Here is a 41,932-nt window from a genome sequence, read left to right on the forward strand (position 1 = left end):
GACCTCGTCATCGGCGCCGTGCTGATCCCGAGCGCGAAGGCGCCGCACGTCGTCACGCGCAAGATGGTGAAGTCGATGGAGCCGGGCTCGGTGCTCGTCGACATCTCGATCGACCAGGGCGGCTGCTTCGAGACCTCGAAGCCGACGACGTACGCCGAGCCGACCTACCAGGTCGACGGCGTCACCCACTTCTGCGTGACCAACATGCCCGGCGCAGTGCCGCAGACGTCGTCGCAGGCGATCTGCGCGGCGATCCTGCCGTACGTGCAGCGCCTCGCGTCCGACAAGAACTGGAAGAAGTTCGAGCCGCTCAAGCGCGGCATCAACGTCGAGGGCGGCAAGATCGTCCATCCGGCGCTGAAGGGCTGAACAGGCCTGCTATCCTGCGCGGGCGGTAGGCCCGCGCAGGGTGTGCCGTCACTGATTTTTCCAGTTAAAACAGTGGCCTGTTACAGGAACTTCAGGTAAATTCTCCTGGTGGCGCGCACAACCAAACCCGCAAAGCCGACCCCGCGGCTCGACGAACACTGGCACAAGCGCCTGCGCGAAGCCGGCTTCCTGCTGCTGCTGCCGGTCGCGATCTACCTGTTCGCATGTCTGGCGAGCTACAGCCCGGGCGACCCCGGCTGGTCCCATGCGGGCGATCGGGCGCACGGGATACACAACTTCGGCGGCGCCTTCGGCGCATGGATCGCCGATCTCGTGTTCTACCTGATCGGGATCGTCGCGTACGCGTTCCCGCTGTTGCTGCTCGTGGTCGGCTGGGTCGTACTGCGCGGGGCCGTGCGCGAGGAGCGCTCGCCGCTCGAACCGACCTTGCGCCTGATCGGCTTCGTGACGTTCTTCATCGCCGCCCCGGGCCTCGCATACCTTCAGGGCGGCGGGCCGACCGTGTTGCCTTCGGGGCGGGGCGGGATTCTCGGGCACCTCGTCGGCGGCAGTCTCGTCGACAGCTTCGGCCCGCTCGGCGCCGGGTTGTTCCTGCTCGCGCTGCTGCTGATCGCGGTCACGCTCGCGACCGGACTGTCGTGGTTCAAGCTCATGGATGCGATCGGGCGCTTCCTGCTCGGCGCGGGCGCCGGCGTGGCCGAGCGCATGAAGAAGGCCGAGGATTGGAACGCCGCGCGCGAGGCGCGCGCCGAGCGCGAGGTCGTGCGCAAGATCGAGACGATCAAGCAGGCCAAGCGCGAACCGATCCGCATCGAGCCGGTGGTCGCGCCGATCGAGAAGAGCGAGCGCGCGCAACGCGAGACGCAGATCCCGTTGTTCTCCGGCGCGACGGACATGGGCCAGTTGCCGCCGTTGTCGCTGCTCGACGAGCCGCGCCAGCAGGTGAAGGGTTACTCGGAGGAAACGCTGGAGGCGCTTTCGCGCCAGGTCGAGCTCAAGCTCAAGGACTTTCGTATCGAGGCACAGGTCGTCGGCGTGTTCCCCGGCCCCGTCATCACCCGCTTCGAGATGCAACCGGCGCCGGGCATCAAGGGCAGCCAGATCTCCACGCTCGACAAGGACATCGCGCGCGGCCTGTCGGTGACGAGCGTGCGCGTCGTCGACGTGATCCCGGGCAAATCCGTGATCGGGCTGGAAATCCCCAACGCCAACCGGGAGATCGTCTATCTCTCCGAGATCCTGCGCTCGGACAAGTACGACACGTTGAAGTCGCCGCTCGCGCTTGCGCTCGGCAAGGACATCGGCGGCAAGCCGGTGGTGGTCGACCTCGCCAAGATGCCGCACCTGCTCGTCGCAGGCACGACGGGATCGGGCAAGTCCGTCGCGGTCAACGCGATGGTGCTGAGCCTGCTCTACAAGTCGAGCGCGAAGGACGTGCGCCTCATCATGATCGACCCGAAGATGCTCGAGCTCTCGGTCTATCAGGGCATCCCGCACCTGCTCGCGCCGGTCGTCACCGACATGAAGGAGGCGGCCAACGCGCTGCGCTGGTGCGTCGCCGAAATGGAGCGTCGCTACAAGCTGATGTCCGCGGTCGGCGTACGCAACCTCGCGGGCTTCAACAAGAAGGTCAAGGACGCCGACGACGCCGGCCATCCGCTGCTCGATCCGCTGTTCCGACCCGATGCCTCGCAACCCTCGCGCGTCGCCGAGCCGCTGCAGCCGCTGCCGTACATCGTCGTCATCATCGACGAGTTCGCCGACATGATGATGATCGTCGGCAAGAAGGTCGAGGAACTCATCGCGCGCCTCGCGCAGAAGGCGCGCGCGGCAGGCGTGCACCTGATCCTCGCCACCCAGCGCCCGTCGGTCGACGTGATCACCGGCCTCATCAAGGCGAACATCCCCACCCGCATCGCGTTCCAGGTATCGAGCAAGATCGACTCGCGCACGATCCTCGACCAGTCGGGCGCGGAAACGCTGCTCGGCCACGGCGACATGCTCTACCTGCCGCCCGGCACCGCGATGCCCGAGCGCGTGCATGGCGCCTTCGTCGACGACCACGAGGTCCACAAGGTGGTCGATTGGCTGCGCCAGCAGGGCGCGCCCGATTACATCGAGGGCGTGCTCGAGGAGGTGCAGTCGCTCGGCAACGGCCAGGTCATCAGCGAAACCGGCTTGCCGCAGGACGCCGGCGACGGCGAGGGCGGCGAGGACGCGCAGCTCTACGACAAGGCGGTCGCGATCGTGACGAAGACGCGACGCGCGTCGATCTCGGGCGTGCAGCGCCACCTTCGAATCGGCTACAACCGCGCGGCGCGCCTGATCGAGCAGATGGAGCGCGACGGCGTCGTCAGCGGGCCCGAGCACAACGGCAACCGCACGGTGCTCGCGCCGCCGCCGCCGGAAGACTGAGCCGGCTTCGATTCATCCGCAACGCGCATAATCGCGCGCCGTAACCCCTTCGACGACGACCCCATGCGCCGCATCGCAGCCCTCGCAGCCCTCGTTCTGTCCGCCCATGGCGTCGCCGCCGAGACGGCGCGATCGCGCATGGAGGCGTTCTCCAAGGGCCTGCATGCGGTCAGCGGAAGCTTCAGCCAGTCGGTCACCGACGCCAACGGCCATCGCGGCGACGCGTCGCGGGGAACGCTCGCGCTCGAGGCACCGCGGCAGTTCCGGTGGGAGACGACGGCGCCGTACCAGCAGACGATCGTCGCCGACGGCGCCAAGGTGTGGGTGTACGAGCCGGACCTCGAGCAGGTCTCCGTGCGCAACCAGGGCGCGGCCGAAGCCCACAGCCCGCTGACCGTGCTCACCGACCTGTCCCAGCTCGACCGCCAGTTCGAGGCGAGCGAAGGCGGCGAGCACGACGGGCTTTCGTGGTTGCGCCTCACGTCGAAGGCGAAGGAAGCGGATTTCGAGTACGCCGAACTCGGCTTCGATGCGGCGTCGCTGCAGCGCATGCGCTTCAAGGACCAACTCGGCAACGTCACCGAGATCCGTTTCACCGACTGGAAGCGCAATCCGTCGTTGCCGGCCGGCATGTTCGCCTTCACGCCGCCGAAGGGCGTCGATGTCGTCGGCGACGTCAAGCCGGATGCCGAGGTCTTTCCGGTCCGGGACTGAGGTGACAGGCGTCAGGCGCGATCGTTGACGACGGTGGCTGCCGCACCAGGGCGCGCATCGCGATGATCGCTACCGCACCGACACGGTGCGGAGGAGATCGCCATGAACACCCTTGCCCTTTCGAAGCTGTCGCCGACGCAGCGCGAGACGCTCGAGAAGCTTCTGCCGTATGCCCTCGTTTTCGGCGTCGCCTGGCTCGCCGCGCGCGGCGTGAAGAAGCTCGCCTGGTCGCTCTTCGGACTCTATTGGGCATTCCATTGGGCGCATCCCTGGCGCCTGTTCCACTGAAATGCCGCCACCGTCGGCCGGCCGCGCCCCGTGCGCGGCGACCGACGCCGGGGTGCGTGTCGGAGACGCTGCGTCCGTCGGCTGCACCGTGCGTGTCCGGCTGAGCAATGCGGTCGCACCGGCCTTGTCGCGAGCTGCTGTTACGATAGGCGGTCAGGCCAGCGGCCGATCCGGCCCGGCGATCGTACGGGACACGCCATGACGCAAGGCGACGCGCGCGCATTCATCGAAACCTACTACGCGGCGTTCAACCGCGCCGACTGGGCCGCGATGCTCGACTGCCTCGCCGACGACGTCGTGCACGATCTCAACCAGGGCGGGCGCGAGCGCGGCCGCGACGCGTTCCGCGTCTTCCTCGCGCGCATGGAGCGCTGCTACGAGGAGCAGGTGCGCGACGTCGCCGTGTTCGCTGCCGTCGACGGTCGGCGGGCCGCCGCCGAATACGTCGTGCACGGCCGCTACAAGGCGACCGACGAGGGGCTGCCGCCGGCGCGGGACCAGCGCTACGTGTTGCCCGGCGGCGCATTCTTCGAACTGCGCGAAGGCCGCATCACGCGCGTGACGAATTACTACAACCTGCAGGACTGGCTGCGCCAGGTCGGCGCCTGATCCAGCGACCATGCCAGTGCGCATCATCGGCGGTGGACCTGGCGGCTTGATGGCGGCGGAAGCCGCGCGCGCGGCCGGCGCGGACGTCGACGTCTACGATCGCATGGGCTCGGTCGGACGCAAGTTCCTCATCGCCGGCAAGGGCGGCCTCAATCTCACCCATTCCGACGCGTTCGAGGCGTTCGTCGCGCGTTACCGCGAGCGCGCGGACGAGGTTGCCTCGTGGCTGCGCGAGTTCGACGCCGATGCAGTGCGGGCGTGGGCGCGCGGGCTCGGCGTCGAGACGTTCGTCGGCACATCGGGCCGGGTGTTCCCGCTCGACCTCAAGGCGGCTCCCTTGCTGCGCAGCTGGGTGCGGCGCCTGCGTGCGAGCGGCGTGCGCTTCCATGTCAACCACGAATGGACCGGGTGGGACGAGCACGGCGCGCTGCGCTTCTCGACGCCGGAGGGCGAGCGCGCGGTCGCGGCCGAAGCGGTCGTGCTCGCCTGCGGTGGGGGCAGCTGGCCGATCCTCGGCTCGGACGGGCGCTGGGTCGCGCCGCTCGCCGCGCGAGGCGTCGCGGTCGCGCCACTGCAGCCGTCCAACTGCGGTTTCGATGTCGCGTGGAGCGCCCACTTCGCGATGCGCCACGCCGGCGAACCGGTCAAGGCGGTCGTGCTCGCGTGCGAAGACGTGCAGGGCGCCACGCACCGCCGCCAGGGCGAATTCGTCGTCAGCGAACATGGCATCGAAGGCAGCCTCGTCTATGCCTGCAGCGCGATCCTGCGCGATGCGATCGCCGCGCACGGCCGCGCCGGGATACGGCTCGACCTCGCGCCGGGTCGAGATCCCGGGCGGCTCGCCCGCGATCTCGCGCGTCCGCGCGGGCGTCGATCGATCGGCGAACACCTGCGCCGTGCCGCGGGCATCGAGGGCGTCAAGGCCGGGTTGCTGCGCGAAGTACTCGGCAAGGACGCCCTCGGCGATCCGGCGACTGTCGCCGCGACGCTGAAGGCATTGCCGCTGACGCTGCAACGTGCGCGCCCGATCGAGGAGGCCATCAGCAGTGCCGGCGGCGTGCGCTTCGAGGCGCTCGATGCGCGCCTGATGCTGCGGAACCTGCCCGGCGTGTTCTGCGCCGGCGAGATGATCGACTGGGAGGCGCCGACCGGCGGTTACCTGCTGACGGCGTGTTTCGCGAGCGGTCGAATCGCGGGCGCTGCCGCCGCGGGCTGGATTGCCCGCACCGGCGGCGCTACCGTGACCGCATGATCGAGATTCTCGCGCTGACCGGCCGCGAAGCGGCGCGCCACCTGGATGCCGTCGCCGCCCTGCGCATCGCCGTATTCCGCGACTGGCCCTATCTTTACGCAGGCGACCTCGACTACGAGGCGAACTACCTCGCCACCTATGCGGCGTCGCCCGAAAGCCTGTTCGTGCTCGCCGTCGACGCCGGACGCGTGGTCGGGGCCTCGACCGGGATTCCGCTCGCACACGAGACGCACGCGTTCGTCGAGCCGTTCGTCGCGCGCGGGATCCCGAGCGCCGACGTGTTCTATTTCGGCGAGTCCGTGCTGCTGCCCGACTACCGCGGCCAGGGGCTGGGCCATCGCTTCTTCGACGAGCGCGAGCGCCATGCGCGCCGCCTCGGCCGCTTCCGCATGACCGCGTTCTGCGCGGTCGAGCGCGACGCCGACGACCCGCGTCGTCCACCGGGCCATCGACCGAACGATTCGTTCTGGAGCAAGCGCGGCTACCGGCCCCAGGACGACATGGTCTGCCGCATCGACTGGCCCGAGGTCGGCCTGCCGGCGACGACGTCGCATCGGCTGCGCTTCTGGCTGCGACCGCTGGAGCCGTCGTGAGCGTGCGCGTCGCAGTCGCGCAGTACGCGATCGGCGAGCCGGCCGATTTCGCCGCGTTCGCCACGCGCGTCGCCACGCGCGTCGCGGTCGCCGCGCATGCGGGGGCGCATTGCATCGTTCTGCCGGAGTACCTCGCGCTCGAGGCGGCTGCGGGGCAGTCGCACGACGTCCGCGCCGACTTCGTGCGCTCGCTCGCGGCGCTGCAGTCCATGCGTGGCGACTACGAAGCGCTCGCAAGCGAACTCGCGCGCCGCCACGCGATCCATCTCGTCGCGGGCACCTTCCTCGTCGAGCACGCGGACGGGCGTTATCGCAACCGCGCCTGGCTTGCCACGCCCGCTGGCACGCTCCTGTCCCAGGACAAGCTCTGCCTGACCGGTTTCGAGCGTGCGAGCGGCGTGATCGACGCCGGCGACGCGATCAAGGTATTCGAGACCGAGTTCGGCCGCATCGGCATCGATGTCTGTTACGACATCGAATTCCCGCTGTACGCGCGCGCGCAGGCCGAGGCGGGCGCGAACCTGCTGCTCGTACCCAGTTGCACCGACACCGCGGCGGGCGCGAACCGCGTACGCATCGGCTGCCAGGCGCGCGCACTCGAGAACCAGGCCTTCGTCGCCTGCGCTGTCACGTCGGGCGCGGCCGACTGGAGTCCCGCGCTCGACCGCAATACGGGCGCGGCCGCGGTCTATACGCCGGTCGACCGCGGTTTTCCCGAGGACGGCATCGCCGCCATCGCGGCCGCGACCGACGACTGGGCCTTCGCGGACGTCGATCTCGACGCGCTCGCCCGCGTCCGCCGCGAGGGTCAGGTCGCGAACGCCGCCGATTGGTCGGCGCAGCAGCGCCCCGCAGTCGCGCGCGCGCGCGTCGAGCGCGCGTGAGTCAGCCGACCAGCGCGAGCGACGCACCGCCGAGGGCGCAACCGATGATCGTCGCCGCGAGCACGTCACTGGGATAGTGCACGCCGAGCACCACGCGCGACATCGCCACCAGCAACGTGAACGGCAGCAGCAGCGGCGCAAGCCACGGGAAGTACGCGAGCGCGATCAGCGTGAAGCTCACGGCATGCAACGTGTGGCCCGAGGGGAAGCTGAATTCGTCGAGCGGCGCGATGTAGGGCGTGATGTCGGCGTGCGCGCGGAACGGACGAGGACGGCGCGTCCAGCGCTTGAGTGTCCGGTAGAGCAGGGCCGCGGCGACGCCGGCGCAGGCCATGTGCAGGGCGGCCTGCAGTCCGCGCCGCCCCGCGAACGTGGCGAGCGCGAGCATGAGCACGTACCAGAACACGCCGTCGCCGAGCCGGCTGACGCCGCGGAACAGGCGGGTCAATGCACGACGCGCGCCCCAGCGATTCATGGCCAGGCACAATCGGCGTTCGCCGCTGCCGATCCCGATGCGTTGCCAGGTCGTCATGCCGCGTGCCTCCTGCCGAGTGCGAGGAGGAGGTCGGCGAAATGCTCGGCGACGCCGGCGGGGCTCAGCATGGCGACGGCCGAGCGCGCCGCGTCCCGGGGACGCGCGACATCGGCGCCGGCGGTCGCGATGCGGCGCGCCAGCGCGACGCCGGCCGCGACGAATGCGCCCTCGTCGCCGAGCGCGACGCGCGCGCCGGCGAGCGTGTCGTGCACGTGTTCGCGCGCGGCGCCGTAGTCGAACGCGACCACCGGTACTCCGCACGCGAGCGCTTCGAGCGTCACGTTGCCGAACGTCTCCGTGAGGCTCGGGAACAGGAACAGGTCGCCGCTCGCGTAGTGGCGCGCGAGGTCGTCGCCGCGCCGCGTGCCTGCGAAATGGACATGCGGGTGTTGCGCGGCGAGCGCCTCGCGCGCGGGGCCATCGCCGACGACGACGAACCGCGCGCGCGGATGCTCGAGGCGGATCGCCTCGAACGTACGCACCGCGAGCCCGAGGTTCTTCTCCGGAGCGATGCGTCCGACGTGCACGACGGCGAGGTCGTCCGGCGCGAGGCCCCATTCGGCGCGCAGCGCCGGATCGCGGTGCCGCGGATGGAACAGGTGCGTGTCGACCGCGCGGCGAAGCAGGCGCACGTTGCGAAAGCCGCTCGAGCCGAGGAACTCGACCAGCTCGGCGGTCGGCACGAGCGTCGCCGCCGCACGGTTGTGGAAGCGGCGCAGGTACGCAAACACGACCGGCGTCAGCAGGCCGAGGCCGTAGTGGTTCACGAAGTCGTCGAAGCGCGTATGGAAGCCCGTGCACGCCGGGAGGTCGAGGCGCCGCGCCACCGCAAGGGCGGACCAGCCGAGCGGGCCTTCGGTCGCGATGTACAACGCGTCGGGACGCCGTGCCGTCCAATGGCGCTGGAGCTGGCCACGCGCGGGGAGGCCGAACCGGAGTCCGGGATAGCGGGGCAGCGCTGCGCCGGGCAGCAGCACCTGCTCGAATTCGTCGCGTTCGTCCGCATCGGCGTCCCGGAACGGGCGCACGAGCTCGACGTCGTGGCCGAGTCCGGCCAGGCCGCGTGCGAGCGACTGCACGGTCAGGGCGACGCCGTTGATCTCGGGCGGCCAGGTTTCGGTGACGATCGCAACGCGCATGCAGGAATCCGCATCGGGCATGCGCCAGAGCCTCGCTCGCGGGCTTGAAGCGCGTATGGCAGTGCGATGGCGGATCGATGACGGCGCTGGCGCGTGTGTAACAAGCCTGTCACATTGACCGCCTAGCGTGAGTGAATGCCCGTGAATCCAGTGACTTGCGACTCCTTGTTCAACCCGGCCGCGATACGCGCTTCATGGCGTCGCCGCGCCGGTCGCGTGCGCGCGCAACGCGTGCTCGTGGCTGCCGCTGCCGCAGTCGTGCTTCTCGGAATGCTCTCGATCCCGGTGTACCTCCTCGCTGCCGTCGCTGCCTCCCGCGCCGCGGTCGGGGTCGACTGGGCGCACCTCGGCGTCGTGTTCGCGGGCAGCCTGCGCGCGACTGCCTGCGCGGTCGCGGTCGCCTTGCCGCTCGGTCTCGCGACCGCGATGTTCAGCGCGCACTTCTGCGCCCCGCGCCTGCGCGCGTGGCTCAAGCCGGCACTCGAAATGCTCGAGGCAATCCCGACGGTCGTCCTCGGCCTCGTCGCTGCGACCGCGTTCGCGCCGTGGCTCAAATCGCATGTCGCGACGCTCCTCGCGCTCATCGTCGCGGTACCCGCGTTGCTGCTCGCGACCGGTTTCGCGTTCGGTCGCGCGTCGCGCCGCGACGGATGGCTGCCCGTGACCACGCTGCCGCTGCTGTGCGCGGTCGTGGCGATCGGCGTGTGGCTGTCGACGCGCGCGGACGCGCCGTCGGTCGTTCCGGCGAGCCCCTGGAACGCGATGCTCGTCGGCATCGCACTGGGCATCGCGGCGCTCCCGGTCGTATTCTCGGTCGCCGAGGACGCCTTGTTCCTCGTTCCGCGCGAGCAGACCCAGGCCGCGTTCGCGCTCGGTGCGACGCGCTGGCAGGCACTGGCCACGGTGGTCCTCCCCGCAGCGGGGTCCGGCCTGTTCGCGGCCGCGCTGCTCGGCATCGGGCGCTGCTTCGGCGAGACGATGATCGTGCTCATGGCGAGCGGTAATACGCCGGTGGGCGGTTGGGATCCGTTGAGCGGGCTGCGCTCGCTCGGCGCCGACATCGCGCTCGGCATGCCCGATGCCGCGCCCGCGAGCGCGCCGTGGCGCGACCTGCTCGTGGCGACGCTCGCGTTGCTCGCATCGACGGTCCTGCTCAGCCTCGCAGCGGGTTTCGTCCGCGCGCGGCTGCGCCGGCGGCTGTACATGGCCGCAACGGCATGAGCGGCGCGCGCGCCGAGACGGCGGCCACATGGATGCTGGGCGGCGTGGTCGGCGTGTGCATCGCCGCGATGCTCGGCCTGCTGCTGTTCACGCTCGGCAGCGGCCTCGCGTCGCTCTGGCCGGCCAGGATCGAGCGCATTGAGCTCGTCGACGGATCGTCGCGTCTGGCCGAGGTCGTCGGCGGCGACGAAGAGGCGCTGTTGCTGCGCACGAGCGAGACCGGGCGCATCGGCGAAGGCTACGAGCGCGTGCGCCGCGATGCGATTCGCCTGCGCAGCGAGCCCGGCGACGCATACGCGATCGGCCTCGCCGACGGCAGGCGCGTGCTCGGCAGCGGCGACGACGAAGCACTCGCGGCGGCCGTGCGCGCCGTCGACGGACCGGCGCGCGCGGTCGAGGTCGTGCGGCCGAACGCACTCGGTGCATTCGCGCGCGCCGGCGTCTTCGCGCGCCGGCTCGCGCACTTCGTCTCGACCGCCCCCGACGCATCCAATCTTGCTGGTGGCGTGCTTCCTGCGTTGGTCGGCACGGTGACTCTGGTGCTGCTGATGAGCGTGCTGGTGATGCCGTTCGGCGTCGCCACCGCGGTCTATCTTCACGAGCGCCGCGGCGTCGGGGCACGCCTCGTGCGCACGGCGATCGATACCCTCGCGGGCGTGCCCGCGATCGTCTACGGCGTGCTCGGCCTCGGACTGTTCGTGCACGGCATCGGCGCGAATGTGGATCGATGGTTCTACGCCAGCCGCCTGCCGGTGCCGACGTTCGGGGGCGGCGGTCTGCTGTGGGCCGCACTGACGCTCGCGTTGCTGACCTTGCCGGTCGTGGTCGTCAGCGTGGAGCAGGGGCTCGCGCGCCTTCCTGCGGGTCTGCGCGACGGTTCGCTCGCGCTCGGCGCGACGCGCGAGGAAACCGTGTGGCGCCTGCTGTTGCCGGCGGCACGACCCGCGGTGCTGACCGGCTTCGTGCTCGCGATCGCGCGCGCGGCGGGCTCGGTGGCCCCGCTGATGCTCGTAGGCATGGTCAAACTCGCGCCTGCATCGCCGCTCGACGACGCATTCCCGTACCTGCATCCGTCGCGCCAGTTCATGCACCTCGGCTTCGCCGTCTACGATGCGGCGCTCGCAAGCCCGGATGCGATCCGCGGCGTGCCGCGCGCCTACGCCTGTGCGATGCTTCTCGTGTGCGTCGTGATCGTGCTGAACCTGTCGGCGATCCTGTTGCGCAATCGCCTGCGCGATCGCTATCGCGCGTTCGGATCCTGAACACATGTCCACCCGTGCCATCCACGTCGCAGACGGCGTTGCCGCCGCGCCCCGCGAGCCGTCCCCCGAAGAGGCGCCGGCGCTGCACGCGCGTGGGCTGAGCCTGTGGTACGGCGCGCGTCGCGTGCTCGATGCGATCGACCTCGCCGTGCCGGCGCGGCGGATCACCGCGCTGATCGGCCCGAGCGGGTGCGGCAAGTCGAGCCTGTTGCGTTGCCTCAACCGCCTCAACGACGAGATCGATGGAGCGCGCGTCGAAGGCGACGTGCGCCTCGGCGAAACCGACGTGTACGCGCCCGATGCCGTCGTGCACGAACTGCGTCGTCGCGTCGGCATCGTGTTCCAGCGGCCGAACCCGTTTCCGTTGTCGATCCACGACAACGTCGCCTACGGCCTGCGCCTGCTCGGCGTCCGCAGCCGGCACGTGCTGGACGAGCGCGTCGAAGCGGCGTTGAGGGCGGCAGCGCTGTGGGACGAGGTCGCGAGCAGGCTCGACGACGGCGCGCTCGGCCTGTCGCTCGGCCAGCAGCAGCGCCTGGTGATCGCGCGAGCGATCGCGGTCGAGCCCGACGTGCTCATGCTCGACGAACCGGCATCCGCGCTCGATCCCGCGGCGACATTGCGCTTCGAGGAACTTCTGCACGAGCTCGCGCGGCGCTACACGTTGCTGCTCGTCACGCACAACATGCAGCAGGCCGCACGCGTGTCGGATTTCACCGCGTTCATGCATGCAGGGCGACTGGTCGAGTTCGGCGATACCGACGCCCTGTTCACCAACCCGCGCGAACGCCAGACCGAGGATTTCATCACCGGTCGCTACGGCTGAGCCGCGGCGAAAGGACCCCTCCACCCGATCGCGTGACGACGCGACCGCTATAGTCGACATCCAGCCCCGACCACGACTCCGCACCATGGACCGCCTGCACCTCTCGCAGCACATCTCCCGCCAGTTCAACAGCGAGATCGAAGACGTGCGGCGTCAGGTGCTCGCGATGGGAGGCATCGTCGAGGATCAGATCGCCGCGGCGGTGCGCGTGCTCGTCGCGAGGGATGCTGGTGCGCTCGGCGCGATCCGCGAGCGCGAGCAGCGCATCAATGCGGCCGAACTCGCGATCGACGAGCAGTGCGCGTTCATCCTCGCGCGGCGCCAGCCGGCGGCGTCGGACCTGCGCCTCGTGTTGTCGGTCATGAAGATGCTCGCCGACCTGGAGCGCATCGGCGACGAGGCGAAGCGCATCGCGCGGCTCGCCGAACGGTTGCTCGGCGAGGAGGACGGTGCCGACGTGACCTCGGCCCTCGCCGAACTCGGCCACGTCGCGCGCGACATGCTGCGCGGCGCGCTCGACGCGTTCGCGCGGCTCGACGAGCAACTCGCGCTCGACGTCATGCATCGCGACCGCCGGCTCGACGGCACCTTCCGTTCGATCTCGTCGGCCCTCATCGCGCGCATGCAGCAGGTACCCGAGCAGATCCCGGTCGAGCTCGACCGCCTCTGGTGCGCGCGTTCGTTCGAGCGGATCGGCGATCGCTGCAAGAATCTGTGCGAGTTCGTGCTCTATCTCGTGCACGGCAAGGACGTGCGCCACTCGGGCCTCGCCAAGGGCGATGCGCCGACCGCGTGACGGGCAAGCTCTTGCGCGGCGGGCATCGCGCCACCATACGAGGAGGGTGGAAACCGGCGTCTCCATCGGTCTCGCCCGCGCCGACGAAGCGCTCGCGATGGCGCTGCAGTCGCGCGAACTCGTCGAGCACGGGTTGCGTTGGCGCTGGACGCCCGAACGCCTGCGACGTGCGATCGCGGCCAGGGACACCAATGTCGCGGTCGCACGCGTCGAAGGCGGTCTCGTCGGCTTCGGCGTCATGCAGTACCTCGACGAGGAGGCGCGCCTGTGCCTGCTCGCGGTACGCCCGGGCTCGCGGCGCCAGGGCACGGGCACGAAGCTCGTGCGATGGCTCGAAGCGGCAGCGCTCGAGGCGGGCATCGGCGTGATCCGTCTCGAGGCGCGCCGTCGCAATGCGGCGGCACGCGCGTTCTATCGTCGCCTCGGCTACGAAGAGGTGATGCTGTCGATCGGCTATTACGCACCGCACGAGGATGCGGTGCGCTTCGCCAAGGACCTGTGGCTCGCGCCGCCGACATTGCCGCCTGCGTGAGCCTGGTGCCGCGCGGGTAGGGCCGTTCAGGCGCGCAGCGCGGGCGAGTCCCAGCCCGGGCGCGGCGCGAAGCGCGGCCCGTGTTTCTTCGCGAGCGCCTCGAGCCGCGCCCTGAGCGCGTCGGCGCCGGTGTCGCGCACGTGCTTGATCGGGCCGCCGCGGAAAGGCGCGAAACCCGTGCCGAAGATCACGCCCGCATCGAGCAGGTCCGCGTCGTCGACGACGGCGTCGTGCAGGCATGCGACCGCCTCGTTCAGGAGCGGCAGGATCAGGCGGTCCTCGAGATCGTCGGGCGCGGAGTAGTGCGGATCCACTTCGGGCTTCTGCGGCCTGCCTTCCTTCCACGTGTAGAAGCCTTGCCCGTCCTTCTTGCCTCGTTTGCCGCCCTTGACCAGTTCGTCGAGGCCGGGCGGGATGTCCAGGCCGAGGAATGGGCCGAGCTCGGCCCCGACCGAGGCCGCCACGTCGAGGCCGACCGTGTCGATGAGTTCGATCGGTCCCATCGGCATGCCGAACTTCCTCGCTGCCTTGTCGATGACCGGTCCCGGGATGCCTTCGCTGCAGGCACGCGCGGCCTCGAGCATGTAGGGCATGAGGATGCGATTGACGAGGAAGCCCGGCGTCCCGGCGACGGGCACCGGCAGCTTGTCGAGCGCCTTGCAGAACGCGAGCGCGCGCTTCTCCGCGGCCGGATCGAGCTGGTCGTGCCGCACGATTTCCACGAGCGGCATCAGCGCGACCGGATTGAAGTAATGCAGGCCGAGGAACCGCGACGGCTTCTGCACGGTCGTGCGAAGTTCGGCGAGCGGGATGCTCGACGTGTTCGTGGCGAGCAGCGCGTCGGGTTTCATCTTCGGCTCGGTCGCGCGATAGAGCGCTTCCTTCGCCTCGGCGTTCTCGTAGATCGCCTCGATCGCGAGATCGGCGAGGGGAATGCCATTGCCGTCGACGTCGGCCTTGAGGCGTGCGAGCACGGGAGCGACGCGTTCCGCGGACTTCAGCTTCTTCGTGAACAATGCCTTCGCGCGGTCGAGCGCGGGCTGGACGTACTTCATCTCGCGATCCTGCAACGTCACGTCGAAGCCGCGCAGCGCGCACCACGCGGCGATGTCGCCGCCCATGACGCCGGCGCCGACCACGTGCACGTGCCTGACGCCGTGCTCGGAGCTGCCGGCGAGGCCCTTGAGGCGCTCCTGCAGGAAGAACACGCGGATGAGGTTGTGCGCGGCCGGCGTCGTGGCGAGCTTCGAGACCGCGCGCGCCTCGAGCTGGAGCCGCTGCGCCAGGCTCGAGCCGCCGCGGCGCCAGGTTTCTATGAGCGCGAACGGTGCCGGATAATGCTCCTTGCGCACTTTCGCCGCGGTTTGCTTGACGAGGATGGGCGCGAGGACCTGGCGCACCGGCCAGAGATTGGTCGCCCATGCGGCAACACGCTGCGTGAACGGACGCCTGCGCGGATGCCGGACGAACTCCTTCGCCGCCTCGACGAGCAGCTCGGGTGAGGTGAGCGCGTCGACGAGGCCGATGGCCTTGGCGTTCTCGGCCGATGCGCCGCGGCCGGTCAGCATGAGTTCGAGCGCCGCGGGCGCGCCGATCAGGCGAGGCAGGCGGGCCGAGCCACCCCATCCGGGGAAGATCCCGAGCTTGACTTCCGGCAGCGCGATGCGCGTCGATGCGTCGCGCGAGGCGATCCGGTAGCGGCACGCGAGCGCGAGCTCGGTGCCGCCGCCCATGCACACGCCATGGATCGCGGCGACGGTCGGGCACGGCAGGCGGCCGAGGCGCACGAACAGGCGCTGGCCGTTCTCGAGCGCGTCCTGCACCGTGCCGTTCTTCTCGAAGCTTTCGAATTCCCTGATGTCGGCACCGACGATGAAGCCCTTGGCCTTGCCCGATCGGACGATCACGCCCCTCGGAGGTTCTATGGCGAGGCGTTCAACGATCTCGGACAGCTCGTCCAGGACCGCGCGCGACAGCGCATTGACCGGGCTGCCGGCGCGATCCAGCGTCAGCACCACGATGCCGTCGGCGTCGGTGACGGTCTGCCAATGCTGGAAACGCAGGCCTTCGAACATGACCGGCTCCGGGAGCAGGCTAGGGGGACGGCTATAATCCGGGCAAGCCGTGCGTCGGGTCAATGCAGCCCGGGCAAGGAGTTGCGGAACACACTTGCGGTACGATCGCAGCAAGGAGCCGGCGAATGCGATGGGCCGGGATGCGTCGCGCAAGGCAAGGCGACCCGGCGAGCGTGCGCGCTCCGCCACGTCGTCAGGGGATGGTGTGATCGACAACAAGGCTGAATTGCAGGTCGTCCAGAAGATGCTCGACCGCATCGTGCAGTCGATGCATCACATCGTGGCACTGCAGACTTCCAGCGTCGCGGACACGGTGGCGCAGATGCGCGTGCTGGCGATGCGCGGTGGCGCTTCGATCTATGCGTGGGATCCCGACGGCGGCATCGCGTCGTTGCGAGAAAGCGGCATGCACGTACCCGGCTCCAAGCGCATGTCGGACGCGTTGCGCTACGTGCTGCAGAGCATGCATTTCGGCATTTACATGTTCGTCGACTACGAGTCGCACCTCAAGCCGGCGGACGTGCTGCTGTTGCGACGCATTTCGCGCACGCCGACCAGCAACGAGCGCAAACTGGTATTTGTGAGCACCCGCAGCGAGCTGCCGGAGGAACTGGACGGGATGTACGACCGCCTCGCGGTGGAGAGCGAATTGCACCGCCAGCTGCGACTGCGCGACGGACGCTGGGTAACATGAGCGGGCCCGCCGTCGACGCACGCGGTGCAGCGCTGATCGTCGCGGCCGACCGCGAGGATCGCCGCGTGCTGTTCGACGCACTCGACGCCCAGGCCTTCGAGGAAATCTATTCGGCCAAGGACATCGAGCAGGCGCGAGGCTTCCTCGTGCCCGACCTCGACATCGACCTCGTCCTGCTCGAGTTCGGCGAAGACCCGGCCGAAGCGCTGGCCTTCTGCGACGAGTTGCGCAAGCACGCGCGCCACGACCTGCCGGTGATCGGCGTCCTCGGCAGCCGTGGCGGCAGCTGGCGCGACGGTCGCCTGCCGGCCGGCCTCATCGAGTGGATCGCGCGCCCGGTCAAGCCCGACGACGCGCTCGCGCGCATCAAGGTCGCGCTCGCCGCGCGCAGCGCCGGCACCGTGCGCAGCCAGCACGTGTCCGGCGGCGAGCGCTACCAGTTCGCATTCGACGGCAGCCTCGACGAGCTCGCGATCGTCGACCCGGCCAGCGGCCGCGTGCTCGAGGTGAATGCGACGTTCGTGCAGCGTTCGGGTTATCCGCGCGCGCAGATCCTCGCGGGTCGAATCGACGGCTTCGACCTCGTCGTCGCCGCCGAGCGGCGCGAGGAGATCGCGCGCAAGCTCGAGCGCGACGGCAGCGTGCACGTCCGTGCGCGCAAGCCGCGCGCGGACGGCGGCAGCTATCCGGTCGATCTTCACGTGCGGCTCGCGGTGCAGGAAGGGCGCGTCGTCCATTTCTATCTGTTCCGCGAGATCGAGGAACTCAGCCGGCACCAGGAGGCGCTCGTCGCATTGCTGCGCATGGCGCAGGCCGGCTCGCACGACCCGGCCGAATCCACGCTGCGCTGCCTCGTGGACTGGCTCGCCCTCGATTACGCCGTGTTCGTCGAGGCGCCGGTCGAGCAGGCCGCGGAGCCGCAGGCGCTCGCGGTGTTCCGCCGGCGCGAGGACGGCGACGGCCCCGATCCGTTGCGCGAAGTGAACCTGCGCCACGTGCTCGATGGCAACGAGATCCTGCAGGCGTCCGGCGCGTGGCGCAGCCCGGGCGCGGATGCGTCGGTGCGCGAGCACCGCTACGAGTGCGTGATCGGGCTGCCACTGTACGGCGAGCGCCAGACCTGCCTCGGAGCGCTCATGATGGCGCGCCACGATTCGCTCGTGCTCGATGCCGCCGTGATCGCCGGCGTGCGCGTGATGGCGCACTCGCTCGCGTGCGAGCTCGACCTGCGCCACGCGCGCGCCCAGGGTCGCGCGATCGGCCTGCGCGATCCGCTGACCGGGTTGCCCAACCGCCTGCTGTTCAACGACCGCCTCAACTCGGCGATCAACGAGGCCCACCGCACGAGCGAAATGTTCGCCGTGGTATTCGTCGACCTCGACCGCTTCAAGAACATCAACGACTCGCTCGGCCATGCGGTCGGCGACCAGGTGCTCGCGGCGGTCGCCAAACGCCTGCGCGCGAGCGTGCGCAGTTCCGACACGGTCGCGCGATACGCCGGCGACGAGTTCACGTTGATCCTGCGCCACATCGTGCAACGCGAGGACGTCGTGCGCATCGCCGAGAAGATCGTGCGCGCGATGGAAGCGCCGCTGCAACTCGCCGGCGGACTCGAGCTGAGCATGACCGCTTCGCTCGGGCTGAGCTTCTATCCCGACGACGCGACCGACGCCGAACGCTTGCTCAAGCACGCCGACGTCGCGATGTATTCCGCCAAGGGCATGGGTCGCAACAACTTCCAGGCCTACGTCGCGGTGCCCGAGGAGTCGCACCAGCAGCGCCTCGCACTCGAGGCGAAGCTGCGCCAGGCCGAGCGAAACGGCGAACTGCGCGTGTTCTACCAGCCCCAGCTCGACGGCCAGACCGAGGACATCGTCGGCATGGAGGCGCTGATCCGCTGGGAGCATCCCGAACTCGGCATGATCAGCCCCGGGTTCTTCATCCCGCTCGCCGAGGAATCGGGCCTGATCATTTCGATCGGCGAATGGATCCTGCGCGCCGCTTGCCGCGACACGCGGCGCTGGCAGGCGCAGTACGGCTTGCCGCTGCGCATCGGTGTCAACCTGTCGCCGCTGCAGCTGCGCCAGCCCAACCTCGTGCAGGTCGTCGCCGAAGTGCTGCGCGAAACCGGCCTCGATCCGCACCTGCTCGATCTCGAGGTGACCGAAAGCATCAACGTGAAATCGATCCCGAACCTGCTCGAAACGCTGCACGGATTGCGCGGCCTCGGCTGCGGCATCTCGATCGACGACTTCGGCACCGGCCAGTCCTCGCTCGACTACATCAAGCGCTTCCCGGCAGACCGGATCAAGATCGACCAGGCCTTCGTGCGCAACATCGGCGTCGACCCCGACGACGAGGCGATCGTGCGCGCGACGATCTCGATGGCGCACAATCTCAACCGCGAGGTCGTTGCCGAAGGCGTCGAGATCGAGCAGCATCTGGATTTCCTCCGCGCCGAAGGGTGCGAGGTGCTGCAGGGCTTCCTGTTCTGCCGGCCGCTGCCCGCGGCCAGCTTCGAAGCCCTGCTGCAGGAGCGCGCCCGGTTGCTCGGGCGGGTCCCCGTGCCGACCGCGCGCGCCTGACGGTCGTCGCGCAGGCGGAACTATTCGCGCCGGACGCGGTCGAGGCTGTCATGCCCGAACGCGCCGGCAAACAGGGAGAATGGCCCGGATGGGCGAAAGCGACTTGGATCAGGCGCTGGTCGAACGCGTCCAGAATGGCGACAAACGCGCTTTCGACCTCCTGGTCAGGAAGTACCAGCACAAGCTGGTCAGCGTCATTTCGCGCTACGTCAACGACTGGAGCGAGTGCCAGGACGTGGCCCAGGAGGCGTTCGTCCGTGCATACCGCGCGATCGGCTCGTTCCGCGGGGAGGCCCAGTTCTATACCTGGATCTACCGCATTGCGATCAATACCGCCAAGAACTGGCTCGTCTCGCAGGGACGGCGTCCGCCGACCGAGGATGTGGCCGTCGAGGACGCGGTGCAGTTCGACGGCGCGGCGCGCCTGCACGAGTCGGCAACGCCCGAACGCGAACTCATGCGCCAGGAAATTGAACGAACCGTGTTCGCGACGGTCGAAAGGTTGCCGGAAGAACTCCGGACGGCGATCACCCTGCGGGAGGTCGACGGCTTGAGCTACGAGGAGATCGCGGACGCGATGAATTGCCCGATCGGCACCGTGAGGTCGCGCATCTTCCGCGCCCGCGAAGCGATCGACGAACAATTGCGTCCGTTGTTGTCGGAGGAGAACAGAACCTCATGAACGAACACATCGACGAACAACTCTCGGCCCTGATGGACGGCGAACTCGAGCGCGACCAGACGCGCTTCCTGCTGCGTCGGGTTGCGACCGACCAGGCACTGCCCCTGCGCTGGGAGCGCTACCACGTCGCGCGGCAGACGCTGCGCCGGCAGGAAATCGTGCCCCTGCGCGACGGCTTCGCCGATGGGATCATGGCTCGACTCGATGCCGAAGTCGCACTGCGCCGCCATGCGGGCGGTGCGTGGTTCCGCTGGGGCGCGGGTGGCGCGATCGCCGCGTCGGTCGCAGTCGCTGCGCTCGTCCTCACGCGCCCGGCCTCGATCCCGGGCGATGCGCCTCCGGCCGTCGCCGCCACGCGCCCGGCCTCGCCCGGCCCGACGATCGCGGCGGCGCCGGCAGCCGCGAGTTCCTCGCCCGCAGTCGGCGCATTTCCCGACGTCCGCCCGCCGTTGCTCGTGCCCAGCGGTCCCGCGGAGGCATCGCCGGTGAGTTTCGGCAGCGAGGGTGGCCAGGTCGTCGTGCTCGATCCGCGCCTGCAGTCGTATCTCGTGCGCCATTATCAGTCGGCCGGCGCGACCGGTACGTCGGGCTTCGTGCCGTACGTCCTGCTCGCGACGCCGCAGAATCCGGGCGAAGCCGCGCAGGCGGGCCAACCAGGTGCGCGGAACCGCTGAGTGGCCGCTGCGGCGGCACGGTGCGCGGTCCGCGCGGCGCGCGCTCCACGCGTGACCATCGCGTCGTTTCGGCTGCTGCTCTGCCTTGCGGGCGGCATCTTCGCTGCCGAGGCGGGCGCCGCCGAGCAGGCCGCTGCGGAGGCGCTCGCACGCATGCACGGTGCGATTCGCCAGCTCGATTACCAGGGTTCGTTCGTCTATTCGCGCGGTGCCGAGGTCGATGCGCTGCGCATTTTCCACGCGGGTGGGGCGATCGAACGCGAACGGCTGGTCGGCCTGAACGGCGCGCCCAGCGAAGTCGTGCGGGATGGCGCGACCGTGACCTGCCTGCAGGGAGGCACGACGACGTCGGCATTCCGCGGCACGGACGCACGCCTGTTGCCGCTGCTGCCGACGCCGCGGGGCGTCGCCGCGGGAAACCTCTACGCGGTCACCGCGGCCGGGATCGATCGCGTCGCGGGCTACCGTGCGCATCGCATCGACGTCGTGCCGCGCGACGGCTATCGTTACGGATATCGCCTGTGGCTCGAGGATGCGAGCGGGCTGCCGCTGCGCTCGGCGGTCGTCGACGCGAATCACCGGACGCTCGAAGAGTACATGTTCGTCACGCTCGACATCGGCGCGAAGCCGCGCGACGCCGACCTCGCCGCCAGTGCCGCGACCGCGGGCGCGCCGCCTGCGCAGGAGCCCGCGACCGGCACCGCACGCTGGCGCGTCGCCGACCCGCCGCCGGGCTTCGTGCTCGGGCGTACGCACGCATCGGCCGACGGCGTCGAACACCAGTTGTACAGCGACGGCCTCGCGAACGTGTCGATCTACATCGAACCGCACGCCGGCAACGAGCGCGCGGACCAGCGTCTCAGGCGCGGCATGCTCGGCATCTATTCGCATACGTCGGGCGGCACGCGCTTCACCGCGATCGGCGACGTGCCGCGCGCGACCCTGGAGCGCATGGTGGGTTCGCTGAAGCCGGCGCCAGGGCGCTGAAGCGGCACTGAAACGCGCACGGTCGCAGCGGAACTTTGCGGCGCCGGGCGCGTCAATAGCGGCAAATCGGCCAGCGGCCGTTCGGTCGCGCCGGAAACCGGATCCCCCAGGAGGCTAGTGACACCATGACGACGACTTCAAGGAACGAACGGCGCTCTCTCGCGCGCTGGGCGGCGGCGCCGCTGCTCGTGTTCGCGCTCGCCGCGAACGTGCCCGCGGCGGACCTGCCCGACTTCTCCCCGCTGGTCGAACGCTACGGCCCGGCGGTGGTGAACGTGCAGGCGAGCGGCAATCCCGACGCACAGGCGCAGGACGCGATCGACCAGCAGGATGTACCGGAGATCTTCCGGCGCTTCTTCGGCCCGATGCCGCAGCCGCGCGAGCGCGGCATGCGCGTGTCGATGGGTTCGGGCTTCATCATCTCGCCCGATGGGTACGTGCTGACGAACAACCATGTCGTCGACGGCGCGGACGAGGTCACGGTGCGGCTGTCCGATCGGCGCGAACTCGACGCGAAGGTGGTCGGCACGGACGCGCAGTACGACATCGCGCTGCTCAAGCTCAACGCGACCAACCTGCCGGTGGTGAGCCTCGGCGATTCGAAGATCGTCAAGGCCGGGCAATGGGTCGTCGCGATCGGTTCGCCGTTCGGTTTCGACCACTCCGTCACCGCCGGCATCGTCAGCGCCGTCGGTCGCAACTTCGGCGGCGCCGACCAGCAATACGTGCCATTCATCCAGACCGACGTCCCGATCAACCGTGGCAACTCGGGCGGCCCTCTGTTCAATCTCGACGGCCAGGTGGTCGGGATCAACTCGCAGATATTCTCGAATACCGGCGGGTTCATGGGCGTGTCGTTCGCGATCCCGATCGACATCGCGATGAACGCGGTCGAGCAGATCAAGGCGACCGGTCGGGTCAGCCGCGGCATGATCGGCGTGCAGATCCAGAATGTCGATCGCGAGCAGGCGAAGGCGCTCGGCCTCCCGCGCAGCGGCGGCGCGCTCGTCAACAAGGTCACGCCCGGCAGCGCGGCCGACAAGGCCGGCGTCCAGGTCGGCGACGTGATCCTCGGCTTCGGCGGTCACGAGATCGCGATGTCGGTGGACCTGCCGCCGCTCGTCGGCTCGAGCAAGCCCGGCAGCAAGGCGGACCTGTCGGTCTGGCGCGAAGGCAAGACCCTGACGATACCCGTGACGGTCGGCGAACTGCCGGCGGACAAGGATGCACTGGCGGGCGTGCGCGGTGCCGCGCCCGCGACCGTCGCCGGGAATCCGCTCGGCATCGTCGTCGAGGACCTGACCGCCGACCAGCGCAAGCAACTCGGCATCACGGACGGGCAGGGCGTCGTCGTCACCCGCATCACGGGCAATGCCGCCCGCCGTGCGGCGCTGGCGCCCGGCGACGTGATCCTCATGGTCGGTCGAAAGCCCGTGAAGTCGGTCGCCGACTTCAACGCCGACCTCAAGGAGGCCAAGCCGGGCGAGTCGGTGATGCTGCTCGTGCGCCGCGACGAGCAGACGCAGTTCCTCGCTCTCACCGTGCCGCCGGCCGGCAAAGGCTGAGCCGGCGCTGGTCGGTCGACGACGGACGGGGCCGCATCGGCCCCGTCCGCATGCCGGGCGAGCGTATCGCGACGCGGGACGCGGACGGCGATTTTCTGCGATAATCCGGCGCTTGTGCCGATCGCTCGCCCGCAGCCGCATTCCGAATGCAACATATCCGCAATTTCTCGATCATCGCCCACGTCGACCACGGCAAGTCCACGCTCGCCGATCGCATCATCCAGCTCTGCGGAGGCTTGAGCGAGCGCGAGATGGAAGCGCAGGTGCTCGACAACAACCCGATCGAGCGCGAGCGCGGCATCACGATCAAGGCTCAGTCCGTCTCGCTGCCGTACACCGCGAAGGACGGCAACACCTACCAGCTCAACTTCATCGACACCCCGGGGCACGTCGACTTCAGCTACGAGGTCAGCCGCTCGCTCGCCGCGTGCGAGGGGGCATTGCTCGTCGTCGACGCGGCGCAGGGCGTCGAGGCGCAGTCGGTCGCCAACTGCTACACCGCGGTCGAGATGGGGCTCGAAGTCGTGCCCGTGCTCAACAAGATCGACCTGCCGACCGCCGACATCGAGAAGGTGAAGGAGGAGATCGAGGCGGTCATCGGCATCGACGCGACCGACGCGATCGCGATCAGCGCGAAGACCGGCCTCAATGTCGGCGACGTGCTCGAGGCGATCGTCGCGCGCATTCCGGCGCCGAAACCGCTCGACACCGACCGGCTGCAGGCGCTCATCATCGATTCCTGGTTCGACAACTACCTCGGCGTGGTTTCTCTCGTGCGCGTGATGCAGGGCGAGATCCGCCCCGGCGACAAGCTGCTCGTGATGTCGACCGGGCGCAGCCACGAAGTCGACCATGTCGGCGTGTTCACGCCCAAGCGCCTCGTCAAGGATGCGCTGCGCGCGGGCGAAGTGGGTTGGGTCACGGCGTCGATCAAGGACGTGCACGGCGCGCCCGTCGGCGACACCCTCACCCAGGCCGGCAAGCCGGCCGGCAAGCCGTTGCCCGGCTTCCGCGAGATGCAGCCGCGCGTGTTCGCCGGCCTGTTCCCGACCGCGGCGGACGATTATCCGAAGCTGCGCGAGGCGCTCGAGAAGCTCAAGCTCAACGACGCGGCCTTGCGCTTCGAACCGGAAAACTCCGAGGCGATGGGCTTCGGCTTCCGCTGCGGCTTCCTCGGCCTGCTGCACATGGAGATCATCCAGGAGCGGCTGGAACGCGAGTACGACCTCGACCTCGTGACGACCGCGCCGACGGTGATCTACGAGGTGCTGAAGACCGACGGCTCGATCCTGTCGTTGGACAACCCCGCGAAGCTGCCGGCGACGCAGTACGTGGAGGAGATCCGCGAGCCGATCATCGTCGCCAACATCCTCACGCCACCCGACCACATCGGCAACGTGATCAAGCTGTGCGAGGAAAAGCGCGGCGTGCAGCGCTCGATCCATTACATGGCGAGCCAGGTGCAGATCAGCTACGAGTTGCCGCTGGCGGAAGTCGTGCTCGACTTCTTCGACAAGCTCAAGTCGGTCTCGCGCGGTTACGCCTCGATGGAGTACCACTTCGAGCGGTTCCAGGCCGGCCCGCTCGTGCGCGTCGACGTGCTCATCAACGGCGACCGCGTCGACGCGCTGAGCCTGATCCTGCACCGCTCGAGCGCCGACCGGCGCGGCCGGGATCTGGTCGAGAAGATGAAGGAACTGATCCCGCGCCAGCAGTTCGACGTCGCGATCCAGGCGGCCATCGGCGCGCAGGTCATCGCGCGGTCGACGGTGAAGGCGCTGCGCAAGAACGTCCTCGCCAAGTGCTACGGCGGCGACGTCTCGCGCAAGCGCAAGCTCCTGGAGAAGCAGAAGGAAGGCAAGAAGCGCATGAAGCAGGTCGGCAGCGTGGAGATCCCGCAGGAAGCCTTCCTCGCCGTGTTGCAGATGGACAAATAGAAACGTCGGGACTCAGGATTCGGCATTCCGGATGTCCGGCAGGGCTCGCCCTGTCGGATCCCGAAATCCCGGCGCCCGGATCCCGGCTCCGAAGGAGCTCCGGATGGATTTCGATTTCGCGTTGCTGCTCGTCGTGTTGACCGCGGTCACCGGCGTCGTCTGGCTGTTCGACTGGCTGCTGCTCGCGCGGCGCCGTGCCCACCGCGCCGATACCATCAAGGCGATGACCGCGTTGACGGAGGAGGAGCGCGAGGCGCGCGCGCGCACCGCGCTGCAGGAATCGGTGCCGGTCGAGTACGCGCGATCGTTCTTTCCGGTACTGCTGGTGATCCTGCTGTTCCGCTCGTTCATCGCCGAACCGTTCAAGATCCCGTCCGGTTCGATGATGCCGACGTTGCTGGTCGGCGACTTCATCCTCGTGAACAAGTTCGCGTACGGCTTGCGCCTGCCGGTGTTGAATACGAAGATCCTCGACGTCGGCGAGCCCAAGCGCGGCGACGTGTTCGTGTTCCGCTATCCGCAGAACCCGAAGGAGGACTACATCAAGCGCGTGATCGGCCTCCCGGGCGACGAAATCACCTACCGGAACAAGATCCTGTACGTGAACGGCAAGGCGGTGGAGGAAACGGGTCTCGGTGCCTATACCGGGCCGGCCGAGCCGGGTCACCGCATGGACGGCGCGCAGGTCAAGCGCGAGAATCTCGACGGCATCGAGCATCGCATCCTCGAGCTGCCGCAGGCGTGGGGCGCCAAGGAAGGGAGCTGGACCGTTCCCTCTGGACACTTCTTCGCAATGGGCGACAATCGCGACAACAGCGCCGACAGCCGCTTCTGGGGATTCGTTCCGGAGGAGAACCTCGTCGGCAAGGCGTTCGTGATCTGGATGAACTGGGATGGCGGGATCGACTTCAGCCGGATCGGTACGATCATCCACTGAATTTCCACAGGCAGGGGCGGCTTACCGCCGCAGAACGGGGAGGGCGACACATGCGCACGCGTAGGAAGGTCGAAGGCATCACCCTGATCGGGTTCGCTATCCTGCTTCTCGTCGCCGGATTCTTCGCCTACATGGCGATGCGGCTTGTTCCGATGTACGTCGAATACTTCGGCGTCCTGAAGGCGCTGGACCAGTTGCGGCAGGATCCTCGCTCGGCCAACATGGGACTCACCGAAGTGCGCGCCGAATTGTCGCTGAAGTTCAATACGCAGTACGTCGACGAGAACAGCGTGCCGCCACAGGCGATTTCGCTGAAGAAGGAAGCCGGCGCCTCTACCGTACGCGTGAACTACGAGAAGCGCGTGCCGTTCATCTACAACATCGACCTGGTCGGGACATTCGACAAGTCGGTCAATCTGTCCGGCGCCGGTGGTGAGTGAACGAAGGCGTCCTCGGACATCGGTTCGCCGACGCCGACCTGTTGCGGCGTGCCTTGACGCATCGCAGCGCAGGGCACGAGAACAATGAGCGACTCGAGTTCCTCGGCGATGCTCTGCTCAACCTGTTCGTCGCCGAACTCGTCTACGAACTGCACCCGCGCGCGACCGAGGGCGAGATGACGCGGTTGCGTGCCGCGCTCGTCAATGGCGCCGCCCTGGCCGAGATGGCGCGCGTCGAGGAACTCGGCGACCGTCTCAATCTGGGCCCAGGCGAGCTCAAGAGCGGCGGCTTCCGGCGCGACTCGATCCTCGCCGATGCGCTCGAGGCGGTCGTGGCAGCGATCTATCTCGACGCCGGCTGGCACGCCTGTCGCGACCACGTCCGCCGCCTCTTCGCGGCGCGCGTCCAAGCCGGCGCGCACACGCCGAAGGACGCCAAGACGCGGTTGCAGGAATTCCTGCAGGCGCGCAACCTGCCGCTCCCGACGTACGATCTCGTCGCCGCGCACGGTGACGACCATGCGCGCGTGTTCGAAGTCGGCTGCGCGGTACCGACGCTGTCGATCCGTACCAGCGGGACCGCGTCCAGCCGCCGCGCCGCGGAACAGATCGCGGCCGACGACGCGTTGAAGCTCGCCCAATCGAGGATCGATCATGAAACCTGACGTGTCCGTACACCGGTTCGGGCGCGTCGCACTGATCGGACGGCCGAACGTCGGCAAGTCGACGCTGCTCAACGCGATCCTCGGCACCAAGCTCAGCATCGTCACGCCGAAGCCGCAGACCACGCGCCACCGCATCCTGGGCGTCGAGACGCGCCCGGATGCGCAAATCGTGTTCATCGACACGCCGGGCCTCCATCACGGTGGCAAGCGCGCGTTGAACAGGCAGCTCAATCGCGTCGCGCGCCAGGTGCCCGAGGAAGCCGATCTGCTCGTGCACGTGATCGACGGCGTGCGCTGGCGCGAAGAGGACGAGGCGGTCTGGCAACTCGTCGCGAAGCAGAAGTCGCCCTGCCTGCTCGTCGTCAACAAGGTCGACAAGCTCGCCGACAAGAAGGCGTTGCTCCCGTTCGCAGCGGAGGTCACGCGCGATCGCCCCTACGCGGCGGTGCATTTCCTCGCGGCGCGCCGCGGCGACGGCGTACCCGCCTTGCTCGACGAGATCGTCGCCCTGTTGCCGGAGGGGCCCGCGCAGTTTCCCGCGGATGAGTTCACCGACCGCAGCGAACGCTTCCTTGCCGCCGAACTCGTGCGCGAGCAGCTCATGCTTCAGCTCGCGGCCGAGCTGCCGTACGCGGCTGCGGTCGAGATCGAACGGTTCGAGGATACGCCGGAACTGGCGCGCATCGGCGCGGTCATCTGGGTCGAGCGGGAAGGCCAGAAGGGAATCGTCATCGGCGCCGGTGGAGCCCAGCTGAAGAAGATCGGCAGTGCCGCACGGCGGGCGATGGAGCGCGTCTTCGATCGCAAGGTGTTCCTCGAGCTGTGGGTACGCGTGCGCGAGTCGTGGAGCGACGACGCCGCTGCGCTCAAGCAGTTCGGCTACAGCGAGTAGCCGCCACCATCGCGGATGCGCGTCGAGCAGCAACCCGGCTACATCCTGCACGCGCGACCTTATCGCGAGACGTCGCTGCTGCTCGATGTGTTCTGTCGCGATCACGGGCGCGTCGGCCTGGTGGCCCGTGGCGTGCGCCGCGAGCGCAGTCGGATTCCGCGCGGCGTACTGCAGCCGATGCAGCCACTGCTGCTCGACTGGGTCTCCCGCGGCGAGCTCGGAACGCTGGTCGCGGCCGACGTCGCCAGCGCGCCGTTCGCGCTCGCAGGCGACCGCCTGCTCGCGGCGATGTACCTGAACGAGCTCGTGCTGCGTCTGTGTGCGCGCAACGACGCGCATCCGCTCGCGTTCGGCGCGTATGCCCAGTGCCTCGACAGGCTCGCGGGAATGGACCCGCCCGGTTGGACCCTGCGCCGCTTCGAACGCGAACTGCTGTCCGACCTCGGCTATGCGCTCGTGCTCGACCGCGACGCGTCCGGTCATGCGCTCGCGCCGCAGCAGGACTATGCGTACGACCCGGAAGCGGGCGCGCGCGTCGCCGCCGGCGACAGTCGCCTGCCGCCGGTGTCCGGGGCGGCGCTGCTTGCGTTCGGCACCGATGTCATGCCCGATTCCGCCCAGCAGTTGCAGTTGCGTCGACTCATGCGAAGCGTCATCCGCCATCACCTCGGCGGCGAGCTCAACGCGTGGACATGGGGGCGTTCCGTGCTTCCCGCGTCGCCGGGCTCAGGCTGACAGGCGGCGGCGCGCACCTTCGCAGGTCGCGAGGAACTGCGCGACGCCTTGCTCGGGCCACGGCGCCTGGTCGAGGAGGCGACGCAGGCGCGATGCGGCAGCGACCAGCGCGGGTACGCCGCAGAAGCCTGCCGATGCGTCCAGACGATGCAGGCGGTCGCGCAGCGAGGCGCGATCGCCGCGCGCGGCGAAGGCCTCGATCTCGTCCGGCAGCGCGTCGAGTTCGGCGATGAACAGGCCGCGAAGGGCGCTCACGATCTGCCTGTCGCCGCCTGCGGCGCGTAGCGCTTGCTCGTCGTCGAGCGCGTCGGCGTCGGTGGACCGGGCATGCGCACTGTCGACATACGCGCCGTCGACACATGCGCCGTCGACATATGCGCCGTCGACATATGCGCCGTCGCGCGCGGAGCCCTCGGCGACGGCGGCGGGCGCGGGCGCCGCGGCGAAGGCGACACCGGCGGGCAGGTGGCTGGCGACTGCGTCACGCAGCGCGTCGACGCTCAGCGGTTTCGTCAGCACCGCGATGAAACCTCGTGCGCGCAAGGCTGCGGCACTCGCAGCACCGTCGTCGGCCGTCGTAGCGAGTGCCGTCGCCCACTGCGATGCTCCCTGCGAGCGGATGCGCTCGAGCGCCGACGCGCCGTCGAGCCCGGGCATGCGCGCATCGAGCAGCAGCAGGTCGTACGCGGTCGCTGCGGCCAGCCGCACTGCAGCGAGGCCGTCGATCGCTTCGCCGACTTCGGCGCCCGCTCCGACGAGCGCATCGGCGAGGAAGCGCAAGCTGAGCGGATTGTCGTCGGCGACGAGGATGCGCGGCGCAGTCATGGTTGGTACGGACTGATGCTTCGGCGATGAGGCAGAATGGACGGCGATGCGCCGCCCGTCAACGCAGATCACCTTGCTGTCGCTGCTCGCCGTCGCGCTCGCGCCGGCCGCGGGTGCGCGCAGCCTTTCGATCGACGCCGCGCGCGTCGCCAATGCGTACGTCGACGCGCGGGGAGTCCATCTGCGCCTCGCGCCGGTGCCGGGCGGTGCGCTGGCCCTGGTCGTCGACGCGCTGAGCAGCGCGACGCTCGGGCTCGAAGGGCGCCTCGAGTGGTCGTGCACGCTGCGGCGCGCCGAGGACGATGCGCTGGCCTGCGCCGGTCCCGTCGTCCTGCAATCCGGCCGCGACACGGCGAGTGCCGGACTTCGCGTGCGCGCGACCGCCGAGCGGTTCGAGCTCGAGCTCGAGCAGGGTGAGCGCAGCGTCGCGATCGAGCTGCCGTTGGCAGGCGACGGCGCCGCGCTCGCGCGCGCGCGGCGCGTTCCTGCGACGTGGCTGAAGGCTCCGCTCGCGATGGTCTGGAAGGGCGGCGACGTGAGGGAGGGCATCTTCGACGCGCAGGCCGAGTGGCGCCACGACGGCGAAGTCGAGGCAGCGTACGTGGCCGACCGGGTGACCCTCGGCACGTTCGACGGCAGCTTCGCGGTCGACGGGATCGCCGTCCGCGGCACGTTGGCGACGAGCACGACCGCGCAGGCGCGCAATGTGAAGTCCGACATGCAGATCGGCGGCGGCACCCTGCAGGCGGGCAGCCTCCGCTTCGCATTCCCCGATGCGCCTGTCGCCGTCGGGTTCGACGCGCGCATCGTCGACGACGGCCCGTGGGTCGTGGAACGCTTCGCCTGGCGCGACCCGGGCGCGCTCGAGTTCGACGCACATGGCGAGTTCGAGCCGGCTGCGACCGTGCCATTGCGTGCGCTGTCGGTGACCGCTGCGCGCGTGGTGTTCCCCGCGGCGACGCGGCGTTACGCAGGCGATGTACTGGCTGCCCACGGCGTCGGCGGCCTCGCTCTCGACGGCAGCGTCACGGGCCGCGTGGAGGTGGACCGGGATGGATTGCGGCACCTGGCGATGGCCACCGACGGCCTGAGCCTGCGCGACCCGGCCCGAACGATCGCGGTCGACGGGCTCAGCGGTGGCTTCGACTGGACCGCACGTGGCGAAGGCGTGCCGACGGCCCTGGCCTGGCGCAAGGCGAGCATCGGCGGCGTCGCGATCGGCCCGACCCGAGCGACCTGGCAAGCGCGCGATGGCGCGCTCGAACTGCGCGGCGCGCTGCGCGCGGCCCTGCTCGGTGGCCACATCACCCTCGAGCGGACCGCGCTGCGTCCGTTTGCTTCCGCCGGCGAACGCGTGCGCACGCGCTTCGCACTGCGCGACCTCGGTTTCGAGCGCGCGGACGGCGCCGTGGCTGCCGCGCACGTCGCCGCCGAGGGCACGGTGCGCGTCGACGTCGACGCGGACGTTCCGCGCATCCGCGTCGACGCGCGCATACGTGGCGGCGAGGCGCTCGTCGATGCGTTCTACCTGAAGTTTCCGGTGACGCCGGTCTCGCTCGCAGCCGATCTCGTCGTTGCCGCGGACCGCTGGCGACTCGAACGATTCGACTGGAACGATCCGGACGTGCTCGCCTTCGCCGCGAGTGGCGAATTCGCGCCGCATGCCGTCCCACCTGTGCAGGCCGCGCGGATCGAACTGCACGACGCGCGGCTCGCGCCGGCGCTGCAACGCTACGCGCGAAGCTGGCTCGCGACGCGTGGCTACGCTGAGCTCGCGGCGAGCGGGCGCGTCGAAGGCCGACTCGAACTCGATCGGGGCAAGCCGCGGCAGTTCGCCTTCGGTGCGCACGACGTATCGATCCGCGACGGTGGCGGGCGCTTCGCCGTCGACGGCCTCGACGGTGCGGTCGATTGGGCGCTCTCGGCGGATCGGCCGGCGACGACGTTCGGGTGGCGTTCGTTCGACGTGTTCCGCCTTCCGTTCGGGGCGGCGCGGGCGGAACTCGTCTCGCGCGACGGCACGATCGCGCTCGCAAGACCGCTCGCGGTCGACGTGCTCGGCGGCCAGATGCGCATCGAGCGCTTCACGGCGCAGCCGCGCTCGGCGCGCGGCGAACGCTATGCGGGCTCGTTCGCGCTCGGCGGCATCGACATGGCGCACCTGTCGGACCTGTTCGGCTGGCCGAGGTTTCCGGGCAAGCTCTCGGGCGGCATTCCCGAGATCGAGTTCGTCGGCGATCGCGTCGAGTTCCGCGGCGGCCTCGACCTCTACGCGTTCGATGGCCATCTCGGCATCAGCGGCCTCGCGCTCGAACGCCCGTTCGGCGTCGCGCCGTCGCTGTCGGCCGATGCGCATTTCGAGAACCTCGACCTCGAGCAGGTCACCAGCGCGTTCTCGTTCGGCGGCATGAGCGGGCGCCTCTTCGGCACGATCGGCGGCGTGCGCCTCGTCGATTGGAGTCCGGTCGCGTTCGACGCATGGTTGCGCACGGACGGCGGAGGGCGCATGAGTTACAAGGCGGTCGACGACCTCACCGCGCTCGGTGGGGGCGGCGGACTGTCGTCGAACCTGCAGACGATGGCGTTGAAGATCTTCGACACGTTCGGTTACCGCCGACTCGGCATCCGCTGCATCCTGCGCGACGACGTGTGTTCGATGGGCGGCATCGAGCCGATCCCGCCCGCGATCGTCGCCGGCGCGGAGTCGTCGAGCGCAGGCTACACTATCGTCGAAGGATCGGGCCTGCCGCGCATCATGATCGTCGGTCACCGCCGGCGCGTGGATTGGCCCACGCTCGTGCGGCGTCTCGTCGAGGCGACGCGCGGCAGCGGGCCGGTCATCGAGTGACCACGGGCGTCCATACACACGGGAGACCTATCGATGCGCCACCTCCTCAGCGGTTCCGTCCTCGCCGCCGCGCTCGTCCTGCCGGCTGCGTGCGTCACCATCAACGTCTATTTCCCCGAAGCCGCCGCGCAGAAGGCGGCCGAGCAATTCGTCGACAAGGTGATCGGACCGGCGGTCGAGCCGTCGCAGCCGCCGGCCGAGCCGCCGCCGGGCCGCTCGCCGGCCGCGATGCTGCTCGATCTCGTCGTCCCGAGCGCCCACGCGCAAGGCGCGGACATCACGATCCAGACGCCGCAGATCCAGGCGATCCAGGCACGCATGCGCCAGCGGTTCAGCACGACGCTCGCGAAATACTGCGCGAGTGGAGCGGTCGGCTTCACGCGTGACGGCCTCGTCGCGGTGCGCGACGCCGCGAGCGTGCCGCTCGCCGAGCGCGCCGCGGTCAACGCGGCGGTCGCCGACGAGAACCGCGACCGCCAGGCCGTTTATCGCGAGATCGCGCTCGCCAATGGCCATGCCGAATGGGAGGGCCAGATCCGCGACACGTTCGCGAGGCAATGGATCCAGCAGGCGCGTCCGGGCTGGTATTATCAGGATCCTTCCGGCGCGTGGAAGCAGAAGTAGCCACTCGCATCGGCCTGCCGCATACCTGTGCGCCCGCCTAGAACGGCGGGCGCTTCGTTTGGACCCCATGCAGAACCCCGAAGTCGACATCATCGATCTCTCCCACGACGGACGCGGCGTCGCGCGCATCGACGGCAAGACCGTGTTCGTCGCGGGCGCGCTGCCCGGCGAGCGCGTGCGACTCGGGCGGGTGCAGCGGCACCGCAACTTCGACGAGGCGAGCGCCGAGGAGATCCTCGTGCGTTCGCCGCAGCGGATCGAGCCGCGCTGCGCGCACTTCGGTACCTGCAGCGGCTGCAGCCTGCAACACCTTTCTCCCGAGGCGCAAATCGCCGCCAAACAGCATGTGCTGGCCGAGAATTTCGAGCGCATCGGCAAGGTGGTTCCCGGGCGCTGGCTCGATCCGCTCGGCGGGGAGCCGTGGGGTTATCGGCGCAAGGGCCGCCTGTCGGTCAAGTGGGTCGCGAAGAAGGACAAGGCGCTGGTCGGTTTCCGCGAGGTCAACCCGCGCTTCGTCGCCGATCTCGCGCGCTGCCACACGCTGTTGCCCGAAGTGGGCGAGCGCCTGGCCGATCTCGGTGCGCTCGTCGGCGCGCTCGAGGCGCGCGCCGAGATCGCGCAGATCGAGATCGCGGCCGGCGACGAGACGGTCGCGCTGACGTTCCGCAATTTGCGCCCGCTTTCGGAGGGCGATCGTGCCGCATTGGTCGCGTTCGGCCAGCGCCACGGCCTCGCGATCCTGCTCCAGCCGGGAGGTCCCGACAGCGTGGCGCCGTTGTGGCCTGACGACGTATCGCTGTCGTTCCGCATCCCGGCCTCGGACATCGACATCGCGTTCCGCCCGCTCGATTTCATCCAGGTCAACGCGGGCATGAACCAGCGCATGATCGCGCGTGCGCTCGAGCTGCTCGACCTGGCGCGGGGCGACCGCGTGCTCGACCTCTTCTGCGGCCTCGGCAACTTCACGTTGCCGATCGCGCGCGTCGCCGGCGACGTCGTCGGCGTCGAGGGGGAGGCCGCGCTCGTCGCGCGTTCGCGCGAGAATGCCGTGCGCAACGGCATCGCGAATGCGCAGTTCCATGCCGCCGACCTCGCCGCCGACCAGCGCGGCACCGCGTGGGCGCAGGCGGGCTACGACAAGCTGCTGCTGGACCCGCCGCGCTCGGGCGCCGCGGCGGTGCTCGATTACCTGCCGCGCAAGGGTACCGACCGCGTCGTCTACGTGTCCTGCCATCCGGGTTCGCTCGCACGCGATGCCGGCACGCTCGTCACGCAACACGGCTTTCGCCTCGTTGCCGCAGGCGTGATGGACATGTTCCCGCACACTGCCCATGTCGAGTCGATCGCGCTGTTCGAGCGTTGAGTCGGCTGGAAGCGAAGAGCAACCGCTTTCGACACGAAGGACACGAAGAAGAGCGGGAAGGAAGATTTGTTTGCTTCTCTTCGTGTCCTTCGTGTTTCAATCTCTATTCTTCGGCCTTGAACCCATGGCGATCGAAATCGAACGGAAGTTCCTCGTCGTCGGCGACGCGTGGCGCGCCGGTGTCTCGCGCAGCGAGCCGATGCAGCAGGGTTATCTCGCCGGGCCGCCGGCCGCGCGCTGCTCGGTGCGCGTGCGCGTGGCCGGCGAGCGCGCGTTCCTCAACATCAAGTCGGCCACCGGCGGCGTGCAGCGCGACGAATACGAGTACGCGATTCCCGGCGACGACGCGCGGCGCATGCTCGCGACGCTCGCGGGCGACAAGGTCGAGAAGGTGCGCCATCACGTCGTCGTCGACGGCTCGCTGTTCGAGATCGACGAATTCGGCGGCGCAAACGCAGGGCTGGTCGTGGCCGAGGTCGAGCTCGAGGCAGCAGACGCGCCATTCCCGCGGCCGGGATGGCTCGGCCGCGAGGTGAGCCACCTCGAGCGCTACTACAACGTCCGGCTTGCAGAGCGCCCCTACGGTGTCTGGAGTGCCGCCGAACGCAACGCCGACGACGCGGCCTGATACGATCCACGCCATGCTCATCATCGGACTTCCCGGCAAGACCCTCACCGACGCCGACCGACGCCAGCTCGCGGCGCCGCAGGTCAGCGGCGTGATCCTGTTCTCGCGCAACTTCGCCAGCCGCGACCAGGTCGTCGACCTCATCGACGACATCCGCGTCCAGCGCCCCGAGCCGTTCCTCGTCTGCGTCGACCAGGAAGGCGGTCCCGTGCAACGGTTTCGCGATGGATTCACGCCCCTGCCGGCGCTCGCGCGCATCGGCGAGTTGTACGGACGCGACGCGCAGGCGGCGATCCGCGCCGCCGAAGAGCACGCCTGGGTCATGGCGAGCGAAATGCGCGCGATCGGCGTCGACCTCAGTTTCGCGCCCGTGGTCGATCTCGCGCGCGGCAATCGCGCGGTCGGCGAACGCGCGTTTCACGCCGACCCGCAGGTCGCCTCCGAACTCGCGCAGGCCTATCTTCGCGGCATGCGGCTCGCGGGCATGGCGGCGACGATCAAGCATTTTCCCGGCCATGGCACGGTCGCGGAGGACACGCATTTCGACGCGGCGGTCGATCCGCGCCCACTCGAGGATCTGCTCGCGACCGATCTCGTGCCGTTCGCCGATGCGATCGCGAGCGGCGCCGAAGCCGTCATGATGGCGCATGTCACGTATCCCGCGGTCGATGCGCGCGCCGCGGGCTACTCCCGGGTGTGGATCGAGGACGTGCTGCGCGGCGAACTCGGTTTCCGCGGCTGCGTGATCGGCGACGACATCGGGATGGCGGCGGCGGAGCAGGTCGGCAGCATCGCCGCGCGCATCGAGGCGCACCTGCTCGCCGGCTGCGACCTTCTGCTTGCCTGCAGCCCCGCGATCGTCGACGAGGCGATCGCGGCGAGCGCGCACGCGACGCCGTGCGACGCCGAATGCATCGCCGCGTTGCAGGGTGCGGTCGCGCAGACCTGGGAGGCGCTCGCGAGCAACCCGCAACGCGATACCTTCATCGCGCGCCTGGTCGAACTCGACGGCGCCGTACGGGCCACGACATGAGCACTGCCAGCCTCGCCGACGCGCTCGCGCGCGCCGATCTCGTCCACGACCGGGCCACGCTGGCCCTCGCGATCGAACGCGTCGGCCGCGAGATCGACGCCGCGCTCGACGGCAAGCCGGCGGTCTTCCTTACCGTCATGCAGGGCGCGCTCGCATTCGCGGGACAGCTGGCGACCGCGATTCATGCGCCGCTCGCGTTCGACTACGTGCACGCGACGCGTTACCGCGGCGCGACCAGCGGCGGCGCCCTGCTCTGGATCAAGCAGCCGGCCATCGCGCTCGCCGGTGCGACCGTGCTGCTCGTCGACGATATCCTCGACGAAGGCCACACGCTGAAAGCGATCCGCGACTTCTGCCTCGAGCAAGGCGCAGCACGCGTGCTTCTCGTCGTGCTCTGCGAGAAGCGCCACGGGCGTGGCGCCGGCCTGCGCGCCGACTTCGTCGGCGTCGAGGTGCCCGATCGCTACGTGTTCGGCTACGGCATGGACTACCACGAGCAGGGCCGCAATCTCGCGGCGATCTATGCGGTGGACGCATGAGCCGCCATCTCGACCTTGCGCTCATCGGCGGAACCGGTCTGTATCGGTTCGCGGGGCTCGAAGCGTCCGAGCGGCACGCCGTCGATACCCCGTACGGCCACCCCTCCGACAGCGTGGTCGTCGGCCGGCTGGGCGACAAGCGCGTCGCGTTCCTCGCGCGGCACGGTGAATCGCACACGATCCCGCCGCATCGCGTGAACTATCGCGCGAACGTGTGGGCGCTGCATCATCTCGGGGCACGTCGGGTGGTCGGCGTGAACGCGGTCGGCGGCATCCGTGCCGACATGGGGCCGCGCGTACTCGCGCTGCCCGATCAGATCATCGACTACACCAGCGAACGGCTGACGAGCTTCTGCGACGTCGCCGGCGCCGAGGTCAGGCACATCGATTTCAGCGAGCCGTATACGGCCGCATTGCGGCGCGACCTTCTGACGGCCGCGGCGCGCGCCGGCGTCGCGATCGTCGACGGCGGATGCTACGGCGCGACCCAGGGGCCGCGCCTCGAGACGCGCGCCGAGATCGCCCGCATGCGTCGCGACGGCTGCGACCTCGTCGGCATGACGGGCATGCCCGAAGCCGCGCTCGCGCGCGAGCTCGAACTCGAGTACGCGTGCATCGCGCTGGTCGCGAACTGGGCCGCCGGCTGCGGCGACGAGGCCGAGATCAGCCTGCCCGAGATCTTCGCCAACCTCGAGGCCGCAACCGCGCTGGTGCCACGCATCGTGGCTGCGCTGCTCGGCGACTGAAGCCGCAAGCGCGTGATCGACACCGGGGACGCAGTCGCGAGTCCTGCGCCGGCTTGCGCCTGCGGGCCCCGCATTCGCGCATCGCGGGCTTTGCGCGACTTGCGCACTGCCACTTGATTCGGTCCGTTAAGCAATTGTTATACTCGGAGCGCACCTGTGCGTTGCGGCATGGGGAGCGGCAGCGCTGCATGGGGTGCGTTCCAACGAGCGAGAGGCATCGATGCTTACCGGTACGGTGAAGTGGTTCAACGACGCGAAGGGCTTCGGCTTCATCGCGCCCGAGGACGGCGGGGAGGACGTGTTCGTTCACTACTCGGCCATCAACTCGCAGGGCTTTCGCACGCTGCAACAGGGGCAGCGCGTCAACTTCGAGATCGTGCAGGGGCCCAAGGGATCGCAGGCCTCCGGCGTCCAGCCGGTCAAGTAGGGTCGCCGATCGAGCCTCGCGTCACTGGGCTTGGCCGAGTGACGATCGAGCCTTGTGCTAGCGCGTGCACGAGGCGCGCGAATTCGTCGGCGTGCGTGCGCGCGTCGCACAGGCACTCCAGCACGCGACGACGCAACGCGGCCCGCGCGCCACGCAGCGCCGGGACGTCGGCAGCCGCGCGCCGTGCGCACTCGACGTAGCCGGCTGCGTCGGACGCGATCCATTCGATCGCCCCGAGGCGGCGCAGCAGGCTCGCGCTCTGCCGGCCGACGTAGGTGTTCCCCTCGATCGCGACGACGGCGCATCCCATCCACAAGGCGTCGCAACTGGTCGTGCAGCCGGAGAACGGGAACGGATCGAGCGCGATGTCGACGCGGCGGTAGGCGTCGAGGAGATCGCGGTACGGCAACGGTCCGCCGAGTTCGAGCCGGCTCGCATCGACGCCACGCGCGCCGAGGCGCGCGGCGACATGCGCACGCGTGTCCGCTTCGCCGAGATGGCGCGCGCGCAGCACCAGGCGGGAATCGGGACAGCAGAGCAGGATGGCCGCCCACGCATCGAGGACGCCGTCGTTCAACTTGGCGAGCCGGTTGAACGAGGCGAACACGACCGCGCCGTCACCGACCCGCGAGACCTCGATCGCGTCGTGCGGCGGCGTGTAGCAGAACCGGCCCGAGGGCAGGTTGGCGACCGTTTCGCTGAAGTGCGCGTCGGACCCCGGCGGCATGATCCACGGATCGCCCACGAATGCGTCGATGGCGGCGACGCCGGTCGTGTCGAACCAGTCGAGCCAGGTCAGCTGCACGGGGGCTGCACGTCGCGCGATGACCGCCAGGCGATTCGCGGTCGAGTGGCCCGCGAGGTCGACGAGAACGTCCAGCTCGAGCGCGCGCAGGCGCACGAGCAACGCCTCGTCGCCGAGGCCGCTCGCGTCGACGTACGCGTCGCCCTCGCGCAGCAGGGAGTGCGCGAGGCGCCGATCCGTAGCGGCGAGGTCGACGAGCACGTGCTCGTGCCGCTCGCGATCGAACGCACGCAGCAAGCCGCCGAGGAAGGTAGGCACGGGTCCGTCGCCGAAGCGCGGCGACACCCAGCCGATGCGCAGCCGCTGCCCGGGGAGCCTCGCCCGCGCCTCGATCCTGTCGGGACGCGGCAGGAAGCGCCGCGCGAATGCGTTGATCGCTGCCGACATCGCCGGCGCGTCGAGCGCGGGGTCGTAGTGCATGAGCACGAGGTGGCGCGCGGCATGTTCGGCGTCGGCATGCGTGGCGAGCAGGTCTCGGTACGCGGCAAGCCCCGCCTCGACGTCGCCGCGATCGACGAGCGCGGTCGCGGCGATCGCGCGCGGCAGCGGTGCGCGCGGACGCAGCGAGCTCGCATGCGTGCTCCAGCGCAACGCCGCGCTCGGGCAACCGAGCGCATGCAGCGACGCGGCGAGCGCGAGCGCGGCTTCGTAGTCGGACGGGTCGTGGCGCACGACCGCTTCGAGCAACGCGACGCGTTCCCGGCCCGCTCCCGCGTCGGCGAAATCAGCGACCATGGCGTAGAGGGTCGCGCGGTCGGCCAACACAGACGGGTGCGCCGCGATCGCGAGCGCCGCGTCGCGTTCGCCTGCGCGCAGATGGCAACGCGCGAGCAGCTGGCGCAGCGACGCCGCGCGCGGCTGCTCGCGCAGCAGCGCTCGCAGGCGCTCGATCGCGGCGGGCAGTTCGCCGCGATCGGCGAGCGAAACCGCTTCGCGCAGTCGGCGGACGAAGCCGTCGTCGGCCGCGCCCATTCAGGCCGCGAACTGCAGTCGCGCGAGTTCGGCGTAGAGGCCGCCCGCGCGGACCAGTTCCGCATGCGTGCCCTGCGCGACGATGCGTCCGCCGTCCATGACGACGATGCGGTCCGCACGCTGCACGGTCGCGAGGCGATGGGCGATCACGAGTGTCGTGCGGCCGGCTTCGAGGCGCTCGAGCGCCTGCTGGATCAGGTGTTCGGACTGCGCGTCGAGGCTCGATGTGGCTTCGTCGAGCAGCAGCACGGGCGCATCGCGCAGCAGCGCGCGCGCGATCGCGACGCGCTGCTGCTGCCCGCCGGAAAGGCGCACGCCGCGTTCGCCGAGGTACGTCTCGTAGCGCTCGGGCAGCGCCTCGATGAAGTCGTGCGCTTCCGCCGAGCGCGCCGCCGCGACGACGTCGTCGCGACTCGATCCTGCGCGACCGAAGCCGATGTTGTCGGCGGCACTCGCACCGAACAGGACCGGATCCTGCGGCACGAGCGCGCAGCTCCCGCGCAAGTCCGGCAACGCGAGCGCGCGCAGGTCGATGCCGTCCAGCGTGATGCGGCCGCTGCCGGGGTCGTAGAAGCGCAGCAGCAACTGGAACACGGTGGTCTTGCCCGCGCCGGAAGGGCCGACCAGCGCGATTGTCTCGCCCGGCTTCACGTCGAGCGTGAAGTCGTGCAGGGCGGGGCGGTCGGCGCGCGACGGGTAGTGGAACTCGACGTGCTCGAAGCGGATCGCTCCGCGCACGGGGCGCTCGAGGGAGGTGGCCGGCGATGGCGAGACGATGCCGGGGCGAGTGTCGAGCAGGTCGCCGATGCGGCCGAGCGCGCCGGCCGCGCGAAGCACCTGTCCCCAGACTTCGCTGAGGGCGCCGACCGAACCTGCGGCGAATACCGCGTACAGCACGAACTGGCTCAGCACGCCCGGTGCCATCGTGCCCGCCATGACCGCCTTCGCTCCGGCCCACAGCACGAGCGTGATCGCGCCGAACACCAGCAGGATGACCATCGCGGTCAGGCTGCCGGTCATCGCGATGCGCCGGCGCGCGACGTCGAGCGCGCGCTGGATTGCCTGCGCGTAGCGACGCGTTTCCTCCGGCTCGCGCGTGTACGCCTGCACCGTGTGCACCGCGTTGAGCGCCTCGCTCGCGGTCGCCGACGCGTCGGCGATGCGGTCCTGGCTTTCGCGCGACAGCTTCGACACGCGTCGACCGAACACGACGATCGGCAGCACGACCGCAGGGATCACGAGCACCGTGAAACCGGCGAGGCGCGGACTCGTCCATATCATCGCCGCGGCGCCGCCGATCAACGTCACGACGCTGCGCAGCGCGACCGAGAGGGTCGAACCGACCACCGTCTGCACGAGCTCGGTGTCGGCGGCGAGGCGCGACACGAGTTCGCCCGTGCGGGCGCTCTCGTAGAACCCCTGGTCGAGCGTGAGCAAGTGGTCGTACAGGCGCCGGCGCAGGTCCGCCGCGACGCGCTCGCCGAGCAGGGTCACGAAGAAGAAGCGCGCCGCGGTCGCGATCGCGAGCACGGCGGCGACGGCGAACAGGCCGAGGAACGTCGCGTTGATCGCGGCCGCATCCGACTGCGTGAAGCCGTGATCGATCATCACGCGCACGGCCTGGGGCAGGGTCAAGGTCGCCGTCGACGACAACGCGAGGAAGCCGAGCCAGCCCGCGAGCAGCCCGCGGTACGGCGTGAGATACGGCAGGAGCCGCGTCAACGAGCGAAGCTTGCGCGGCGGGTCGGTGGCGGGCTGGTCGGGCATCGGCGCGTCGGAAGCAGCAAGTCGGGTCGAAGTGCGGGCAGCCGTCGCGCGTTCAAGCGCGTTCGAACAGGCCGCGCCCGCGCGTGAGATCGCGCAGCCATGCGGCGAGGGCGTCCATGCGTTCGGCGGGCAATTCCACGTCGAGCTCCACGCCGTCGTTGTCGGCACGTTCCGCGCGCTTGGCGGCGTCGAACTCCCGCAACCGGGCGCGCAGCACCGGCAGCGACGCGTAGTCGCAGCGGATGCGCGCGCGACGAAGGTCGACGATCGGCTGTCGCTCCGCGCGCCGCAGGCACTCGGCGGCACAGCCGCCGTAGGCGCGCGCGAGCCCGCCCACGCCGAGCTTGACACCGCCGTACCAGCGCGTCACGACGACCGCGACACGGTCGAGCGCCTGGCCGTCGATCGCCATGAGGATCGGTTTGCCCGCGCTGCCGCCGGGCTCGCCGTCGTCACTGAAACGGTAGATCGGGCCGATGCGCCATGCCCAACAGTTGTGGGTGGCCGCCGGGTCTCCCGCCCGCGCGATGAATGCGGTCGCGGCCTCGGCCGTGTCGATCGGCGCGGCGCGCGCGAGGAATCGACTCTTCTTGATCTCCTGCTGCAGCGTCGCTTCGCCGTGCAGGGTGGCCGGTGCGCTCATCGCGTCGAGTGTAACTCGCCACCAGGTCGCGTTGCCGGCGTCAGTCGAGCAACGCGTGCAAGTCTGCCGGCAACGGGTATCGGGGATGCGCCTGGTGGAACAGGCGCAGGCTCTCGATCGCCTGCTGGCGCCGACCCTGGCGCAGCAGCTGGCGGACGTGCGCAAGCCAGTCGTCCGGCGCGAGCTGCATGTCGCGCCGCAATTCGACCGAACTGCTCGGAGGCGCCGGCGCCGCACGCGTGCGCAGCGAGGGTTCGTCGAGGCGTTGCTTCGCGGTCGCCTCGTGGCCGTCGGCCGCGCCGGCGCCGGCGGGACTTCCGGCTTCGGCTTCCCGGCGCCGGTCCTCGGCCGGGAATGCCTCCGGCGCCGGTGCCGCGGCGGCGGCCGG

The 41,932-nt window shown here is 69.7% G+C and carries 39 protein-coding genes and 2 pseudogenes; 33 read left to right on the top strand and 8 right to left on the bottom strand.

The window, feature by feature from the left end:
• The 8 genes and pseudogenes from VI238_RS18345 to VI238_RS18380 form a co-directional block, all read left to right on the top strand.
• A pseudogene (locus VI238_RS18345) lies at window positions 1–369 on the top strand (alanine dehydrogenase); the annotation flags it as partial.
• A 108-nt stretch (window positions 370–477) separates the two neighbouring features.
• On the top strand, window positions 478–2,805 hold the full coding sequence (locus tag VI238_RS18350) for a DNA translocase FtsK (protein ID WP_414650088.1): 2,328 nt from the start codon (window positions 478–480) through the stop codon (window positions 2,803–2,805).
• A 63-nt stretch (window positions 2,806–2,868) separates the two neighbouring features.
• Window positions 2,869–3,519 carry an outer membrane lipoprotein chaperone LolA gene (gene lolA, locus VI238_RS18355; protein WP_331653915.1) on the top strand — a complete coding sequence of 217 codons (651 nt, stop codon included), beginning with the start codon at window positions 2,869–2,871 and terminating at the stop codon, window positions 3,517–3,519.
• Window positions 3,520–3,621: 102 nt separating this feature from the next.
• Window positions 3,622–3,807, top strand: a complete 186-nt coding sequence (locus VI238_RS18360) for a hypothetical protein (RefSeq protein ID WP_331653916.1) — start codon at window positions 3,622–3,624, stop codon at window positions 3,805–3,807.
• A 198-nt stretch (window positions 3,808–4,005) separates the two neighbouring features.
• Window positions 4,006–4,416: a ketosteroid isomerase-related protein gene (locus VI238_RS18365; protein ID WP_331653917.1), complete on the top strand. Its 411-nt coding sequence runs from the start codon at window positions 4,006–4,008 to the stop codon at window positions 4,414–4,416.
• A 10-nt stretch (window positions 4,417–4,426) separates the two neighbouring features.
• Complete coding sequence (locus tag VI238_RS18370) at window positions 4,427–5,668, top strand: TIGR03862 family flavoprotein (RefSeq protein ID WP_331653918.1); 1,242 nt, start codon at window positions 4,427–4,429, stop codon at window positions 5,666–5,668.
• Window positions 5,665–6,261, top strand: a complete 597-nt coding sequence (locus tag VI238_RS18375; RefSeq protein ID WP_331653920.1) for a GNAT family N-acetyltransferase — start codon at window positions 5,665–5,667, stop codon at window positions 6,259–6,261. Before VI238_RS18370 ends, VI238_RS18375 begins: the two co-directional genes overlap by 4 nt.
• Window positions 6,262–6,263: 2 nt before the next feature.
• A complete protein-coding gene (locus tag VI238_RS18380; RefSeq protein WP_331653956.1) occupies window positions 6,264–7,145 on the top strand; it encodes a carbon-nitrogen hydrolase family protein in 882 nt (293 codons plus the stop codon).
• Between the two features lies 1 nt (window position 7,146).
• Here VI238_RS18380 and VI238_RS18385 read toward each other — a convergent pair whose 3' ends face one another.
• Both VI238_RS18385 and VI238_RS18390 read right to left on the bottom strand, forming a co-directional pair.
• Window positions 7,147–7,677: a phosphatase PAP2 family protein gene (locus VI238_RS18385; protein ID WP_414650089.1), complete on the bottom strand. Its 531-nt coding sequence runs from the start codon at window positions 7,675–7,677 to the stop codon at window positions 7,147–7,149.
• Window positions 7,674–8,819 (bottom strand): glycosyltransferase family 1 protein, encoded by a 1,146-nt coding sequence (locus tag VI238_RS18390; protein ID WP_331653921.1) that lies wholly within the window; start codon window positions 8,817–8,819, stop codon window positions 7,674–7,676. The genes VI238_RS18385 and VI238_RS18390 overlap by 4 nt, the downstream gene beginning before the upstream one ends.
• Window positions 8,820–9,035: 216 nt before the next feature.
• On the opposite strand from VI238_RS18390, the gene VI238_RS18395 reads away from it, so the two are divergent.
• The 5 genes from VI238_RS18395 to VI238_RS18415 all read left to right on the top strand — a co-directional run bounded on the left by VI238_RS18395 (window position 9,036) and on the right by VI238_RS18415 (window position 13,456).
• Entirely contained in the window at window positions 9,036–10,040 is a 1,005-nt protein-coding gene (locus tag VI238_RS18395) for an ABC transporter permease subunit (RefSeq protein WP_331653922.1), read from the top strand.
• Window positions 10,037–11,302: a PstA family ABC transporter permease gene (locus tag VI238_RS18400; RefSeq protein WP_331653923.1), complete on the top strand. Its 1,266-nt coding sequence runs from the start codon at window positions 10,037–10,039 to the stop codon at window positions 11,300–11,302. The genes VI238_RS18395 and VI238_RS18400 overlap by 4 nt, the downstream gene beginning before the upstream one ends.
• 4 nt (window positions 11,303–11,306) lie before the next feature.
• Entirely contained in the window at window positions 11,307–12,128 is an 822-nt protein-coding gene (gene pstB, locus VI238_RS18405) for a phosphate ABC transporter ATP-binding protein PstB (protein WP_331653924.1), read from the top strand.
• A gap of 85 nt (window positions 12,129–12,213) precedes the next feature.
• Window positions 12,214–12,924, top strand: coding sequence for a phosphate signaling complex protein PhoU (gene phoU, locus VI238_RS18410; RefSeq protein WP_331653925.1), 711 nt, complete (start codon window positions 12,214–12,216; stop codon window positions 12,922–12,924).
• 46 nt (window positions 12,925–12,970) lie between these two features.
• Window positions 12,971–13,456, top strand: coding sequence for a GNAT family N-acetyltransferase (locus tag VI238_RS18415; RefSeq protein ID WP_331653926.1), 486 nt, complete (start codon window positions 12,971–12,973; stop codon window positions 13,454–13,456).
• 26 nt (window positions 13,457–13,482) lie between these two features.
• Here the strand turns inward: VI238_RS18415 and VI238_RS18420 are convergent, their stop codons facing one another.
• Window positions 13,483–15,531, bottom strand: a complete 2,049-nt coding sequence (locus tag VI238_RS18420) for a 3-hydroxyacyl-CoA dehydrogenase NAD-binding domain-containing protein (RefSeq protein WP_331653927.1) — start codon at window positions 15,529–15,531, stop codon at window positions 13,483–13,485.
• Window positions 15,532–15,625: 94 nt separating this feature from the next.
• Between VI238_RS18420 and VI238_RS18425 the strand changes: the two genes are divergently transcribed.
• The 12 genes from VI238_RS18425 to recO all read left to right on the top strand — a co-directional run bounded on the left by VI238_RS18425 (window position 15,626) and on the right by recO (window position 28,324).
• Window positions 15,626–16,225: a hypothetical protein gene (locus tag VI238_RS18425; RefSeq protein ID WP_331653928.1), complete on the top strand. Its 600-nt coding sequence runs from the start codon at window positions 15,626–15,628 to the stop codon at window positions 16,223–16,225.
• On the top strand, window positions 16,222–18,810 hold the full coding sequence (locus VI238_RS18430; protein WP_331653929.1) for an EAL domain-containing protein: 2,589 nt from the start codon (window positions 16,222–16,224) through the stop codon (window positions 18,808–18,810). Before VI238_RS18425 ends, VI238_RS18430 begins: the two co-directional genes overlap by 4 nt.
• 88 nt (window positions 18,811–18,898) lie before the next feature.
• Window positions 18,899–19,492: an RNA polymerase sigma factor RpoE gene (rpoE, locus tag VI238_RS18435; protein WP_331653930.1), complete on the top strand. Its 594-nt coding sequence runs from the start codon at window positions 18,899–18,901 to the stop codon at window positions 19,490–19,492.
• Window positions 19,489–20,166 (top strand): sigma-E factor negative regulatory protein, encoded by a 678-nt coding sequence (locus VI238_RS18440; protein WP_331653931.1) that lies wholly within the window; start codon window positions 19,489–19,491, stop codon window positions 20,164–20,166. The genes rpoE and VI238_RS18440 overlap by 4 nt, the downstream gene beginning before the upstream one ends.
• 51 nt (window positions 20,167–20,217) lie before the next feature.
• Entirely contained in the window at window positions 20,218–21,153 is a 936-nt protein-coding gene (locus VI238_RS18445) for a MucB/RseB C-terminal domain-containing protein (protein WP_331653932.1), read from the top strand.
• 125 nt (window positions 21,154–21,278) lie between these two features.
• Entirely contained in the window at window positions 21,279–22,718 is a 1,440-nt protein-coding gene (locus VI238_RS18450) for a DegQ family serine endoprotease (RefSeq protein WP_331653933.1), read from the top strand.
• Between the two features lie 146 nt (window positions 22,719–22,864).
• Complete coding sequence (gene lepA / locus VI238_RS18455) at window positions 22,865–24,655, top strand: translation elongation factor 4 (RefSeq protein WP_331653934.1); 1,791 nt, start codon at window positions 22,865–22,867, stop codon at window positions 24,653–24,655.
• 103 nt (window positions 24,656–24,758) lie between these two features.
• Window positions 24,759–25,592 (top strand): signal peptidase I, encoded by an 834-nt coding sequence (gene lepB / locus VI238_RS18460; protein WP_331653935.1) that lies wholly within the window; start codon window positions 24,759–24,761, stop codon window positions 25,590–25,592.
• Between the two features lie 50 nt (window positions 25,593–25,642).
• Entirely contained in the window at window positions 25,643–26,032 is a 390-nt protein-coding gene (locus VI238_RS18465; RefSeq protein ID WP_331653936.1) for a DUF4845 domain-containing protein, read from the top strand.
• Window positions 26,029–26,697, top strand: coding sequence for a ribonuclease III (gene rnc / locus VI238_RS18470; RefSeq protein WP_331653937.1), 669 nt, complete (start codon window positions 26,029–26,031; stop codon window positions 26,695–26,697). Before VI238_RS18465 ends, rnc begins: the two co-directional genes overlap by 4 nt.
• Window positions 26,687–27,589: a GTPase Era gene (gene era / locus VI238_RS18475; protein ID WP_331653938.1), complete on the top strand. Its 903-nt coding sequence runs from the start codon at window positions 26,687–26,689 to the stop codon at window positions 27,587–27,589. The genes rnc and era overlap by 11 nt, the downstream gene beginning before the upstream one ends.
• A gap of 15 nt (window positions 27,590–27,604) precedes the next feature.
• Window positions 27,605–28,324 (top strand): DNA repair protein RecO, encoded by a 720-nt coding sequence (gene recO / locus VI238_RS18480; protein WP_331653939.1) that lies wholly within the window; start codon window positions 27,605–27,607, stop codon window positions 28,322–28,324.
• Here recO and VI238_RS18485 read toward each other — a convergent pair.
• Window positions 28,316–29,149, bottom strand: coding sequence for a response regulator (locus tag VI238_RS18485; RefSeq protein ID WP_331653940.1), 834 nt, complete (start codon window positions 29,147–29,149; stop codon window positions 28,316–28,318). The genes recO and VI238_RS18485 overlap by 9 nt on opposite strands.
• 46 nt (window positions 29,150–29,195) lie before the next feature.
• Here VI238_RS18485 and VI238_RS18490 point away from each other — a divergent pair, with 46 nt between their 5' ends.
• The 8 genes from VI238_RS18490 (at window position 29,196) to VI238_RS18525 (ending at window position 37,357) form a co-directional block, all read left to right on the top strand.
• Entirely contained in the window at window positions 29,196–31,997 is a 2,802-nt protein-coding gene (locus VI238_RS18490; protein ID WP_331653941.1) for a hypothetical protein, read from the top strand.
• Window positions 31,998–32,030: 33 nt separating this feature from the next.
• Window positions 32,031–32,621, top strand: a complete 591-nt coding sequence (locus VI238_RS18495) for a YdbL family protein (RefSeq protein WP_331653943.1) — start codon at window positions 32,031–32,033, stop codon at window positions 32,619–32,621.
• 67 nt (window positions 32,622–32,688) lie between these two features.
• Window positions 32,689–33,984, top strand: a complete 1,296-nt coding sequence (gene rlmD / locus VI238_RS18500; RefSeq protein WP_331653945.1) for a 23S rRNA (uracil(1939)-C(5))-methyltransferase RlmD — start codon at window positions 32,689–32,691, stop codon at window positions 33,982–33,984.
• Window positions 33,985–34,108: 124 nt separating this feature from the next.
• On the top strand, window positions 34,109–34,612 hold the full coding sequence (locus VI238_RS18505; RefSeq protein ID WP_331653946.1) for a CYTH domain-containing protein: 504 nt from the start codon (window positions 34,109–34,111) through the stop codon (window positions 34,610–34,612).
• 13 nt (window positions 34,613–34,625) lie between these two features.
• The gene (nagZ, locus tag VI238_RS18510; protein WP_331653947.1) at window positions 34,626–35,645 is read left to right on the top strand and encodes a beta-N-acetylhexosaminidase; all 1,020 of its coding nucleotides are present in this window, start codon (window positions 34,626–34,628) and stop codon (window positions 35,643–35,645) included.
• Window positions 35,642–36,184 carry a hypoxanthine-guanine phosphoribosyltransferase gene (locus VI238_RS18515; RefSeq protein ID WP_331653948.1) on the top strand — a complete coding sequence of 181 codons (543 nt, stop codon included), beginning with the start codon at window positions 35,642–35,644 and terminating at the stop codon, window positions 36,182–36,184. The genes nagZ and VI238_RS18515 overlap by 4 nt, the downstream gene beginning before the upstream one ends.
• Window positions 36,181–36,930: an S-methyl-5'-thioinosine phosphorylase gene (locus VI238_RS18520; RefSeq protein ID WP_331653950.1), complete on the top strand. Its 750-nt coding sequence runs from the start codon at window positions 36,181–36,183 to the stop codon at window positions 36,928–36,930. The genes VI238_RS18515 and VI238_RS18520 overlap by 4 nt, the downstream gene beginning before the upstream one ends.
• Before the next feature lie 220 nt (window positions 36,931–37,150).
• A complete protein-coding gene (locus tag VI238_RS18525; RefSeq protein WP_131997747.1) occupies window positions 37,151–37,357 on the top strand; it encodes a cold-shock protein in 207 nt (68 codons plus the stop codon).
• Here VI238_RS18525 and VI238_RS18530 read toward each other — a convergent pair.
• The 4 genes and pseudogenes from VI238_RS18530 to VI238_RS18545 all read right to left on the bottom strand — a co-directional run.
• A complete protein-coding gene (locus tag VI238_RS18530) occupies window positions 37,350–39,134 on the bottom strand; it encodes a hypothetical protein (RefSeq protein ID WP_331653952.1) in 1,785 nt (594 codons plus the stop codon). The genes VI238_RS18525 and VI238_RS18530 overlap by 8 nt on opposite strands.
• On the bottom strand, window positions 39,135–40,901 hold the full coding sequence (locus tag VI238_RS18535) for an ABC transporter transmembrane domain-containing protein (RefSeq protein ID WP_331653953.1): 1,767 nt from the start codon (window positions 40,899–40,901) through the stop codon (window positions 39,135–39,137).
• A 52-nt stretch (window positions 40,902–40,953) separates the two neighbouring features.
• A complete protein-coding gene (locus VI238_RS18540) occupies window positions 40,954–41,544 on the bottom strand; it encodes a YigZ family protein (protein ID WP_331653954.1) in 591 nt (196 codons plus the stop codon).
• 40 nt (window positions 41,545–41,584) lie between these two features.
• A pseudogene (locus tag VI238_RS18545) lies at window positions 41,585–41,932 on the bottom strand (hypothetical protein); the annotation flags it as partial.

Source organism: Dokdonella sp., assembly GCF_036518555.1.
Taxonomy (GTDB): domain Bacteria; phylum Pseudomonadota; class Gammaproteobacteria; order Xanthomonadales; family Rhodanobacteraceae; genus Dokdonella_A.

What these genes read in the sequence shown, in the direction of transcription:
- lolA (WP_331653915.1), top strand. Translation starts at nt 2,869, where the DNA reads ATGCGCCGCATCGCAGCCCTCGCAGCCCTCGTTCTGTCCGCCCATGGC.
- VI238_RS18360 (WP_331653916.1), top strand. Translation starts at nt 3,622, where the DNA reads ATGAACACCCTTGCCCTTTCGAAGCTGTCGCCGACGCAGCGCGAGACG.
- VI238_RS18365 (WP_331653917.1), top strand. Translation starts at nt 4,006, where the DNA reads ATGACGCAAGGCGACGCGCGCGCATTCATCGAAACCTACTACGCGGCG.
- VI238_RS18370 (WP_331653918.1), top strand. Translation starts at nt 4,427, where the DNA reads ATGCCAGTGCGCATCATCGGCGGTGGACCTGGCGGCTTGATGGCGGCG.
- VI238_RS18375 (WP_331653920.1), top strand. Translation starts at nt 5,665, where the DNA reads ATGATCGAGATTCTCGCGCTGACCGGCCGCGAAGCGGCGCGCCACCTG.
- VI238_RS18385 (WP_414650089.1), bottom strand. Translation starts at nt 7,677, where the DNA reads ATGACGACCTGGCAACGCATCGGGATCGGCAGCGGCGAACGCCGATTG.
- VI238_RS18390 (WP_331653921.1), bottom strand. Translation starts at nt 8,819, where the DNA reads ATGCGCGTTGCGATCGTCACCGAAACCTGGCCGCCCGAGATCAACGGC.
- VI238_RS18400 (WP_331653923.1), top strand. Translation starts at nt 10,037, where the DNA reads ATGAGCGGCGCGCGCGCCGAGACGGCGGCCACATGGATGCTGGGCGGC.
- pstB (WP_331653924.1), top strand. Translation starts at nt 11,307, where the DNA reads ATGTCCACCCGTGCCATCCACGTCGCAGACGGCGTTGCCGCCGCGCCC.
- phoU (WP_331653925.1), top strand. Translation starts at nt 12,214, where the DNA reads ATGGACCGCCTGCACCTCTCGCAGCACATCTCCCGCCAGTTCAACAGC.
- VI238_RS18420 (WP_331653927.1), bottom strand. Translation starts at nt 15,531, where the DNA reads ATGTTCGAAGGCCTGCGTTTCCAGCATTGGCAGACCGTCACCGACGCC.
- VI238_RS18430 (WP_331653929.1), top strand. Translation starts at nt 16,222, where the DNA reads ATGAGCGGGCCCGCCGTCGACGCACGCGGTGCAGCGCTGATCGTCGCG.
- rpoE (WP_331653930.1), top strand. Translation starts at nt 18,899, where the DNA reads ATGGGCGAAAGCGACTTGGATCAGGCGCTGGTCGAACGCGTCCAGAAT.
- VI238_RS18440 (WP_331653931.1), top strand. Translation starts at nt 19,489, where the DNA reads ATGAACGAACACATCGACGAACAACTCTCGGCCCTGATGGACGGCGAA.
- VI238_RS18450 (WP_331653933.1), top strand. Translation starts at nt 21,279, where the DNA reads ATGACGACGACTTCAAGGAACGAACGGCGCTCTCTCGCGCGCTGGGCG.
- lepA (WP_331653934.1), top strand. Translation starts at nt 22,865, where the DNA reads ATGCAACATATCCGCAATTTCTCGATCATCGCCCACGTCGACCACGGC.
- lepB (WP_331653935.1), top strand. Translation starts at nt 24,759, where the DNA reads ATGGATTTCGATTTCGCGTTGCTGCTCGTCGTGTTGACCGCGGTCACC.
- VI238_RS18465 (WP_331653936.1), top strand. Translation starts at nt 25,643, where the DNA reads ATGCGCACGCGTAGGAAGGTCGAAGGCATCACCCTGATCGGGTTCGCT.
- era (WP_331653938.1), top strand. Translation starts at nt 26,687, where the DNA reads ATGAAACCTGACGTGTCCGTACACCGGTTCGGGCGCGTCGCACTGATC.
- recO (WP_331653939.1), top strand. Translation starts at nt 27,605, where the DNA reads ATGCGCGTCGAGCAGCAACCCGGCTACATCCTGCACGCGCGACCTTAT.
- VI238_RS18485 (WP_331653940.1), bottom strand. Translation starts at nt 29,149, where the DNA reads ATGACTGCGCCGCGCATCCTCGTCGCCGACGACAATCCGCTCAGCTTG.
- VI238_RS18490 (WP_331653941.1), top strand. Translation starts at nt 29,196, where the DNA reads ATGCGCCGCCCGTCAACGCAGATCACCTTGCTGTCGCTGCTCGCCGTC.
- VI238_RS18495 (WP_331653943.1), top strand. Translation starts at nt 32,031, where the DNA reads ATGCGCCACCTCCTCAGCGGTTCCGTCCTCGCCGCCGCGCTCGTCCTG.
- rlmD (WP_331653945.1), top strand. Translation starts at nt 32,689, where the DNA reads ATGCAGAACCCCGAAGTCGACATCATCGATCTCTCCCACGACGGACGC.
- VI238_RS18505 (WP_331653946.1), top strand. Translation starts at nt 34,109, where the DNA reads ATGGCGATCGAAATCGAACGGAAGTTCCTCGTCGTCGGCGACGCGTGG.
- nagZ (WP_331653947.1), top strand. Translation starts at nt 34,626, where the DNA reads ATGCTCATCATCGGACTTCCCGGCAAGACCCTCACCGACGCCGACCGA.
- VI238_RS18515 (WP_331653948.1), top strand. Translation starts at nt 35,642, where the DNA reads ATGAGCACTGCCAGCCTCGCCGACGCGCTCGCGCGCGCCGATCTCGTC.
- VI238_RS18520 (WP_331653950.1), top strand. Translation starts at nt 36,181, where the DNA reads ATGAGCCGCCATCTCGACCTTGCGCTCATCGGCGGAACCGGTCTGTAT.
- VI238_RS18525 (WP_131997747.1), top strand. Translation starts at nt 37,151, where the DNA reads ATGCTTACCGGTACGGTGAAGTGGTTCAACGACGCGAAGGGCTTCGGC.
- VI238_RS18530 (WP_331653952.1), bottom strand. Translation starts at nt 39,134, where the DNA reads ATGGGCGCGGCCGACGACGGCTTCGTCCGCCGACTGCGCGAAGCGGTT.
- VI238_RS18535 (WP_331653953.1), bottom strand. Translation starts at nt 40,901, where the DNA reads ATGCCCGACCAGCCCGCCACCGACCCGCCGCGCAAGCTTCGCTCGTTG.
- VI238_RS18540 (WP_331653954.1), bottom strand. Translation starts at nt 41,544, where the DNA reads ATGAGCGCACCGGCCACCCTGCACGGCGAAGCGACGCTGCAGCAGGAG.